Origin of the sequence: Aliiruegeria lutimaris (genome assembly GCF_900099935.1) — a bacterium.
Lineage (GTDB): Bacteria > Pseudomonadota > Alphaproteobacteria > Rhodobacterales > Rhodobacteraceae > Tropicimonas > Tropicimonas lutimaris.
In genome coordinates this window covers 1-56217 of sequence record NZ_FNEK01000031.1, presented here as the reverse complement: position 1 = coordinate 56217, position 56217 = coordinate 1, and the positions used below count along the sequence as shown (strand labels likewise).

The window sequence follows — 56217 nt, the reverse complement described above, 5'->3', positions numbered from 1 at the left end:
CGTAGCGAGCGGACCATCAATTCCACGGCATCGGGCAGTTGTTCCTCGATCAGGGACAGGCGTTTCTTGGCCTTGTTGTTGACCCACATGTAGACGCCGCCAACGCCCATGCCGAGCGCCACGACGATCCGCACCGGCAAGCCGGCATCGGTTCCGAGCGTCAGGCCGACAAAGGCAACACCGGCGAGAACCCCCATCACCATGATCAATTGGCGCGGCGTGAAGGCGATATTCGCCTTCTGCGCCTTTTCGGCCAGGATGGAATAGAGCGGGATGCCCTTCGCGTTCATGTGCTGCGTCATCTCCTTGCGGAGCTGTTCCAGCACCTCTTCGCGCCCGCCGCCCTTCTCGAGCAGTTCGAGCCGGCGGTTGACCTTGGAGTTAAGGCTGATCGACTTGCCGAAGGCGGTCAGGTAGATCCCCTCGACCAGCACCAGGACAGCGAAGAAGATTAGGCCGTAGATAATCGGTTCGGCTGAAATGGTCATTGGGCGTTACTCCGTCACAATAGGTTCATAGATCGCCGCCGGCAGGTCGTAACCCCACTGCTTGAACCGGTCGGAATAGTAGGAGCGCACGCCGGTAGCGTTGAAACGGCCGATGATCTTGCCGTCCGGTTCCACGCCAAGCCGTTCGTAGCGGAACACTTCCTGCATGGAGATCACTTCCCCCTCCATGCCGGTAATCTCGGTGATCGAAACCATCCGGCGCGAGCCGTCCTGCAGGCGGGAGGCCTGCACGATGAGGTTCACGGCCGAGGCAATCTGCGAGCGCACCGCCTTGAGCGGCATCTCGATGCCTGCCATGGCGATCATGTTCTCGAGCCGGCTCACCGCGTCTCGGGCGGAGTTGGCGTGGATCGTGGTCATCGAGCCGTCATGGCCGGTGTTCATTGCCTGCAGCATGTCGATGACTTCCTCGCCGCGCGTCTCGCCGACGATGATCCGGTCCGGACGCATCCGCAGCGCGTTCTTCAGGCAGTCGCGCTGCGAAACGCGGCCCTTGCCCTCGACGTTGGCGGGACGGCTTTCCATCCGGCCGACATGGGATTGTTGAAGCTGAAGTTCCGCAGTGTCCTCGATGGTGAGGATGCGTTCCGAGTTGTCGATGAAGCTCGACAAGGCGTTCAGCGTCGTCGTCTTGCCGGAGCCGGTACCGCCCGAAACGATCACGTTCAACCGGCAGGCAACGGCTGCCTGCAGATAGGCCGCCATCTCCTCGGTGAAGGCGCCGAATTTCACCAGGTCGTCTACGCCGAGCTTGTCCTTCTTGAATTTCCGGATCGAGACCAGCGAGCCGTCCACCGCGATCGGCGGCACCATGGCGTTGAAACGCGAACCATCGGCAAGGCGGGCGTCCACATAGGGATTGGATTCATCGACGCGGCGGCCCACGGCGGAGACGATCTTGTCGATGATCCGCAGCAGGTGTTTCTCGTCCTTGAAGGTGATTTCACTGATTTCCAGCTTGCCCGAGCGCTCGATGAAGATCTGCTGCGGCCCGTTGACCAGAATATCGTTGACGGTGTCGTCTTTCAGAAGAGGCTCCAGAGGACCGAGTCCGGTCACCTCGTCATAGAGATCCTGTTGAAGCGTCTGGCGTTCTTCCTTGTTGAGAACGACCGACATTTCCTCGAGGCTCTCTGCGGTAATGGCCGCGATTTCCGCCTTGAGATCGGCTTCGGATGCGGTGTCGAGCGCCGACAAGTTCAGGTTGTCGAGCAAGACCTTGTGTAGCTCGACCTTGATCTCGGCCAGCCGTTCCTTGCGCTTTTTCTCCTTGTCGACAGGAGCGGCGCGAGCCGGTGTGACGGCCTGTTTCACAGGCGTGGTCGTCTTGCGGGTCACACGCTCCGCGGCAGGAGCAGGCGCGGAGCGTTCCGCGCGCGGCGCGGATTGCGGCTGGGCCTGATTGCCGGCTTGTTTTTTGTAGCGTGAGAACATGGTCTTGGATTTCCTGGTTTGAAATATGCGTGGTTCAGCCAATCGCGGCTTCGGATGTAATCATCTCGTGCAGTGATGCCGCCAGTTTGGCGATCTCCTTGCGCAGCGGGTTTTTCGGAGCGCTCTGCGCCAGGGGCAGGCCGTGGTCGCAGGCTTGGGTCACCTGCCGCTGGCCGTCCGGCAGCAGCAGTTCGATATCGATGTCGAGGCTCTCTGCCATGCGCTTCACCCGGGCCTTGCCCTGCAGATCCGTAAATCGCGGCGAACGGTTCAGCGCGAAGCGCAGCCGTTCATAGGGCAGGTCCTCGCTCTTGAGCAGACGCACGAAGCGCAGCGCGTTCTGGGCCGAGCGCATGTCCAGCTCCATCAGAGCGAAATAGATATGTGCGGCGCTGAGAACCGTTTCACTCCAGGCGACGAGCGTCTTGGGCATGTCGATCACGATGACATCGAAGTTCTGGCGGGCAAAATGGATCAGTGTCGTGATGTCATCCGGCCCGACGAGATCCAGCGGAAGCATATCGGCCGGAGCTGTCAGAACGTGGATCTTGTCACCGTAAGGCTGCAACGCCGTCTTGAAACTGTCGTTGTCCATGGAGCTGGTGTCGGAAAGAAGTTCGTAGATGACTTCCTTGCGCGGCAGATCGAGATAGGTCGAGGTGGACCCCATCTGGAAGTCGAGATCCAGCAGGCAAACCTTCGGGTTCACCTTCTTGTCCTTGGTCGCGATTTCCCAGGCGAGGTTTACGGCAAAGGTCGTGGCTCCGACGCCGCCGGCAAGCCCGTGCACGGCGAGAATCGCCCCGTCATGTTGACCGGAGCTGGTCGTCACGGGCGTGTCTCCGGCCGAAATGGCCACAGGAGGCTGTGGTTCGGGGGCGCGCAGCCGTTCGACGGCCTCGTGCAAGGCGCCCTCGGGGAGCGGGTAGGGCAGGAAACCGTCTGCGCCGAGATTGAGCAACTGGTGGAGAACGACCGGACCGACATCCTGCGCGATCAGCAGAACCTTGACCTTCCTCGACCGGGCAAGGTTGATCAGGTCCGCGATCATGGCAATGTCGCTCTCGTCCTTTTCATCCATTGCAATTGCTATGAATTCCAATGCGTTAGAGTCTGGTTGGTCAAGAAAGGCAACAGCGTCGGTGAACCCGAGATCGCCCCAGCTCTCGCCGAGTTCCGCTTCCATGTCCTCGATCAGAAGATCGAAGTTCTGAACATCGCGGCTGACGGTGCATGCAGCGACCGGAGCCGGTTCTGGTTGCAAAGCAGCGTTGCTTTTCATTTGCCTGTCGTCCTTCTTAGATGGCAAGGCCGGTTTTCGGCGTGCGTTTCCGGGAATTCCCCGTCAGCCGGATCACTTGCCGCTCGTGCGCGCATTTTGCGCACACTGCTCCTTCGTTCTGTTTGACGATCAAACCGGGCGAAATTGGGGCTAAAATCGCGAACTCATGCGGTTTTTGTTGCCGGTCTTGCCACAGAACGATCTCTGTTTCCGAGACAGGAATAGTCGAACTGCCCTCCCAAATGATGAACGGCGCTCCCGTTTCCGGAAGCGCCGTTCAGGCAGATCTTGCGAAGAGGCTTTCGGCCCTATTGTTGCTCGCTGTAATCCGTCCCCGAAATAAATTCGGGCGAGAGCTCCGTTGCGCTCTGGATTGTCTCAGCATACGCGAACAAGGCGTATTTGCCGTCCTGAGTCCGGCCCGGGCAGCCAGCGGAGATCGGGTTACCGTATTTGGTAACGTTCTCCGGGGTCAGCTTGCGGCAGGTATGGGCCAGCTGATTGTTCAGCGTTGCGTTGCCGAAATCCCCCTGGTCGAGAAAGGCGCCGGCTTCTTCGTTCCAGTAGCTGCAACCGCCCAGCAAAAGGCTTCCGGCAAGCGTGGCGATCGTAAGCATGGTGGTTTTCATCTGCTTCACTCCATCACGTAGCCGTAGGAACCGGTGAAATCCTGCCGGGCCACTTCGCCGGCGCCACCGCTGACCGGACGGTTGGTGACGGCGGTGATGCCGCGCATGAACAGTTGGTTCTCGGTCGGTGGGCGAACCCGGTCGGTCGGCAGTGCGAGCGCATCGCCGCGAGTGGGCGTGACCAGGTGGGCGGAGACGATGATCACAAGCTCGGACTGGCCGCGCTCGTAATCGGCGGAGCGGAACAGGGCGCCCAGAACCGGGATATCCCCAAGCCAGGGCACCTGGGTGCTCAGATCCTGGAAGTCATCCTCCAACAGGCCGGCAATGGCAAAGCTCTCGCCATCGCGCAGCTCGACCGTGCTTTCCGTCTTGCGGGTCTTGAAGCCCGCAACCGAGAGGCCCGAATCGGTGTAGCTGACCGACTGGTCGATCGCGCTGACCTCGGCCGCGAGGTTGAGGTTGATATTGTCGCCGATGACCCGAGGGGTCATGTTCAGCACGATACCGAAGGGTTTGTATTCGATCGAGATGTTGCCGTCGCCATCGCTGATCGGAACCGGGTACTCGCCGCCCGCCAGGAAGCTCGCGGCCTGTCCCGAGAGCGACGTCAGGTTCGGTTCGGCCAGCGTCCGCACGAAGCCCTTGGATTCGAGCGCTTCGATGAGAACGGCGAATTCGACGTCGCCGGCGCCGAAACCGATCTGGAAGGCACCCTCGGTGCCGTCGCCGAGGGAGATCCCGGTGTCGCTGTCGCCATCAAACAGGTTCGACAGGTTGTTATTGCTCAGGTAGGTCCCGTTGCCGCCAAGGAAGCCAATGTCGCCTCCCCCGGCAATGCCGTTGACCGCGGCGGAAAATCCGAGCGATTTGCTGACCGTGCGGCTCATTTCCGCGAAGCGCACTTTCATCATGACCTGCTGCGTGCCGCCGACCATCATCAGGTTGGACACCCGTTCCGGGGCGTAGCGATTGGCCAGGTCGATGGCGCGGTCGAGGGCGGCGGCGCTGCTGACCGTCCCGGAAAGGACGATGCCATCATTGGCGGGGCGCACCTCGATGGCCTCGCCCGGCAATACCTCGCGCAGGCGTTCCTTGAGCTCGCCCACATCGGCCGTCACCTGGACCTCGACATTGGTGATCAATGTCCCGTCGGGCGCGAGCAGCGTCAGCGTCGTGCGCCCGGGAGCCTTCCCGAGCACGTAGATCGACCGCTCGGAGAGGGTTGAGATGTCGGCGATGCCAGGATTCGCAATTGAAAGTTCTGCAAAGGGGGCGTCGCTTTCGACGACGACCGCCCGGTTCATAGGGACTTTCAAGGCGCGCTGGATAGTTCCGCCAGTAACGCGGAGCGTTTCGGCTGCCGCGTAGGGGATCGTGGATGTGCCTGCAATCGCGAAACCGAGGAGACCGGCCCGCACAAGCGTCTTGACTGTCATGGTGATCCTGCCTCTCGATCACGAATGTTCGACGGGTCTTCTCGCCCGCATCTTTCCATAGACTGCCCGTGATTACGATTTTTTGCAAGAATCAAGACGTTGGCTCCCGGACTTTATGTAGTGAACCCGCAACAGTGTATTCCTGCTGCGGGTTCGAATCGTTATAGGGTCTTGAATTCTAAGGTCTTCATGTCCGGGTGATCAGTTGGTGCAGGGGATCTCCTGGATGATCACTTCGGAGCCGCGGCGGATCTTGGTGGTGCAAACGCGCTCCTGTTCGACCACGACCGGAACCTTTTCGGCAATCCCAAGCAGGGTGCGCTGGTCCACCTGGCTCACCTCGGCAATGGTATCATCCTCGGCACCGACCAACGACAGGGACAGTTTGCCGGTCGATTGGGCCTGGGTGAGTTGGGCCACCTGTTGCGGCGAGGCCTCCACGGTGACCGTGCGGGCGATAACCGGAGTGGTACGCGCGGTGTCGGCAATCTGGTCGACGGCGATCAGCTTGACGCTCGACTCGATCAGCTTGGTCACCTCGCCGGAGCCTTCCAACTCGGCGGCGGAACCTGTCCAGTACACATCGACCCGGTCTCCAGGGCGCAGGAAGCCCGAGACGCCGGAGGAAACATCGACACGGACCGCGAAAGCGCGCATGCCCTTGCCAAGCCGCGAGGTCAGTCCGGCATCTTCACCCGGATTGGTCACCTTATGGACCAGAAGCGGTTCGAATTTCTGCATGGAGGTGATCACGAAGCGGTCGCGCTTGCCTTCCGGAAACAGCGTGCTGCTCTCCTCGACCAATCCCTTCGGAAGGCCATCGGTTTCACGCACGAAAACGCCTTTGGGAAGGCTGTCTTTTTGCCAGCGCATCCACTTGACGTCTTCTTTCTTCAGAACCTGTCCGTATTCCTTGTCCGTATTGACCACAACGACATCGACCATGGGCGGCGCCGCGGCCTGAGCGGCCAGCAGCTTGTCGCGTTCAGCGCTCATGTCGGACATGTAGTTCTGGGCCATGTAGACGGCAAACCCGGCCAGGCCGATGCCCGCCATCAGGACCAGGGCAAATACCAATCGCATGACTCTTCCTTTCATTCATTATTTCTCGCACTTGCACAAAGCGCGCAATGTCAGCTTCTGTTTCGATACTGAAAGGAGAATGGGGCATAAGCATGGCCCCAGCATGGTAGCGCGATGGCACTTTAATAAGGTATTCAGCGCTCTCGAGCGGTCAGGCCGCCCGGACGGTATCAATTCCCTACGGGACGTTCGGCGATCGTGGTTGCCAGGTTCTGGGAAGACTCGGATGTGCCGGCCACGACGAGTGAAGTCGCGCCTAGGGCAAAGGTGACAACGCCAGCTGCGAGCACAATCCAGTCAACGGAGACTGCGCCATTCTCTTTGGCAAGAAAGGACCTGAGGATACGCAACATATTTAACTCCTGTCCCGAGTCCCGTGCCAGGGGCGTTCGAAGGGCAACTACATTTATGCCAGCCGACTATGGCCTCAAGTTGTTAGTAAACGGTTGTTACCGATAATTTCCACAACAAGGTGGGAAACGAACAATTTCCAAAACGGGAAACAAAACGAGAAAGGCCGCGCCAAAATCCGGCGCGACCCTTTTTGAATGCTCGCAAAACTGCAGATCAGAAGGTGGTCTTGATCTGGTCGGTCTTGAGCTGGTCGGAGATGTCGCCGGACAGGTCTTCGACGCCCGAGGAAACGGCGGCGAGCGTGGCGATGCCCAGGCCGACGATGGCGGCGGTCAGCACGACCCAGTCAACGGTCACGGCACCGTCTTCGTCTTTGCGGAAGGATTTGATCAGGTTGAAGAGTTTCATGGTCTAGCTCCAGAAAGGTGTGTTTCGTTCGTTTCGAGCCATTCCGGATCCGCTCGGGCGGCCTCTAAGTGGCCCGATCCCCGTCTTGGCATGGGTATAGATAGCCAGCGAACTCGGGCAGGAATTGGGCGTGCATCGTACCAAAGCGAGGAATTGTAACGAAAAATTAAGAAATTCGGAGCGCTTCCCAGGGTGGATCCATATCCGGGGTGCGAACAGAAAGAGCAATCGGAGGCGAAGATCTGTATCAGGCGCAGTTTGTCCGGAGCTGAAAAAAGCAAAAAGGCCGCGTTGCGGAACGCGGCCTTTCGCAAATTGTTTACAAGATCAGAAGGTGGTCTTGATCTGCTCGGTCTTGAGCTGGTCGGAGATGTCGCCGGACAGGTCTTCGACGCCCGAGGAAACGGCGGCGAGCGTGGCGATGCCCAGGCCGACGATGGCGGCGGTCAGCACGACCCAGTCAACGGTCACGGCACCGTCTTCGTCCTTGCGGAAGGATTTGATCAGCTTGAAGAGTTTCATGGTCAGTCTCCCTAGGGATGTGTGAGTTTACTAAACCGGGCCATCCGATCGGGGCGTCCATTTCTGGCCCAGACCTGCTCGGCATGCTTTCAGTATAATTCGGGAAAGGCGGCGGAAATCGGGCGGCCATCGCACCATTTTCGTACATTGCCGATGTGCCACCCGGACCCGAGTCAGCCAGGTCCGGAAAAGCGAAAGGCCGCACTCGAAAGGTGCGGCCCACGCGGATCGGAATGTGTCGAAACAGATCAGAAGGTGGTCTTGATCTGGTCGGTCTTGAGCTGGTCGGAGATGTCGCCGGACAGGTCTTCGACGCCCGAGGAAACGGCGGCGAGCGTGGCGATGCCCAGGCCGACGATGGCGGCGGTCAGCACGACCCAGTCAACGGTCACGGCACCGTCTTCGTCTTTGCGGAAGGATTTGATCAGGTTGAAGAGTTTCATGGTTTAGCTCCAGAAAGGTGTGTTTCGTTCGTTTCGAGCCATTCCGGATCCGCTCGGGCGGCCTCTACTCGGGCGGCCTCTAAGTGGCCCGATCCCCGTCTTGGCATGGGTATAGATAGCCAGCGAACTCGGGCAGGAATTGGGCGCGCATCGTTCGTTTTCCGTACTTTGCCGGGAAATTTCCGTGAAAATTCGAGTGACCTGAGTGGAGGTCGTTTGCTGTTTCCCGGACCGTTCCATGCAAAAACTCCAGGCATTCGTGCCGCAAAAAAGCGGATTTTTGTTGGAAAATCAGGGTGTCGACGTCTTCCACTGTGCCCTTTTCACAAGAATCGACCGGAAATTTCCGCACCGGCTCTGTTCGTCCTGTGCCTGGGCCCAAGATTTTGAGACCCTTGGGGCAAGGCAAAAAAAGAGCAGGCAAACAAAAAAATGGGAGGCAGGCCCATGCGTTGTCTTGGATGGACGGCCCTGGCAGCGTTCGCGCTTGCCGGGTCTGTGGCTTTCGCCGAGCAGGCCGGCGGCGAAAAGGATTTTACCTTCAAGCGGGTGAAAGTCGGTGGCGGGCTTCCCGGTGGCAAACGGATTCTGGTGCAGATCGACCCCGTAGAACAGAAACGCATGCTGGCGCTCAACCCGGCTGTTCCCCTGCGCCCGGAAGTGCCGCATGATGTGAAGCGCGGGGCGGACTCGCCGGTCGAAGCCATGGGCGAGGCCGAAAAAGATGTCCCTTCGTCCAACTATGCGTGGTTCTGGAACCTGATCTCGCCGCATTTGTCTGACAGCCGCTCCGGACGCATGGAGACCGCGGTCGCGGCCTTGCGGAACGGACCGAGCGGCGCCAGCGTCAAGGCCCCTCGGCTCTCCCATCTGCAAGCGATCGCGGATGAGCATGGCGCGGAGATTCTCAAGGCGACCATCGGGACGAAGGTTTCCCCCGCGCTGGTGCTGGCGGTGATCGGTATCGAAAGTTCGGGCCGTACAGCCGCGGTGAGCTCTGCCGGTGCGACGGGCCTGATGCAGCTGATGCCGGCCACGGCGGAACGCTTCGGCGTGAAGGACCGGACCGATGCCGTGCAAAATATTCGCGGCGGGGTGGCCTATCTCGACTGGCTGCTGAAACATTTCGACCGTGACCCGATCATGGCGTTGGCGGGCTACAATGCCGGCGAGAATGCCGTACGTGCCAATGCGGGCGTGCCGCCCTATGCGGAGACGCGCGATTACGTGCCAAAGGTGATTGCGGCCTGGAACGTGGCAAAAGGGCTGTGCCTGACCCAGCCGCAGCTCGTCTCCGACGGTTGCGTCTTCCGGCGGGGCATGCAGACGGCACAGGTGGTCGACAAGCCTTGAGCCTTGCGGTCGGCTGTTCTCAGATCGACATCTTGCGGAAGATGGGTTCCGGCACGGCGCGGATGATCATCATGATGTAGCGCCAGAAGAAGGGCGTGTAGATCACGTTCCGTTTCTTTTCCACGGCCTTGAGAATGCTGTCGGCTACCGCTTCCGGCGGTGCGACGAGGAACATGCCCTCCAGCCTCCAGGTCATGGCCGTGTCGACGAAGCCCGGCTTCACCGTGATCGCGTGTGCGCCCGAGCGCCCGAGCCGGTTGCGCAGTCCGGACATGTAGGTGGCAAACCCGGCCTTGGCGGCGCCATAGACGTAGTTGCCGACTCGTCCGCGATCCCCGGCAACCGAACCGACGCCGACAATCGTGCCCGAACCGCGCGCTTCCAGCAGTGGGGCAAGCCCGTGCAGGAGGCGGGCAGGGCCGGTGAAACTGTCGGCAACAACGCCGTCGAGCATTTCAGGGGCGATGTCGATCTCCTCCTGCGGCGGCATGGAGCCGACGAAGACGGCGGCGTTGAGCGTGCCATCCATGGCGCGCATACGTTCCAGAATCGGCTGGAACGTCTCCGGCGCGCGGGCATCGAAATGGAGACTCTCGGCGAGCGCGGCGCCGCGCAGGCGACAATCGGATGCAGTCGCCTCCAGATCGGACATGTCGCGACCTGCCAGCAGCAGGTTTGCGCCGCGTTTGGCGAGTTTGCGGGCCAGCGCGCGTGCCATCGAGGAGGTTGCGCCGAGAATGAGCCAGGTTTCCGTTGTGGTGTCGGTCATCACAGGTCCCTCAGGGCAAGGCGGCGTACCAGGTCAGTCGCGTAGTTCTGTTCCGGGTCCAACTCGTTGACGATCTCGGCCCAGGCTGCACGTTCAGGATACATCGCATCCATATGTTCCGGGGAAGCGAAGGCATCCTTGGCCAGGTAGACGCGCCCGTCCGCCTCCGCCGTCATGTCGATCAAACCTCGGATCATCTCGGGCGCTTCCTCGCGCGCGGGGAAGTCGATGGCCAGAGTGTAGCCCTCGGTTGGGAAGGACATCATCCCGCCCTCTGCCGCCCCCATGCGCTTGAGCACGGCAAGCGGCGAGGCGAGGCCGGAGTCGCTGACCCTCTCGAGCATCCCGCGCAGCGCCTCGCGCTCGTCCAGCGGAACGACGCATTGGAACTGGTGGAAACCGCGCTTGCCATAAAGCCGGTTCCAGTCATGGATCTTGTCGAGCGGGAAAAAGAAGTCTTCCAGAGCTTTCACGACCGTCCGGCCACGCTCCGGAATGCGTCGGTAATAGGCGGCGTTGAAGCTGCGAACGATAGGGCCGGAGAGCGCGAAATGCGGCGCATCCATCGGGATCCGCTTGCCGCGTCTGGCAGGCGGGACGAGGCCGGCGCCAGTTTCACCTTCTTCGAGGATCCCGCGTCCGAGCGCGTCTCCCCGCGCCGTCGCGTCGATCCAGCCGACGGTATAGGTCGCCTCGCTTGCGTCCAGCGCGTCGAAATAGCTGTCGAGATCGGGCATGCGCCGTTCAGTTACCATCGCGAGCGCGCCCTTGGTCGGCGCCAGTTGGATCCGCGCGCTTGCGATGGGGCCGGTTTGCCCCATCCCGCCGATTGTTGCCGCGAAGAGCGGATCGTCCGGGGCGATCGTGTGTATCCCGTCGGGCAGGGCAAGAGTCACATCGCGCACATGTAGGCCAAAGCTGCCCTTGTGATGGTGATTCTTGCCATGCACATCCATGCCAATGGCCCCTCCCACCGTGGCAAATCCCGTGCCGGGTAAGACTGTCGGCAGCCAGCCGCGGGGCCCGAAATGGGTAACGATATCGCCCAGCATGCAGCCGGATTCGACTTCGAGAATTCCTGTCTCCGGTTCAAAGCCCAGGAATCTGTCGAGCCTTGCCGTACTGATTGCGCGGCCACCGCTGTTCAGGCTCGCATCGCCATAGCTGCGTCGCTGGCCAATGGCCGGGCAGGGAGATTCCTCGGCAACCCGTATGAAGGCCGAGGTGCGTTCCGGGCGTGCAATCTCACCCTTTGCTCGCAAATGCCGGCCCCAGCCGGTGTACTCAGTCTGCTTCCAGCTCATGAAAGGCCCATTTCGAATGCCACCGGGTTCCTGGGAGTCGGACGCTTGCCGCCGAAATCAACGGCTGGTCGAATACCTGAAACACGCAAGGACTGCTCATATTTGTTGTCATTTGTTCCCGGATAGCGGGCAATTGAGGCCGATTTATGGAATTGTTTCCCGGATCGGCGCTGTGTTGAGAAATGTTCATGGGCTTGTGGAGACGTCGTGTTGGGCCAGTTTCCGACATTGGGGGCTCTGCCCCCAAACCCCCGGGATATTTTGGGCCAGAAGAAAGCAGGGAGGGCCTGACACATTCTTCTGACCCAAAATATCCCCGCCGGAGGCACGATCCGCAGGATCGTTCTCGCGCGCGAAGCGCGCGCCTTCACCGGCGGTTTTCTCCGTGGTTCGGACGTTGGGGCGGCGCCATAGATACGCCGCCCTATCTGTCTTACACTAGGGTTGCTTCGGTCGCGGCGCGGAGTTCTGCCTCGGTCACGCCCGGAGCGCATTCGACGATCTTTAGCCCGCCCGCGACAACGTCCAACACGCCGAGGTTGGTGACGATCCGGTCGACCACGCCCTTGCCGGTCAGCGGAAGGGTGCATTCCTTGAGAACCTTGCTCTCGCCCTTCTTGTTGGTGTGGTCCATCACCACGACCACGCGGCCGACCCCCGCGACCAGATCCATCGCGCCGCCCATGCCCTTGACCAGCTTGCCGGGAATCATCCAGTTCGCCAGGTCGCCATTCTCGGCGACTTCCATCGCACCGAGAATCGCCATGGCAATCTTGCCGCCCCGGATCATGCCGAAGCTCTGCGCCGAGTCGAAATAGGCCGTCTGGGGCAGTTCGGTGATGGTCTGCTTGCCGGCATTGATCAGGTCGGCGTCCTCTTCGCCCTCATAGGGGAAGGGGCCCATGCCCAGCATGCCGTTCTCCGATTGCAGCGTCACTTCGATGCCTTCGGGGATGTAATTTGCCACCAGCGTCGGGATGCCGATGCCGAGATTCACATACCAGCCGTCCTGAAGCTCCTGCGCGGCGCGGGCCGCCATCTGATTGCGATCCCAGGGCATTACACATCCTCCTTCTTGCGGGTCGTGCGCTGTTCGATGCGCTTTTCATGTTCGCCCTGGATCAGGCGGTGGACATAGATGCCGGGCAAATGGATGTTGTCGGGATCGAGCGAGCCGGTGGGCACGATCTCCTCAACCTCGACAACGCAGACCTTGCCACACATCGCCGCCGGCGGGTTGAAGTTGCGCGCGGTCTTGCGGAAGACGAGGTTGCCGGTCGGGTCGGCCTTCCAGGCCTTCACGATCGACAGGTCGGCGAAAATCCCTTCCTCGAGGATATAGGTCTCGCCGTTGAACTGCTTGTGCTCCTTGCCTTCTGCAACGACCGTGCCGACGCCGGTCTTGGTGTAGAAGCCGGGGATGCCACAGCCACCGGCGCGCATACGTTCGGCCAGCGTGCCCTGTGGGTTGAATTCCAACTCCAGTTCGCCGGAGAGATATTGCCGCATGAACTCGGCATTCTCCCCCACGTAGGACGACATCATCTTCTTCACCTGTCGCGTCTGCAGCAGGATGCCGATGCCGAAATCGTCGACACCCGCATTGTTGGATGCGAAGGTCAGATCCTTCACGCCATAATCCTTGATCGCATTCAGAAGTAGCTCCGGAATGCCACAGAGGCCGAAGCCCCCGGCGGCAATCAGCATGCCGTCATGCAGCAACCCGTCCAGCGCTTCGGCGGCGCTGCCGTATACCTTGTCCATAAAGAACCTCCCTTATCCCTTTGGGTTAAGGGTTGTGCCGACAGATGGCACAGCTGTCAAATGAATGCTGCGACGCGGCGCTTGCCGCTTTCGGAAAGAAAGCGCCATCGCAGCGGTCTTCATACCGTCATCTGTTCGGGCGGATTGTTCAGCATTTCGCGCAGAACCGTCATGGCGGCCTCGAAGCGTTCCAATGAAATCTGGCCGTTCACGCAGATTCGTACCGAATGGGGCGCGCGGCCTTCACGCAGGGTGAAATCCTCCGCCGACCGGATCTGGATGCCCGCGCGCTCGGCGGCCAGGGTGAACTCGGACGCCCGCCAGCCTCGCGGCAGGTCCAGCCACAGGAAGGGCACGTCGTCGCGCCATTTGAGCTCGAACCCGCCCAGCATGTTTACCGCGATCTGGATATATTCGGCGATCCGGTCACGCACCGCAGCCGATATGCGCTGTGTTTCCGGGTCGCTCAACACGATTCGCGCGACCTCTGCCAATGGGCGTGCGAGGCCGAAAAAGCCGTATTCCGCCGCCCGGCGCAGGTCGCTGTAACGTCCCTCCGCCGCCACGGCGAAGCCAATGCGCAGGGCCGGGGTGATCGTCTTTGAGATGGAGGAAACATACCACGCCCCCTCTGGCCAGAGCGCACGGTAGCTCTGGGCACGGGCTGGGCCGATGCGATAGCAGTCATCCTCGAGTATCTGCACCCCGCCAGCGCGGCGGCAGGCGGCAACGATGGCCTCGCGGCGTTCCAGCGGGGTATGCAGCCCGGTCGGGTTGTGCACTTCGGGCGAGGTGCAGATCAGCCGCGCCCCGCTGCGCTGCGCGACTCGTTCTATTTCCTCAGGGATCAGCCCTTGCGCATCGCTCGGCACGCCCACGACCTCGATCCGAAGGATTTCGGCGGCACGCCGGAAACCGGGATAAGAGAGATCCTCGACCATGATCGTCGGCTTCTGCTCGCGCAGCGCGGCCTGCAAAACCAGCGAAATCGCGTTCTGCCCGCCATGGCACAGCACGACGTCCTTGTGTCCAACGCTGCCGAGCGGCATGTCCGACAGCCACTTCACGGCGGCCTCCCGGGCGGGTTGGAACCCTTCGCGGCTGGGGTACTCGACCAGATCGGCAATCGGCCCGTCAGCGACCTGCCGCAGGGCGGCCCGGATCGCAGACACTTGTCCCATATCGGGCAGGCGGGGGCTGAAGAGGTTGATCACGCCATCGTCCTGCGGATGTGCGCGAAGCCAGTCTTCTTCTGCGACGACCGGGCGCTTGGGAGCAACGAAGGTGCCGCGCCCGACCACCGCTTCGAGCTGACCGGCATCGGTGAGTTGCGAATAGGCGCGGGCGACGGTTCCGGGGGTGACGCCAATTTCCCAGGCCAATTGGCGCACCGGCGGCAGCCGTTCGCCGACCGGAAGCGCTCCGGTTTCGATGGCATTGGAAAGGTGATCGGCCAGTGCTTTGTACTTGGCCCGCCCAGTGAGGTCGATGCCATCGAACCATTTTGTACCCGACACAATACTTTCCTCGACTTAGATCAATTTGAAATGTACCAAGTTTTGTACTGAATTAATACACATTGTGTCAATACAATAGGAGAGTCCCATGACACAGTTTCCCTCCGCCACTACAACACGGCTCGAAAGCCTGAAGTCCCGGAAATCCTTGCCGCTTCTGGCTGATTTCTTCGTGCTGGCCGCGGAAACCGTAGTGAAATGGGAGCAGCGAAGCCGTTCTCGCCGACATCTGCGCGAGCTGTCGCCACACCACCTGCGCGACATCGGGCTAACGCCAGATATGGTCGATCTGGAAGTGCGTAAGCTTTTCTGGCAGGTCTGACAGCAAAAGGGCCGCGCGGCAGGTACCGACGGCCCGAATGCATAATCCGAAATAAACGACCCTATTCGGCGGCGTCTCCGGACGCCGCTTTCTTCGTCTTGGGCTTGGCGGTCGATTTCTTGGCCGCTGGCTTTTTCTTGGCGGCGGTCTTTTTCGGCGCGGCTTTCTTGCGCGTGCCCTTCTTGCCGGCCTTCTCGGCGATAAGTTCGACCGCCTGTTCCATCGTCACCGATTGCGGATCGGTATCCTTGGGCAGGGTGGCGTTGACCTTTTCCCATTTCACATAGGGCCCGTAGCGGCCCTCCATGACATTGACCGGGCCACCGCTCTCGGGGTGCTCGCCCAACTCCTTGAGCGGCTTGGCGGCCGTGCCGCCACGGCCACGCGGGTTGGCGCGTTTCTCGGCCAGCATCTCCACCGCACGGTTCATGCCGACCTCGAAAACCTCCGAGGGGTCCTTGAGATTGGCATAGACCGGCTTGGCCTCGTCCGGTTTCTGATGCGCGATATAGGGGCCGAAACGGCCGAAATTGGAGGTGATCATGCCTCCTTCGGGATGCTCGCCGATCTCGCGCGGCAGGCTCAGAAGCGTGAGAGCCTTTTCCAGGTCCATGTCGTCCGCCGACCAGCCGCGTGGCAGGCTGGAGCGCGGCGGCTTGGGGTTTTCCTCGGTGACATCGCCGCGCTGCACATAAGGCCCGTAGCGGCCGTCGCGCAGCGTGATCTTGTCGTCGCCATCATAGCCCAGCAACTTGCCATCCGGACCGATGCCCGAGTCCTCCGCCCCCGGCGGGCCGAAGGGGCGGGTGTAACGGCATTCGGGGTAATTCGAGCAGCCGATAAAGGCGCCGCCAGAGCGCGCCGTGCGCATGGAGAGCCGCCCCGCGCGGCAATTGGGGCATGCGCGCGGGTCCGATCCATCCGCCGTCGGCGGGAAGAGATGCGGCTCCAGCACCTCGTTGATCTTCTCCAGCACATCAGTGATGCGCAGCTCGGAGGTCTCGTCGATGGCAGCTGAGAAATCGCGCCAGAATTTCGACAGAACTTCCTTGTAATCCGCCTCGCCGGCCGAAACATGGTCCAGCTCCGCTTCCAGCCCGGAGGTGAATTCGTAGCCGACATATTGCCGGAAATAGTTCATCAGGAAGGCGATGACGAGCCGCCCCTTGTCCTCTGGGAAAAGGCGGTTCTTGTCCTTGCGAACGTAGCCGCGGTCCTGGATCGTGGTAACGATCGAGGCATAGGTCGAGGGCCGGCCGATGCCGAGTTCTTCCATCCGCTTGACCAGGGTGGCCTCGGTATAGCGCGGGGGCGGCTGGGTGAAATGCTGTTCGGGCGTGATCGCACCCTTCTTGGCGTGCTCGCCCTGCATGACCTGCGGCAGGCGCTTGTCATCGTCATCCACGACAACATCGTCCCTGCCTTCTTCATAGACGCGCAGGAAACCGTCGAAGAGCACCACCTGACCGGTGGCGCGCAGGCCAACCTGGCCGTCGCGGCTCTCAACGTCCACAGAGGTCCGTTCCAGCCGCGCGCCTTCCATCTGGCTGGCCAGGGTTCGCTTCCAGATCAGGTCATAGAGCTTGCGTTGGTCCGGCTCCGACACCTTCAGGCTCGCGGCGTCGCGGGTCATGTCGGTGGGGCGGATACATTCATGCGCTTCCTGCGCATTCTTGGCCTTGTTCTTGTAGATGCGCGGGCTGCTCGGCACGTATTCGGCACCGTAGCGCGCCTTGATGGCGTCGCGGGCCGCGGAAATCGCCTCAGGTGCCATGTCGATACCGTCGGTCCGCATATAGGTGATGAGCCCCGCTTCGTAGAGGCGTTGCGCGGCGTTCATGGTCTGGCGGGCGCCCATGCCGAACTTGCGGCTGGCTTCCTGCTGCAGCGTGGAGGTCATGAAGGGCGCGGAGGGGTTTCGGCTGGCGGGCTTGGCCTCTACCGCGCTCACCGTCAGGTCGCGCGAGGTGATCGCCTGCACGGCCATCTCGGCGGCGGTCTCATTGGCAATGTCGAACTTGTCGAGCTTCTTGCCGGCCAGCGCCGTCAGCCGGGCCTCGTAGCTCTGGCCGCGCGGCGTCTCGAGCACCGCCTTCACGGTCCAGTATTCCTGCGCGTTGAAGGCCTCGATCTCCATCTCGCGCTCGACGATGAGCCGCAGGCAGACCGACTGCACCCGCCCTGCAGAGCGCGAACCGGGCAGCTTGCGCCACAGAACCGGGGAAAGGTTGAAGCCCACGAGATAATCGAGCGCCCGGCGAGCCAGATAGGCATCCACTAGCGGCTGGTCCACCTGGCGCGGGTTCTTCATCGCCTCGGTCACCGCCGATTCGGTAATCGCGTTGAAGACGACGCGGGAAACCGGCGTGTCCTTCTTGATCGCCCGGCGCTTGCGCAGCGCCTCCTCGAGGTGCCACGAAATGGCCTCTCCCTCGCGGTCGGGGTCGGTTGCGAGGATCAGTGCGTTATCATCCTTCAGCGCGTCCGCGATCGCTTTCACATGCTTCTTGGAGTCGTTTCCAATCTCCCAGGTCATCTCGAAGTCGTTCTCGGTATCCACCGACCCGTCCTTGGGCGGTAGGTCGCGCACATGCCCGTAGGAGGCCAGGACGGTATAGTTGTCGCCCAGATACTTGTTGATAGTTTTCGCTTTGGCAGGCGACTCGACGACAACGACGGGCATTAGGAAACCTTCGAAAGATGGGTCGTGCAATTGGCGGCGGAACATGTGGCGCTGACCGGAGCTTGTCAATGCGCCGACGCGGCGATTTTTCGCCCACCCTACGGGTGGAAAATTTCGGGCAACCCGACGGTCTGGTCGTCTGGCCCGCACGTCCGCGGATGGTGGACCGGCGTTCAGTGGGGCAGATGAGCCGGGGCGCCAATGATCTGCGGATCGATTCCGAGCTCCTCCGCGGTAAGCTGCATGACCTTGTGCGCGGCGTTGTAGGCCCCGGCCGGATCGCGCATCCGAATGCATTCCATCAGCGCGCGGTGCAGGCCGAGGGCCTCGCGCAATTCCTCGCTGGACTCATTGCTGCGCCGCACCACGAGGGTGATGGCGGGGCGCAGGATATGCGCAAGGTGCGACCAGATCGCGTTATGCGTCGCCTGGTAGACGGCGACATGGAACGAGACGTCATGCTGGGTGAAACTGTCTGAGCCGGTGGCACTGGCCGCTGCACAGCGCTCCATGCCCTCCATGGCTTCCTCCAATGCCAGAAGATCGCGTGCCCGAGCCTTTCGCGCGGCTGCGGCCGCGATCAACGGTTCCGCCGAGAAGCGGAATTCGAAGATGCTGCGGACAAGATCGGGATGCGGGCTTTCATGGTCGGCAAGCATGCCGGTAACCGCCGGGTCGAGGATGTTCCAGTCGCTGAAATCCTGCGCGATCGTACCCTGTCCGACAAAGCGCTCGACGATGCCGCGCGCGGCAAGCGCCTGCAATCCGCTGCGCACCGATGCGCGGCTGACGCCGAAGCGCTCGACAAGCTCCATCTCCGTGGGAAGAACGTCGCCGGGCCGGTAAATTCCAGAAAGAATCTCCAGCCCGAGCGCATCGGCGATCTGGGGGCCGAGCGGAAGGTCTCTGTTGACCGATCCGGGCTGAGTCATCTGTGCGCTCCGTTCTGCATTGACTTTGTCCTATGCCATATTCTCCTTGTCAGACAAATGAGAGGCGCGAGTTGCGTCAAAAGGTCCAAAAATGATGGGTTATTCTGTCTTGCGTGTTTTTCGGTGTTTTAAATGTCAGACAAAGTATTATGAGATGTCCAGCAACTACAAGCTGTAGAGGAGGCATCCATGAGTAAGCTTGGTTTTATCGGATTGGGGATCATGGGCGGGCCGATGGCGCTCAACCTGCAAAAGGGCGGCTATGAGATCTTCGCCTGCGACCTGAAAAAAGTTCCGGACGCCTTGATCGAAGGCGGCGCAGTGGTCTGCGCCACGGCCCGTGAAGTGGCGGAGAAGGCCGATATCATCTTTACCATGCTGCCGAACACGCCGGATGTCGGTAAGGTGCTCTTCAGTGAGAATGGCGTGGCCGAAGGGCTTACCCCGGGCAAGATCGTGATCGACCACAGCTCCATCGCGCCCAAGGAAACCCGTGAATACGCCGCCAAGATCAACGAGTTGGGATGCGAGTATATCGACGCGCCGGTTTCCGGTGGTGACGTGGGCGCGCAGGCCGGCACGCTGGCGATCATGTGCGGTGGCAACCAGGATGCCTTTGACCGTGCCAAGCCGATGCTGGACTGCATGGGTCAGAACGTGACCCTCGTCGGCGCCAACGGGATCGGCCAGATGACCAAGATCTGTAACCAGATCATCGTTGGCAACACCATCGAGGCCGTGGCCGAGGCGCTGCTCCTGGCGGCGCGTGCCGGGGCTGACCCGCGCAAGGTACATGCTGCGCTGGCCGGGGGATGGGCGGATTCGCTCGTGTTCCAGAACCACGGCAAGCGCATGATCGAGCGCAATTTCGAGCCCGGTGGCCGGATCGAACTCCACCGCAAGGACCTGAATCTTGCCCTGGCTGAGGGCTATGCGCTCGGCGTGCCACTGCCGAATACGGCGACCACCCATGCGCTCTGGAATGCCTGTGTCGGGGCCGGCGGGATCGCCTGGGACCATTCGGCAATCATCAAGGCGCTCGAAGCAATGAGCGGCTTCGAGATCGGTGACGAGGCCTGATCCTATTCGTGACGTGTGAAATCGCCGCTTCGGGGCATCCTGCTTCGGGGCGGCGAATTTCGTTCTGCCCGGCATCTGTTCGGATTCGGCAATTGACCGGCATCTTGCAGAAACAGGCGCGGCCCGCTGATGGACTCGCGTGAGTTACGCCGAGAGCGCCAGGAGGCCTCCGGGCTGACGCTCGACCTGGCCTTCCATTTCGAGTTCGAGCAACTCTCCCGCCACCACCTGGTTCGGCAGGCTCAGATCGCGCAGCAGTTGATCCTCCGCAATGGGCGCCGGGCCCAGCAGCGAGAGGATCCGGGTTCTGATCGAGCCCGGCGAACTGCCGATCGTCGGTTGCGCCGGTTCGGTTCGCGGCGGGGAGACTTTCCCGGCCGGTTTTCGGATCGGAGACCTGGCCGACCTATGGGACGACTGGCGCGGAAGTGGTGAGCCAAGCGGCCCGGTGGCTTCCAGCACGTCTTCGACCCCGCGGATCAGCGTCGCACCGTCCCGGATCAGCATGTTGCAGCCAGCGGCGCGCGCATCGAGCGGGTGGCCGGGCATGGCGAGCACGTCGCGCCCCTGGTCGAGCGCATCGCGGGCGGTGATGAGGCTGCCGGAGCGGGCGGCCGCCTCGACCACGATGACGGCGGAAGCGAGACCCGACACAATGCGGTTCCGACGCGGAAAATGGCGGGCCTGCGGGCGCATGCCGGGGGGCATTTCCGAGAGGATCATCCCACGTTCGGCAATCTGTGCGGTCAGTTCGGCGTTCTCGCGGGGGTAGATGACATCCACCCCGCCAGCGACAACGGCGATTGTACCGGTTTCTAACGCGGACTTGTGAACGACCCCGTCGATCCCTCGGGCGAGACCGGAGACGATGACGAAACCGGCGTCGCCAAGTCCCCTGGCCAGCGAGGCCGCCGCGCGGCGCCCGAGGCTGGAGGCATTTCGGGCGCCGACCATGGCAAGGGTGGGGCGCTCGGCAAGGCGGCTGTCCCCGATGGCCCAGAGCATTGGCGGCGCGTCGGTCAGATCCATCAAGGCGGCGGGGAAGTCCTGTGCGCCGATAAAGAGCGGGCGCGCTCCGGCACGATATCCTGCTTCGAGTTCCTGCTCGGCCTGTTCTCGTGAGAAGGGGGTGTAGCGCGACATTCCCGCCGCGGCGGCAACCTGCGGAAGCGCCGCGAGCGCGGCCTCGGCGTCGCCCGCGTGTTCGTTCATCAACCTGTAGAAGGTTGCGGTTCCCACGCGGTGGGAGCGCAAGAGACGGAGCCAGGCCAGTCTGGTTCCTTCCGAGGTGGGTGGTGCGAGGGGGGGGGAAGAAACTATCTCCAAACCGTCTCTACTCCATCTCTTGCTGGGATCATGGCTAAGGCGAAAGCGTTAACCACGGGTAAACCGAGATGACCGGTTTGGAGAAAATTTCAAAAAAACCAGAGTTTTCACTAAATGGTATTTGCCTCCCGCAGCCCCGCAGCCCCGCAGCAAGGCGGCCGTCTCAGGCCGCGGAACCCCCGACTGTCAGCCCGCCAATGCGCAGGGTCGGCTGTCCAACACCCACCGGCACCCACTGCCCGGCCTTGCCGCAATTGCCGATGCCCGGATCGAGCGCCATGTCATTGCCGATGGCGGTGATCTGGCGCAGGGCGGTGGGGCCATCGCCGATCAGCGTGGCACCCTTGATCGCGGCGCCGACCTGTCCATTCTTCACCCGGTAGGCCTCGGTGCAGGAGAAGACGAACTTGCCATTAGTGATGTCGACCTGGCCGCCGCCGAAGCCGACGGCGTAGATCCCGTCCTTGAGATCGGCGAGGATGTCCTCTGGCGCGGCATTGCCGGAGATCATGTAGGTATTGGTCATGCGCGGCATAGGTGGGTGGGCGTAGCTTTCGCGGCGGCCATTGCCGGTGGGGGCGGTGCCCATGAGGCGGGCATTCTGGCGGTCCTGCATGAAGCCCACGAGAATGCCGTCCTCGATCAACACGTTGCGGCCCGACGGCGTGCCCTCGTCATCGACGCTGATGGAGCCGCGGCGGTCGGGAATGGTGCCGTCATCGAGCACGGTGACGCCGGGCGCGGCAATCCGCTGGCCCATCAGCCCGGCAAAGGCCGAGGTACCCTTGCGGTTGGCGTCGCCCTCCAGCCCGTGGCCGATGGCCTCGTGTAGCAGGATGCCGGGCCAGCCCGGTCCGAGCACGACATCCATGATGCCCGCTGGCGCCGGCTCGGCGTCGAGATTGACCAGCGCGATGCGCAGGGCCTCCCGCGTAGTGGCCTCCCAGTGAGCGCGGTCGAGCAGGCCATCGAGGCCTGCACGCCCGCCGCCGCCGGTTCCGCCCTGTTCGCGCCGTCCGTCCTGCTCGACAATCACGCTCACGTTCAGCCGGCTCATCGGGCGGCTGTCCTGCACCAGCGTTCCGTCGGGCCGCAGGATCGTGACCTCCTGGATCGAGGCCGCGAGGGTGGCGGAGACCTGCACCACGCGCGGGTCCAACGCGCGGGCAAACGCGTCGATCTCGCGCAACGTCTCGATCTTCACCGGGAATGCGGCATCGGCGATGGGATTGCCGTCGCCATAGAGCTTGCGATTCGTCGCCTGGGGGGGCTCAGCCAGCGTTCCGCCGCCATCGCCCACGGCCAGCCGCGCGGTTTCGGACGCCCGCCGGAGCGCTGCCTCGCTGATTTCGGTGGAATGCGCATAGCCTGCGGTCTCGCCGCGCACCGCGCGCAGGCCAAAACCTTCAGCTGCGTCATAGCTGGCCGTCTTTACCCGGCCATCGTCGAAAACCAGCGCTTCGGAACGGCGTCTTTCGAGGAAAATCTCCCCGTCGTCAGCACCTTGGCTGGCGTCGCGCAGGATTCGCAGGGCTGCGTCCTGATCCAGATGGGTCTCGAAGGGTCGGAAAGCTGTATTTTCGGTTCCGGTCAAAGGGATGGCTCCTGATATCGACACATTCGCAGGTGAGTCGAAATTTCAAATCACCGGCTTGTGCGGTTATGCGTAATATGGTCTTCTGCCGCGAGGACACAACGGGCTTGATGCCCGGAGGGCTTGTGCCATCTGGGAGGAAGGCCCGTCGCGGCTTAGGCCGAATAGCGAACGGGACAAAAAATTGATGCGACTTTTGACGCTGAAGAGCGGCCTTGCGGCTGCCCTTGCTGGCATGTTTACGGCCGGCGCTGCCATCGCCCAGGATTTGGGTAATCTTGAAGTGATCGGTGCGCCGAAACATGGCGGAGTAGGCTTTCAGCCAGCGGTGACCGAGCTGGCGCGCGACATTCACTTCCTCGACGGGCTGCTCAACTACATCATCTTTGCGATCGTGCTCTTCGTGGCGGCGCTGATGGGCTATGTCTTCCTGCGCCATAACCGCAAGAGCAACGCCGAGCCCGCGCGCTTCACCCACAACTCGCCTCTGGAGGTCGTCTGGACTATCGTTCCGATAGTGATTCTGATCGTGATCGGCTCCTTCTCGCTGCCGGTTCTGTTCAAGCAGCAGATCATTCCGGAAGGCGACATCACCATCAAGGCGATCGGTAACCAGTGGTACTGGTCCTATGAATATCCAGACCACGAATTCACTTTCGACAGTTACATGATCGGCCAGGATGCCGAGAACAAGCTGACCGACGAAGTCGTGGCCCAGCTCGAGGAAGCCGGCTACGAGAAGGAGCATTTCCTGCTCGCCACCGACACCGCCGTCGTCGTGCCGGTGGGCAAGACCGTCGTCGTACAGGTCACCGCGACCGACGTTATCCACTCCTGGACCATTCCCGCCTTTGGCGTGAAGCAGGATGCCGTCCCGGGCCGCCTGGCCGAGCTTTGGTTCAATGCCGAGGAAGAGGGCGTCTATTTCGGCCAGTGTTCCGAGCTTTGCGGTATCGCCCACGCCTATATGCCGATCACCGTGAAAGTGGTGAGCCAAGAGGCATATGAGCAGTGGCTCGATGGCGCGATCGAGGAATATGCCGGCAAGCCGCGCACGTTGAACCTGGCTTCGGCCGAATAATCCCGCGGACGGTTCATGACGGATACCTCTCTTCATACGTCCGCACAGGAGCCGTCTCGGAGCACCGAGCCGGAACTGAAGGACTATTTCGCGCTGCTGAAGCCGCGGGTGATGTCGCTCGTCGTCTTCACCGCGCTGGTGGGCCTGCTGGTGGCACCGGTGCCGGTGCACCCGTTCATCGTCTTCACGTCGGTGCTCTTCATCGCTATTGGCGGTGGGGCGTCCGGTGCGCTGAACATGTGGTGGGATGCCGATATCGACCGCATCATGCGGCGCACGCAAAAGCGCCCGATTCCGGCGGGCAAGGTGAACGCGGGCGAGGCGCTCGGCCTCGGGCTCGCGCTCTCGGGACTGTCGGTGATGATGCTGGCGCTGGCCTCGAACATCTTCGCGGGCGCGCTGCTGGCCTTCACAATCTTCTTCTATGTCGTGATCTACACGATGTGGCTGAAGCGCTGGACGCCGCAGAACATCGTTATTGGCGGTGCCGCAGGGGCCTTCCCGCCGATGATCGGCTGGGCGGTGGCAACGGGCGGAGTGTCCATCGAATCCGTGCTGATGTTCTCGCTCATCTTCATCTGGACGCCGCCGCATTTCTGGTCGCTGGCGCTGTTCATGAAATCCGACTACGACGAGGCGAAGGTGCCGATGCTGACCGTGACCCACGGCCATGACGCGACGCGCCGCCATATCCTCGGCTACACTATCCTGCTTGCCGCCTGTTCGCTCGGGTTGGTCTTCACCTCCATCGGTGGTCCGGCCTACCTGGCCACGGCGCTGGTGATGAATTTCCGCTTCCTCGTGGGAGCTTGGAAAGTTTTCAAGCGGTCCACGGCGCAGGCCGAGGCGGATGCCGATGGCGAGGAGAAACGCTTCTTCAAGCTGTCGCTGTGGTACCTGTTCCTGCATTTCACCGCGCTGCTCGTCGATGCAGCGCTGCGGGGGCTTGGCCTCTGGGGAGGGTTCGCATGATCCGCGCAACGCATGAACTGCATGATCGGCGCCGGGGACGGAATTTCGGCCTCGGGCTGATCCTCATGGCTTTTGTCGGCATCGTCTTCGGCATGACCATCGTCAAGGTCGGCGGCGGACAGGACGTGCTCGGCACCGGCATGGTGAACACGGAGGCCGGGCAGTGATCTTTCCGAACCTTCAGGGCCCCAAGCGGACGCTCGCCCAGACGCTGGGTGTGGTTGTGCTGATGGGATCTCTGGCCTGGGCTTCGGTGCCGTTCTACGACTTTTTCTGTCGCGTCACCGGTTACGGCGGCACGACCAACATTGCCGATGCAGGCTCGGACCTGATCCTGGACAAGACGATCAAGATCCGTTTCGACGGCTCGCTGGAGCGGGGCATGCCCTGGAGCTTCAAGCCGATGGAGCGGGAAATGGAAATCCGCATCGGCGAGACGGGTCTGGCCTTCTACGAGGCGCATAACCCGACGGATCGGCCTGTTGCAGGTTCCGCCAGCTATAACGTGGCGCCCTTCGATGCCGGCAGTTATTTCGTCAAGATCGACTGCTTCTGCTTCGAGGAGCAGGTGCTGCAACCGGGCGAGACCGTCATCATGCCGGTCTCCTTCTATGTCGACCCCGAAATCGTGAACGACCGGGACGCGAAATACGCTCCGCGGATCACGCTTTCCTACACATTCCATGAAATCGACCTGCCGCAAGAGCAGGCGGCGTTGGTGCTCCCAGAGTAACCGACACCTGAAGAAACGCGTAAAGGGACCAAATATGGCACATGCCAAGAACCACGATTATCACATCCTGTCGCCATCGATCTGGCCGTTCATCGGTGCGGTTTCGGGCTTCATCATGCTCTTCGGCGCCGTGCTGTGGATGCATGATATCACGCCGTTCCTGTTCTTTGCCGGGCTGATCGGGGTTCTGTACACGATGTATGCTTGGTGGGCCGAGACCATCGCCGAAGAGCAGGCGGGCGATCACACGCCGGTGGTGCTGATCGGGCTGCGTTACGGGTTCATCCTGTTCATCATGTCCGAGGTGATGTTCTTCGCCGCCTGGTTCTGGTCGTTCTTCAAGCACGCGCTCTACCCGATGGGCCCGGAAAGCCCGGCCGTCGATGGCGTCTGGCCGCCCGCTGGCATTGAGACCTTCGATCCGTGGCACCTGCCGCTGATCAACACGCTGATCCTGCTGCTGTCCGGCTGCGCGGCCACCTGGGCCCACCATGCGCTCGTGCACGACAACAACAACCGCAAGGACATGAAGATGGGCCTGATCATCGCGGTCGTGCTCGGACTCTTGTTCACCTTCTTCCAGGCCTATGAATACAGCCACGCCGCCTTCGGTTTCGCCGGAAACATCTACGGCGCCAATTTCTTTATGGCTACCGGCTTCCACGGCGCGCATGTGATCATCGGAACGATCTTCCTGTTCATCTGCTACCTGCGCACCCGTGCGGGCCATTTCACCCCCGAGAGCCATATCGGATTCGAGGCGGCGGCCTGGTACTGGCACTTCGTGGACGTGGTCTGGCTCTTCCTCTTCTTCGCCGTCTACATCTGGGGCGGTTGAGCCAAAGTTTTCTTGCCTCCGGCGGGGATATTTTTAGAAAGATGAAGCAGGGGCGCGGCATAGGCTGCGCCCCGTGTCTTTGGGGAAGGAAACAGGTGAAACGCTATATCGCACCGCTGCTGATCGGACTGATCGGGGCCGGGATCCTGATCTCGCTCGGTGTCTGGCAGGTCCAGCGGCTCGCCTGGAAGGAAGCGATCCTCGCGGAGATCGACCAACGAATCCTCGCCGTCCCAGTGCCGGTGCCGGTCGAGCCAGATCCGGAGACGGATCAGTACCTGCCCGTCGAGGTTACTGGAACAATCGGTCCGCGCGAGTTGCACTTCCTCGTCTCCACCCGCAAGCTTGGTCCCGGTTTTCGAATTATCACCGCGCTGGAGACGGAACAGGGCCGCCGCTTGCTGCTCGATCACGGCTTTGTCCCGACCGATGCCAAGCAGGCCGAGCGTCGGTCTCGATACGTGACCGCCATCGGAAACCTGCACTGGCCGCAGGAACGGGACCGCTTTACGCCGGAAAACGACCCGGAGAAGAACTACTGGTATGCCCGCGAGGTCCCGCTGTTGGCCGAGGCGCTGGAGACAGAGCCGGTCTTGGTCGTGGCCCGCGATATGACGCCCGCCGATCCGACCGTGACGCCCCTGCCGGTCGACAGCTCCGGTATCCCCAATGACCATCTCGGCTATGCTGTCACCTGGTTCGGCCTCGCCCTGTGCTGGTTGGGGATGACAGCGCTGCAACTCTGGCGTATCTCACGTCGCAACCCTTGATCCATTGGATAGAACCGGCACGCCGATTTCTTCTGACCTGAAATATCCCCGCCGGAGGCTCCTGCAGGCGAAACCCGCGCCAAGGCAGGGTTGTGAGCGGTCCGACAGACACGAGATTAGACGATGAAATACATCTCCACCCGCGGCCAGGCGCCGATCCTCTCCTTCGAGGAAGCGATGCTGACCGGACTGGCTCGCGATGGCGGCCTCTATGTCCCGCAGGACATTCCGCAATTCTCCGCCGCCGATATCGCCGCGCTGGCCGGGCTGCCCTACGAGGAAGTCGCCTTTCGCGTCATGTGGCCCTTTGTCGGCGAGAGCTTCACGGAAGAAGAGTTCCGCGAGATCATTGCCAAGGCCTACGCCTCCTTCGGCCACGCCGCCCGTGCGCCGATGGTGCAGCTTGGGGCGAACCATTTCCTGCTGGAACTGTTCCACGGGCCGACGCTGGCGTTCAAGGACTTCGCCATGCAACTCATCGGCCAGCTCTTCCAGGTGGCCTTGCAGCGCCGCGGTGAGAAGGTCACCATTGTTGGCGCCACCTCCGGCGATACCGGATCGGCCGCCATCGAGGCCTTCCGCGGACTCGACGCGGTGGATGTCTTCATCCTCTTCCCGCATGGCCGCGTTTCCGAGGTGCAGCGCCGCCAGATGACCACGCCCTCGGAGGCCAATGTTCACGCCCTCGCGCTCGACGGCGATTTCGACGATTGCCAGGCGCGGCTCAAGGACATGTTCAACCATTTCGAGTTTCGCGACGAGGTCAGCCTCGCAGGCGTGAACTCGATCAACTGGGCGCGAGTTCTGGCGCAGATCGTCTATTATTTCTTCGCCGCCACGGCGCTCGGCGCGCCGCATCGCCCGGTCTCCTTCACCGTGCCCACCGGCAATTTCGGCGATATCTTTGCGGGATTTATTGCCCGCCGCATGGGGCTGCCAATCGAGCAGCTGGTGATCGCGACCAACCAGAACGACATCCTGCACCGCGCGATGACCTCGGGCGGCTATGTCACTTCCGGGGTCGCGCCGTCGATCAGCCCGTCGATGGATATCCAGGTGAGCTCCAATTTCGAACGGGCGCTTTTCTATGCCTATGGTCGCGATGGCAATGCGGTTGCCCAGCTCATGGATGAGCTGAAAGGGCAGGGCGGATTCACCATTTCGCAAGGCGCGCTTCAGAGCTTGCGTGAGACCTTCGCCTCGGGGCGGGCCTCGGAAGAGGAAACCTTGACCACCATTGCCCGCCTCTGTGCCGAAACCGGCGAGATCCTCTGCCCGCATAGCGCCGTTGGCGTGAAGGTGGCCGAGGAGCATCTGGACGCGACCCCGATGATAACGCTCGCCACGGCGCATCCGGCGAAATTCCCGGACGCCGTGGAAGCCGCAACCGGCCAGCGCCCACCTCTTCCCAATCGCATGGCGGATCTGTATGAGCGTTCGGAACGCGTGACCCGTGTCGCCAACGACCTCGCCGCGCTTGAAGCCCTCATCAAGGAAAGGCGCGCTTCTTGAGCGTACAACTCGACAGACTTCCCAACGGCCTGCGTATCGTCACCGAAACCATGCCGGGGCTGGAAAGCGCCGCCGTGGGCCTCTGGGTCAATGCTGGCGGCCGCCACGAGCGGCTCGAGCAGAATGGCATCGCCCATTTCCTCGAACATATGGCCTTCAAGGGCACCAAGCGGCGCACGGCGTTGCAGATCGCCGAGGAGATCGAGGATGTGGGCGGCTTCATCAACGCCTATACCTCGCGCGAGGCCACGGCCTATTACGCCCGCGTGCTGAAGGCCGATGTGGCACTGGCGCTGGACGTGATCTCCGATATCGTGCTCAACCCGGTCTTTTCCCCCGAAGAGATCGAGGTGGAGCGCGGCGTGATCCTGCAGGAGATCGGGCAGGCGCTCGACACGCCGGACGACATCGTCTTCGACTGGCTGCAGGAAGCGGCCTATCCCGACCAGGCGCTCGGTCGCACGATCCTGGGCCCGTCCGAACGGGTCTCGGGCTTTTCCCGCGAGGATCTGTCCGGGTTCATCTCCGAGCATTACGTGCCGGGCCAGATGGTTCTTTCGGCCGCCGGCGCAGTGGACCATGACCAGATCATGCGGCTCGCAGAGGCGGCTTTCGGCCACCTGCCGGCGCTCGAGATCAGCCAGCATGACCATGCCCGTTTCAAGGGCGGCGAGCGGCGCGAGATCAAAAAGCTGGAACAGGTCCATTTCGCGTTCGCCCTCGAAGGACCGGCCTATTCCGACGACGATGTGTACACCGCGCAGATTTATGCGACGCTGCTTGGCGGCGGCATGTCCTCGCGACTCTTCCAGGAGATCCGCGAGAAGCGCGGCCTGTGCTATTCGATCTTTGCCCAGGCCGGTTCCTATGCCGATACTGGCATGATGACGCTCTATGCCGGCACCTCTGCCGACGATATTGCCCGGCTTGCGGAACTGAGCGTGGACGAGTTGCGCCGCGTGGCCTCGGATGTGAGTGAAGTTGAAGTCAACCGCGCCCGCGCGCAGATGAAGGCGGGGTTGCTGATGGGGTTGGAGAGCCCCTCGTCGCGCGCCGAACGGCTCGCCCGCCTCGTGGGCATCTGGGACCGCGTGCCGCCACTTGAGGAAACGGTGGCCCGGATCGAAGCGGTCGATCGCCTGCGCGTCGCCGAGTTTGCCGGACGTCTGAACGGCTCGGGGCAGGTGGCGCTCGCCCTTTATGGGCCCGCGGGCCGCGCTCCCGAACTGGGAGCCCTGCAGGAGAGGCTTGCTGCCTGATGCGGCTTGGCCGGAAAAAGGTGCGGATCATTTCGGAGCGGATGCTGCTGCGTCCGCCGACCCATGGCGATTTTCGCGCCTGGTCCAGCTTGCGGCAGGATTCGCGCGATTTCCTTGAGAAATGGGAACCGCTTTGGTCCAGAGAGCACCTTTCGCGGCGCAATTATACCAACCGGGTCTATTGGTCGACACGGGCGCTCGGCTCCGGATCCGCGCTGCCGCTCTTCATGATTCGGCGCGAGGATGACGCACTGCTCGGCGCGATCACGCTCGACAATATCCGCCGCGGCCCGGCGCAGGCCGGCACGCTCGGCTACTGGGTCGGAGCGCCCTTCGCGCGGCAGGGCTACATGCGCGAGGCGATCCTCGCGGTGGTGCACCATTCCTTCGAAAAGCTCGACCTGAGCCGGATCGAGGCCGCCTGTCTGCCGGAAAACGCGCCCTCGCGTGGCTGCCTGGAGAAATGCGGCTTCAAATACGAGGGCGTGGCGCAAAGTTACCTGCAGATCAATGGCCGGTGGCGCAACCACGTGCTCTACGCCAACCTGCGTACGGACCGGCGCGGGCGCACGGAGATCGGCTGACGGGCCGACCCGCTCCAAACGCCAATGTATCGCGCATGGCGGGGCGAACTCTCGAAGAATTCATGTGGCGCATTGGGCGATCCATGGGATGATCGGGCAATAATGTCGTGCCGTATTTCCCGTGTAAGCCCGATGGAGGACCCAATGGCCCGAGTTGTGACTTGCCTGCTATCCGTTGTGATCGCTTTTGCCGGCTGGACCGCGACCGCACAGGAGCGCCGTCCGAGCCATTGCATCGCGCTGGTCGAGAACACGCCGGGGCTGGAGGTGATCTGGCGCGCGGGCTTCCGGGATCCGCTGCCCGAACACACGGTGCGGCTCAGCTTTATCGACCACTCGATGTACCTGTTGCAGACGCCCGCCGGCGTCAGCGCGGTCACCGATTATAACGGCTTCATCGGCCCCGAGCCGCTGGTGCCGGATATCGTGACCATGAACCAGTCGCACAGCTCGCATTGGACGGAACTGCCCGATCCTTCCATTCCGCATGTGCTCGAAGGCTGGGGGCCGCCGGGAATGCCGGCGGAACATCGGTTCGAGCTAGGCGATATGCTGGTGCGCAACGTCATCACGGATACGCGCTCCAGTTGGGGAGACGGCGTGCGCAAGGACGGCAATTCGATCTTCATCTTCGAAGTGGCCGGGCTCTGCATCGGCCATCTGGGGCACCTGCATCACGAGCCCAGCCCCGAGCAATATGCCGCCATCGGCCGGCTCGACGTGGTCATGGCGCCGGTGGATGGCGGGTTGACCCTGCCGGTGCCGGTGATGATCAGGGTGCTCCAGCAATTGCAGTCCTCCATCGTGCTGCCAATGCATTCCTTCTCTGGGGCTTCGCTCAATGCGTTCCTCGCGGGAATGGCAGAGGATTTCCGGATCGATATCCGTGATGAACGCGCGATCGAGGTATCGCTGCGCAGCCTGCCGTCGCAGCCGACCGTCATCGTTCTCAGGCCGCGTTTCCTCGGTTTCAACGACGAAGACCTCTGAAGGGCGCCGCTCGCTCTTGCACCCTGCGCCGCTGCGTGATTGATCGGGGGCCAACAGGAGGCCCGCCGATGCTGAACCCGGCCAGTGAACAGTTTGAAACCAGCTTGCGCGCGGCCCTGCCGGAGGCCTGTTTCCGTCCACTTGAACCGCGCTATCTCGAAGAGCCGCGCGGGCGTTTCCGTGCACGCGATGCGCTTCTGTTGACGCCAGGCAGTACGGCGGAAGTGTCCGAAATCCTGCGCCAGGCCAATGCGGCACGTGTCGCCGTCATCCCCTATGGCGGGGGGACCGGGCTTGTCGGCGGACAGGTGGGCGTGGGGCTGGAACGGCCGGTCCTGCTGTCGCTGGAACGGATGAACACCGTTCGTTCTGTGCACCCGGCGGAAAACCTGCTCATCGCCGAGGGCGGCGTGATCCTGAGCAATGTCCATGCTGCCGCCGATGCGGCCGGGCGCATTTTCCCGCTCTCGCTTGCCTCCGAGGGCTCGGCCCAGATCGGCGGGCTGCTCGGTACCAATGCCGGCGGCGTCAACATGCTGCGCTATGGCAATGCGCGGGAGCTGTGCCTCGGCATCGAGGCGGTTCTGGCCGATGGCTCGGTGATGCACGGGCTGAAGCGTCTGCGGAAGGACAATACCGGCTACGATCTGCGCAACCTGCTGATCGGCTCCGAGGGCACGCTGGGCGTGATCACGGCAGCCTGCCTGCGGCTCTTCTCGCAGCCTGCCTCGCGCGGGACGACGGCGATGGTCGTGCGCTCGCCGCGGGATGCACTGACCCTTCTGAGCCAGGTGCAGGGACGGCTGGGCGAGGGGATCTCTGCTTTCGAGCTGATCCACCGCACGGGGCTGGAATTTCTCGCCGAGGTGATGCCGCAGGTGCGCCTGCCTTTCGCGCAGGCGCCCGAGTGGATGGTCCTGCTGGAGATCGGGCTGTCGGGCGGTCTCGACGCCGACACAGCGCTGGAGCAGATCTTCGTTGAAGCTGCCGAGGCCGGGGTGGTGCTAGACGGGGTGATGACGTCCAGCGACGCGCAGCGGGACGCGCTCTGGCAGATGCGCGAATCCATCCCCGAGGCCAACCGCCTGATCGGGGCGATCACCTCGCATGACATTTCGGTGCCGATCGAAACCATCCCGGACTTCATCCCGCAGGCCTGGGAACGGGTGCAGGCCATCGGTCCCTTCCGGGTAAACTGCTTCGGCCATCTGGGCGACGGAAACCTGCATTTCAACACCTACCCGCCCAAGGGCGAGGACAGGGACCGCTACAGCGACTGGCGGGTGGATATCAGCCGCCAGGTGCATGACCTGGTGCAGGAATACGGCGGATCGGTTAGCGCCGAGCACGGAATCGGGCGGCTGAAGGTGGGCGATCTGGAACGCTATGGCGATCCGGGCAAGCTCGCCGCGATGCGCGCGATCAAAACCGCGCTCGACCCGGCGGGCATTCTCAACCCGGGTGTGGTTCTGCGCGCGGGCTGACGTACGGCTCAGGCGCCCTCGAATGAGCACAGGGCGTGGACATCCATGCCCATCGCCTCGAGCTTCTGGCGCCCGCCCAGATCGGGCAGGTCGATCACGAAGGCGCAGCCGACCACCTCGCCGCCGAGCCGTTCGACCAGCTTGATGCCGGCCTCGGCCGTGCCGCCGGTGGCCAGAAGATCGTCTACCACCAGCACCTTGGCGCCGGGTTCGATGGCATCGTCATGCACTTCGACCACGGCCTCGCCATATTCCAGCGTATAGGCTTCGGAAATTACCGGGCCGGGCAGCTTGCCCTTCTTGCGGATCGGCACGAAGCCGACGGAGAGCTGGTGCGCAACCGCGCCGCCAAGGATGAAGCCGCGTGCCTCAAGGCCCACGACGCAGTCGATGGGCGTGCCGGCATAGGGGTGCAGCAACTGGTCCACGGCGATGCGCAACCCGCGCGGATCGGCAAAGAGCGTGGTGACATCGCGGAACATGATCCCCTCATGGGGAAAATCGGCGATGGTGCGGATGTAATCCTTGACCGTCTTGTGGTTCGCCATGAGACGCATTCCTTTTGCCTTGCCGCGCAATGGCCAGCCACGTGCCGCATCTAGCCGACCCCAATGAACCCAAGGCGCGCGCGATGGGCAAGGGGGCAGCGGCCCGAGCCGGGCGACTGTGCCAAGATGACGCCGCAGGGTTGCGGCGCCGTCCGGTTGTGTCAGATGACCTGCTCACCGGGGCGGGACATCGAGAAGACCTCGGTCACGCGGGTGAAATCGCGATAACCCATGCGGGCCAGCGGCTGGTAGCGGCTCACGTCGAAAATGCCGTCCACGATGCAGTCGTCGCGCAGGTGAATACCCACCACCTCGCCAAAAGCGACCAGATTGGCCGTTCCGGCAAGCTCCACGATCTGGGTCAGGCGGCATTCCATGGTCGCGGGCGCATTGGCGACGCGGGCACAGTCGATCTGCGAGCATTCCGCGCGCACGATCCCGGCCATCTCGGCCTCATCCACGTCCTTGTCCCATGGCCCGGAGGTCAGGTTCATCGCCTCGCGCATGGCGTATTCCACCACGTTCACGGCAAAGACGCCGGTATCGCGGATATTGGCAAGCGTGTCCTTCGTGCCATCCCGATCGTGCTTCTTGCCGGTCGTGGCAAACATCACCTGCGGCGGGGTGTAGGACACCGCGTTGAAGAAAGAATAGGGGGCGAGGTTCTCGGAACCATCCTTGCCGCGTGTCGAGATCCACGCGATCGGACGCGGGGTCACGATGGCGTTGAAGGGGTTATGCGGCAGGCCGTGGCCGTCCTCGGGGCGATAGAACATGTCTGGCGTCTCCTTTGGGAGTGATTTAACGCTGTGACGACGGCGTTTCCAGCCGCAATGTATGCAAATGCAGGATCTTCGACGGCTCGGGCATGACTTATCTCCTGGAACAGGAAACGGAAGAGGATTGGTGGGAAGTCGAGCAGCTGCTCGATACCTGTTTCGCGCCCGGGCGCGAGGCGCTTTCCTCCTACCGGCTGCGTGAAGGAGTGGACCCGGTCGCGCGCCTCTGCCTGACCGCGCGCGAGGACGGAATCCTTGCCGGGGCGATCCGGGTCTGGCCGGTGCGGGTGGCGGGGCGCACCGTTGCCCTGATTGGCCCCGTGGCCGTTCACCCGACCCGCCAGGGCGAAGGGCTTGGCGCCCTGTTGATCCGCGAAGTAATAGACCGCGCGGCGGTCATCGGTTGGCAGCGGATGATGCTGGTGGGCGATGCGCCCTATTACAACCGCTTCGGTTTTCGCAAGCTCGAAGGCGTGGTCATGCCCCCCCCGACCAACCCCGATCGGGTGCTGGGCGTCGGCGATTGGGAGGGGATTACCGGCACGGTCATCCGTGCGGCCGGGGCCGGCGTCTCGCCGCTCAGGCAGGAACGGGTCAGTTGAGATCGTGGCCATAGCTGGGGCGAACGCCGCTGCGGCGCGCCTCTTCCTCGATGGTCTCGCACACCCGGTCGACAGAGCCCCAGATGGTCACGGATTCCCCGGCCAGCCGCCGATTACGGCGTAACACGGACCGGATCAGGTCTACCTGGTCGGCCGGCACGTGCCAGACGACATCGGGCGCTTCTCCCGACTCGGGCGGCATATACCCTTTCCAGGCGATGCGGGTCAGCACGCGGCGCGCGGAATCGCTCCGGCTACGCGGTATTTCAAGTGAAAGAATATCGGTCACGTCTCGTCGATCTCCCCAACGTGGCGTGTGCCGAGAGTGCACACACAAAGCATCGGGTCGTTGCGCGCAGCAACCCGTCATTCACGGCTTCCGGAGCAGGCTGGGGATGGTGCGTCTTCTCATGTTCGCGCAAGAAGAAGACACTCCTGGTCCATGTGGAGATCATACTGCGCGGAACCGGTTCCCTCAAGGGCGGCGGCGAATAATGCGCGGCCTTCCGGCAAAGCTCCGCTTGCGCCGGTCAGCCCTGCTGGCGCAACCAGTCCATGAGCGCCGGGCGCACCGTCTGTGCACCGCCGGCACGGGCATCGTCGATCAATTCCCGCACTTCGGCCAGGTTCGATCGCCGCAACAGGTGCTTGACCGGGCCGATCGAGGCCGGTCGCATGGAAAGCGCCCGGAACCCCATGGCCGCGAAGCAGAGCGCCTCGACCGGGCGCCCGGCATCCTCGCCGCAGAAACTCAGCGGTATCTTGGTCTCGTTGCAGCGCATGACGATCCATTCCAGGAAGGTCAGGAAGGACACGTTCAGCGTGTCATAGCGGCGTCGAACGCGTTCGTTCTCGCGGTCGGCGGCAAAAAAGAACTGCTTCAGGTCGTTGCCGCCAACGGAGATGAAATCGGCCATCTCGAAGAACTGCCTCGGCGCGAAGGCGAGGCTGGGCGTCTCCAGCATGGCGCCGATCTCTACCTTCTCCGGCAGGACATGACCCATCTTTTCTTCGCGGTCCAACTCGTCGAGCAAACGGCGCCGCGCCACGCGGAACTCGTCGAACTGGGCGACAAAGGGGAACATGACCGAGAGCGGCCGTCCCTTTGCGCCGCGGATCATGGCCTGCAGTTGCATCCGCATCACACCGGGCTTGTCGAGACCGACCCGGATCGCCCGCCAGCCGAGCGCCGGGTTCGGCTCGTCCTGCGGCTTCATGTAGGGCAGAACCTTGTCCGAACCGATATCGAGCGTGCGAAAGATCACGCGCCTGCCCTCGGCGGCATCGAGCACGCGCGAGTAGGTCGCCGCCAGGTCGCCACGGCTCGGCAGCTTGGAGCGAACCAGAAATTGCAGCTCGGTCCGGAACAGGCCGACGCCCTCGGCGCCAGAGGATTTGAGCGAGGGAAGATCGGCCATCAGCCCGGCATTCATGTCGAGCCGTATCGTCGGCCCATAGACGGTGGTGGCAGGGACGCGGCGAATGGAGGCGTAGCGCTCCTGCGCCTTTGTCATCATCGCCATCTTGTCGCGGAAGGCGGTTGCAACCGATTCCTCGGGCCGCAGATGCACGATGCCCTGCTCACCATCGACCAGAACCGGGTCGCCGTTCAGCGCCTCGGTGGTGATGCGCTCGCAGTTGATCACCAGCGGAATGGCCAGTGCGCGGGCGACAATTGCCGCGTGGCTGCCCACCGAGCCTTCTTCGAGGATGATCCCCTTGAGCCCGCGTCCATAAGCCAGCAATTCGCCCGGCCCGATATTGCGTGCCACCAGGACCGGATTTTCCGGCATCTCGACGCCGGTATGGCTGCCCTGTCCGGTCAGCAACCGTAACAGCCGGTTTGACAGGTCATCGAGGTCGTGCAGGCGCTCGCGCAGGTAGGGGTCCGGCACCTGCTCCATCCGTGCGCGCGCGGCGGTCTGTTCCTTCTCGACCGCGGCTTCCGCCGACAGGCCGCGATTGATGTCGGCCTCCATCCGCCGCTTCCAACCCTTGGAATTGGCAAACATCCGGTAGGCTTCCAGCACGTCGCGCTGGTCCTTGTCGGTCATGTCGGCACTGGTCAGCATCTCGTCCACCGAGATGCGCAGCTTGTCCACCGCTTCGCCCAGCCGAACCAGTTCGGACTCGGCATCGTCCGCGAAGGGGTTGGTGACGACCACACGCGGTTCGTGCAGCAGCACACGGCCCTCCGCCGCGCCTTCCTGGCCGACGCTGCCACGCAGCATGACCGGGTGCTGGTGCGGGGCGGCCATGGCGGCGCCTTCGCCGATGAAGGCGCCCAGTTCCGTCATCTCGGCCAAAACCATGGCGACGACCTCGGTCGCGTAGACCTGGTCCTCGCTATAGGGCTTGGACTCCTTGGACTGCACCACCAGCACGCCGAGCCGTTCGCCCAGCCGTTGGATCGGCACGCCGAGGAAGGCCGAATAGATCTCCTCCCCGGTCTCCGGCATGAAGCGGAAGCCGGCCTCCGAAGGCGCGTTTCCGGTATTGATCGGCTTGGTGGATGCGGCCACGCGGCCGACGAGACCTTCGCCCATCCGCATCCGCGTCTTGTGCACGGATTCAGGGTTGAGGCCTTCCGTCGCGCAAAGCTCGAGCGTGTCCTCGTCGCGGAAAAGATAGATCGAGCATACCGGAGTCGCCATCTCCTCGGCGATTAGCCGGGTGATGCGGTCAAGCCGTTCCTGCCCCTCGGCAGGCTCTGCAAGGGCCTGCTTCAGCCGGCCCAGCAGCTTTCTGCTGCCACTTTGGGTTTCGCTCACCTGTCTCGTCCCCTTTGGGGGAGCGGCGGGGCGTTATTACCCCGCTTTCTCCAGCCCGAAGGCATCATGGAGTGCCTGAACGGCCAATTCCAGATATTTCCGGTCGATCAGGACAGAGATCTTGATCTCCGATGTCGTGATGACCTTGATATTGATGCCTTCGCTCGAAAGCGCGTCAAACATCTGAGCGGCCACGCCGGTATGGGAGCGCATCCCGATGCCGACCACCGAGATCTTGCAGACGTCGTTATCCACCACGACGTCGTGGTAGTTGATCAGTCCCTTTTCGCGGGCTTCCTGAACGGCGCGGTCGGCGCGGGCCACCTGGTTTGTGGGGCAGGAGAAGGTCATGTCGGTGCGACCTTCCTCGGAGATATTCTGGATGATCATGTCGACGTTGACGCCGCCATCCGAAAGCGTTCCAAAGATCGCGGCGGCCACACCGGGGCGGTCTGCGACCGAAACGAGCGTGACCTTGGCTTCGTCGCGGCTATAGGCCACGCCAGAGACGACATTGCTTTCCATGATTTCCTCCTCGTCGCAGACCAGCGTGCCTGCGTTGGGGTCATATTCCTCGAAAGACGAGAGCACGCGGAGCGGAACCTTATAGCGCATGGCCAGCTCCACCGAGCGGGTCTGGAGCACCTTGGCGCCCAGGCTCGCAAGTTCCAGCATTTCCTCGAAGGCGATCTTGTCGAGCTTGCGCGCCTTGGAGGAGATCCGCGGGTCGGTCGTGTAGACGCCGTCCACATCGGTATAGATATCGCAGCGTTCCGCACCGAATGCGGCGGCAAAGGCGACGGCGGTGGTGTCCGAGCCGCCGCGTCCGAGCGTGGCGATCCGGCCTTCCTCGGTAACGCCCTGGAAGCCGGCAACGACAGCCACTTTCATGCCTTCGGCAAACTTGGTGTTGATATTATGGGTCGGGATCTCTTCGATCCGCGCCGCGGCATGCACTGGCGATGTCTTGAGCGGCACCTGCCAGCCCTGCCACGAGCGGGCGGGGACGTCCATTTCCTGAAGCGTCAGCGCCATCAGGCCGGCTGTGACATTCTCGCCCGAGCTGACAACCGCGTCATATTCGCGGGCGTCGAAAAGCGGCGAGGTCTCCTCGACCCACCCGACCAGCTCGTTCGTCTTGCCGGCCATGGCCGAGACGATGACGATGACATCGTAGCCGTTGGCCACTTCGCGGCCGACGCGCTTGGCTGCCCGGCGGATCCGGTCCAGCGTGGCGACAGAGGTGCCGCCGAATTTCATTACCAGAAGCGGCATGGTTTCCGCCCGTTCCTTTGGTTCCGTTCGCGGGCCGGGATAGGCGAAGGGGGGGCAGGACGCAAGGGCAAGCGGCGCAAAGCCGGTCTGCGGAGTTTTCTCGGGCGGCTCGGGCCCCCGATGCCTCCGTTCGCGGGCCGTCCGTCACCGAACTGGCCGATGCCGCAGCTCAGGCGGTCAAGCGATGACCGTGTTGTCTGTCGCGATGCGTCGCAGCCATTTGGCCAATAGCCAATGCCTCATGAACGTTCAGCAATCGGCGAGCCGCTCGCATGTCCCTGGCCATGTCGATGCCCGCGGGCAGAGGGGCGCTGGTCATGTGCCGGAGTGTTTCGCGTGTAAGGTCGTCGAGCAGGAGGCTCTCGGCCGGGGTTCCCGTGGCTTCAAGGATCTGATGCTCTTCAAGGAGCACATGCAGGAAACAGACCTGCCGTTGCGGAACGATCCGGACGGAGCCGCTATCCACCAGGGTCTTTGCGGGAACGAGGACTTCCGGCTCCGCGAAGAGAAGCTCCGCCGGGGCGCCGGTGACGAGCATCCGGTGTTGCTGGGAAACCCGCAGCGGCGCGGTGTTCCCGATTGCGCCGGGTGCGAAATACACCGGGGCCGCGGTTCCCACACCCGGCAGGCGGCGCCGGCCAACCCATTCGACCGGCTGCAATCCATTGTCGCGTGTCTGGACCGGGTCGCCTTGTGCCAGGGTCTCTACCGGGCGCGGGCCATTTCGCGTGAGAATGCGCGTTCCCTCACAGAAGCAGACATGGCCGTAGGTCTCTTCCTGCGTGTCATGGGTATAGAACTGCGCGGCGCTCCCGGAGGCCGTGACGTCATAGTACCATCGGTCGATATCGTGGTTTGGGGTCCAGAGCACGTGAACGACGCCGAGATGCGGATCCGTCCCTTCGAACACGACCGCCCCGACATCCCTGCCTCCCGGCGGGGCCGAACGCAGAACGACTGCGTCGCAAAGGGTGACAATCCCCGCCGGACCGGTGAAGCTGATCGAACAACTCTCCCCGGTTTGGAAAAGGTCGGGGCTGTCCTCCTCGCGATTCGACGTGATCACGAGCGAGACACAGGTCTCCGGAGAAGGGTCGATATTGCTGGTTGTGGGAGTGATGCCAATATTTGGTCCGCTCGATAAAGCGAATTCGGTGTTCTTGGCCCTAATCTCAACCATGATCTTCTTCGCTTGCATCTTCTTGGTGACCTGAGCCGTCTAGTGCCTCGTCGAAGTCGCGCGGTCGCACCGAGCCCCCTGAGCAGGTGCTAATCATGTTTTCCGATTCGGTTTGTCTCGACTGCCCGCGACCTCCATCTACAGGGCATGAGTTTAAAAAAGCGTTCCATCCTGATCATTGCCCTGCTGACGGCGGGGCCTGTTCTGGCGCAAACCCTGACGGGCTCGGCGTATATCACCGATGGAGACACGATTCGTGTCGGGGCGGAGGTCATCCGCCTGCACGGGATCGATGCCCCCGAGAGCGGCCAGGAATGCGAGGGGCGCGATGGCCATGCCTGGGCCTGTGGGGAATGGGCACGGGAGGTGCTTTCGGAGCTGTTGGAGAACAAAACCGTGCGCTGCGAGGGGATCGAACGGGACCGTTACGGCCGGTTGGTCGCCAAATGTCACGTCGACGGCATGGATATCGGCGAGGAGATGGTCGCGCGCGGCGCGGCCCATGCCTATCGCAAGTATTCGCTCGACTATGTGGATGCCGAGAAACGGGCCTTTGTCGCGGCAATCGGGCTGTGGAAGGGAGAGCATTTGCCGCCAGAGGCTTACCGGGCGCAGAACTCCGAGGCGGAGCAGCCGGTTCCGGCCGCCGGGTGTGCGATCAAGGGCAATATCTCCAAATCCGGCCGAATATATCATGTGCCCGGGCAACATGATTACGCGGCGACGCGAATCGACGAGGGCAAGGGAGAGCGCTGGTTCTGCAGCCCGCAGGAAGCCGAAGCCGCCGGTTGGCGAGCGGCGCGCCGGTGAGAACCGTCGGGCTCTACTCCCGGATTTCGTAGGGAAGAACTTCGCGCCGATTGACCGGAAAGCTCAGCTTGCGTTCCAGCGGCGGGATGGATCTCTGGTGACAATCGCTCCTTTCGCAGATCCTGCAGGAGGTGCCGATGGGCTCGTATGCGGCCGGGTTCTCGGTATCGAGCCCGTCTGCATAGACAAGTTGCGAAGCATGGCTGACCTCGCAACCAAGTGCGATGGCATAGCGCCGGTCTGGCGCTCCCCAGGCCCCGGCATGTTTCGAAACATCGCGTGCGAGCAACAGGTAGCGTTCGCCATCCGGCGTCTGTGCCAACTGTCGCAGGAAGTGGCTCGGGGTCTCGAAGGCGCGGTGGACATTCCAGAGCGGGCAGGCACCGCCGAAACGGGCGAATTGCAGGCGCGTCGCGGAATGGCGCTTGGTGATATTGCCGGCCTGATCCACGCGTACGAAGAAGAAGGGGACGCCCTTGTCGCCGACCCGTTGCAAGGTCGAAAGCCGATGCATGATCTGTTCGAACGAGGCGTCGAAGCGATGGGCCAGCCGTTCGATGTCGTGGCGCGTTTCCTGGGCGGCCGCGCGGAACCGGCCATAGGGCAGCAGCGCCGCGCCGGCGAAGTAGTTGGCCAGACCGATCCGGGCGATGGCGCGGGCCTGGTCGCTCTGGAACCGGGCCAGATCCAGTGTCGCCTCCAGAAGGTCGGATTGTGTGATAAGTGCAATCTGGTGCAGGAGCTGGAAATTTCGGGTTGCGGGGGCAGCCTGGGCCGAGAGGGTTAGTTCCCTCTGTTCCGGGTCGTAGTAGCGGAGGTGTTTTCTCTCGGAAAGGCTGAGGGTTATACCGCGTTCCTGAAGCGCATGATGTGCTGACGCGACGGGATCGTCACCGGCAAAAAACTCTGCCGCACGGTCGACCGCATCGATGTGATTGTCGATATAGTGAAAGAAATCGCGCACCTCGTCCCAGGGCGATACCGCCACGCTCTCGGCCCGTTGACCGAGTGCTGCGTCGAGCGAGACCAGCCGCTCCTGGGTTCTGCGATAGGCGCTGTGCAGTTCGAGAAAGGCGCGGGTCAGGGCGGGTGCGTTCGAGGCGGCAAGCCGCAGATCCGCAAGCGGTGGGGTGTCGGAGAAGACCGGGTCGGCCAATGCCTCGCGCATGTCGGTGACGATCCGCTCAGTGTCACCCGAGCTCAGCTCGGTCACGTCCAGCCCGAATTCCTGCGCGAGCGCCAGCACGACCGTGGTGGAGACCGGCCGGTGGTTGTTCTCCATCTGGTTGAGATAGGGCAGCGACACCCCGAGCTTGGCGGCAAAGACCTTCTGTGTCAGGCCGAGGCGCGTACGGATTTCATGCAGCTTTACGCCGGCATAGAGCTTCTTCTGGGACATGGTTCTTTGCAGCTTCGCTTTTTGCCGAGTGTCGCTTTGCAAAGATCAGGTGGCAAGCTGCAATTGCCGTTCCCGGCGCAGCACGAAGAGCATGCACAGAAGGGAGAGGGCGGAGGAGAGCAACATCAGGACCTGCAGCGGCATGGGCGAGGCGCTCCCTTCAAGGAGATGCCCGGCCAGGCTCGACAGCGCCGCGCCGCCTCCGATCATGATGAAACCGCCCAGACCACTGGCAGTTCCGGCCAGCTTCGGCCGGACCGACAGCAGGCCGGCGGCCGTGTTCGGCATGACCAGGCCATTGCCCAGCCCGAGGGTGGTGATGAGGCCAAAGAACAGGAGTGGGTGCTGAATGCCCGCCAGCCCCAAAAGAAGCGACAGGCCCATGCCTGCCGTGGCGATGGCAGTGCCCCAGAGACTCAACGGGTTGATCCCGATCCGGGCCGAAAAGCGCCCGGAGATGAAGTTGCCGAGGCCGTAGCCGATTGCCGGAGCGCCAAGGCAGATACCGGTCCAGAATGGGGGCAGGTTGAAGATGTGGTCGGCCGCATAGGGAGCGCCACCGAGAAAGGCGAAAAAGGCGCCCGAGGCGAAGGCGGCGGCCAGCGCATAGCCCCAGAATCGTGGCGAGGTCAGCAATTCGGGGTAGTCGCGGACCTGCTCGGCGAAAGTGGCGCCGGTATTGGTGGCGGTCTCCCCGAGATCCCTCCAGCAGAGCCAGGCAATGCCCCCTCCGAATAGTATGAGAAAGACAAAGATCGACTGCCAGCCGAACAGCTCGTCCAGCGCCCCGCCGATCATTGGGGCGAACATCGGCACGAGGGACATTCCCATCGTGACATAGCCGATCCGCGAGGCGGCTTCGTTCTGTGGGTAGATGTCGCGCACGATGGCGCGCGACAGCACGATCCCCACCGCGACCGTCGATTGCAGCATGCGGAAGATCAGGAAAACCGTGGCGGAGGTTGCCAGCAGGCAGCCGAGCGTCGCAAGCAGGAAGATCAGGATCGACACGAGCACTACGGAGCGCCGGCCATAGCGATCCGAGATCGGGCCGATCAGCAATTGCATGACCGCGGTCATCGCCAGGTAAAGCGAGACCGAGAGTTGCATGACCGCGTAATCCGTCTCGAAATAGTCGGACATTGCCGGAAGGGACGGCAGGAAGACCGACATGTTCATCGCCGACAGTCCCGCGAGCAGAACCAGTGTGACGATATGTGGCGGGGTTGCGCGGTCGAGAAATGAGACCTGTCTGGGCGCTTGCATTGCACGGAAATAAGCGCTGGAGCACGAGAAGTCCATGTTGCGTTCGGCTTTCGGCGGGAGATGGAATATTTGCAATGTTTCAATTTGCATTCAATTGATTGCCAATTATTTGCAAATTTTCTAAATCAGTCTTTCCGTTCTTCGCCGAGGAGCGTTACCACGGTGCGAGGAAATCAGGGGGACGGAGAATGAGAGAGATTCTTGAGGAGCTGGAAAGTCGTCGTGCATCCGCCCGGCTTGGTGGAGGTCAGCGCCGTATCGATAACCAGCACAAAAAAGGCAAACTGACCGCGCGTGAGCGGATCGACCTGCTGCTGGACGAGGGGTCCTTCGAAGAATTCGACATGTTCGTTACCCATCGCTGCACCGAGTTCGGCATGGAGAACGAGAAGCCCGCGGGCGATGGTGTCGTGACCGGCTGGGGGACGATCAACGGCCGGCTTGTCTATGTCTTCAGCCAGGATTTCACGGTTTTCGGCGGATCGCTCTCGGAGAGCCACGCGCAGAAGATCTGCAAGATCATGGATATGGCGGTGCAGAACGGCGCGCCGGTGATCGGGCTGAACGATTCCGGCGGTGCGCGGATCCAGGAGGGCGTGGACAGCCTTGCCGGCTATGCCGAGGTGTTCCAGCGCAATATCGAGGCCTCCGGGATCATCCCGCAGATCTCGGTCATCATGGGGCCCTGCGCGGGCGGCGCGGTCTATTCTCCGGCGATGACGGATTTCATCTTCATGGTGAAGGACACCTCCTACATGTTCGTCACCGGCCCCGACGTGGTGAAGACGGTGACCAACGAGGTGGTGACGGCCGAAGAGCTTGGCGGGGCCTCGACCCATACGCGGAAATCCTCGGTGGCGGACGGGGCGTTCGAGAATGACGTGGAAGCACTGGTGGAGATCCGGCGGCTCTTCGATTTCCTGCCGCTCAACAACAAGCAGAAAGCGCCAGTGCGGCCCTTCTTCGACGATCCGAACCGGACCGATGACAGCCTCGACACGCTGATTCCGGACAATGCGCATACGCCGTATGACATGAAGGAGCTGATCCTGAAGGTCGCCGACGAAGGGGATTTCTTCGAAGTTCAGGAGGAGCACGCGAAGAACATCATCACCGGCTTCATTCGTATCGAAGGGCAGACCACCGGCGTGGTGGCCAACCAGCCGATGGTGCTGGCGGGGTGCCTCGATATCGACAGTTCCAAGAAGGCCGCACGTTTCGTGCGGTTCTGCGATGCGTTCGAGATCCCGATCCTGACGCTGGTCGATGTACCGGGCTTCATGCCGGGGACAGACCAGGAATATGGCGGGGTGATCAAGCACGGCGCCAAGCTGCTCTTTGCCTTTGGCGAGGCGACGGTGCCGAAGGTGACGGTGATTACCCGCAAGGCCTATGGCGGGGCCTATGACGTGATGTCTTCCAAGCACCTGAAGGGCGATATCAACTATGCCTGGCCGACTGCCGAGATCGCGGTGATGGGCGCCAAGGGGGCGGTGGAGATCCTGCATCGCTCGGAATTGGGCGATGCGGAGAAAATCGCTGCCCGCACGGCGGAGTACGAGGATCGTTTCGCAAATCCCTTCGTTGCGGCGGAGCGGGGCTTTATTGACGAGGTGATCCAGCCGCGGCGGACGCGGCTCCGGGTGGCGCGGGCCTTTGCCTCGCTCAGAAACAAGAAAGTGGCTATGCCCTGGAAGAAGCACAACAACATTCCGCTGTGAAGTGGAGGCTGGGACGGGGGGCGCTGCCCCCCGAGCCCCCCGGGAAATTTGTGGAAACAGGAAGGGCAGGTCACGTCGGATGAAAAGGCTCGGTTTGGACATCGCGGTGGCGACGCCGAGAGAGCGGATGTGAGCCGGGGGCGATGGCATGTGCGGCGCGAAGGCGCTCGGCTTGTTCTGGCGCGGCATTTGCCGGCGCGTTTCGACGTGGTGGCGGAGACGACCTTGCCCAAGGCGGGGCGTGAACGGATCGCGCAGCAGGTTCGGCAGGATATGTGGCGCGCGCTGAAAGGGCAGCGGGGGTTCTCGCCGGTGGTCGAGGTGGCGTCCTGCGAGACGGGTTTGCGTGTCCGGGCCGGCGGGCGCGTCGAGGCCGCCCGGTTCGATCGGAACAGACTGGAGGCACGGATCGCCTCCGTTCTGGAAGCGCCGGAGAAGCGGCGTCGTTGGGTTTTGAATGCCGGGGGGCAAGGCAGATGAAGCGGAGGATGGCAGCCATTGCAGTCGTGGCGGGCGCGGGTGCGCTTCAGGCAGAGGAGGTGGTGACACCGTCCGGGCTGTCGGTGGAATTTCTCGACCGGATCGTCGAGACGCAAGCGGATGGCGAGACATGGCTGACCCTGCGCTTCGTGACGCCCCGGATTGGAGATGACGAGGGCGAACTGGGATATGACCAGGTCGCGGATGACATAGACGCCCTGTGCGACATTGAAGGGGTGAAGGCCGCGACCGAAACCGGAAAGGTGGACCAGCTCATGATCGCCTTGATGGACAGGGCGGTGCAGCGGGGCGAGCACGACCCGGAGGCGACGATGTTCATCGGTGCCTACCTGCTGACCGAGGGAGGCTGTGTCTGGCAATGAAGTTCCACCCGGAAATCAAAGAAGTAACCGGAAGCGTCAGGAGTGGGCCATGCTGAAACATCGGGGCTTTCCCAGCCGGCTGTCCGGCACGGATTACCAATTCACCGTACGTCGGGCCAACAAGGGCGGGGCGACGCCGCTCAGGGCGCGCGAGCGTTTTGCCGATCGCAAGCCGGCGGACCGGCGGGCGGACGCGGCTTTTCTCAATGCCATCCTGGAGCATTTCGGCGACGCGCCCTTCGAGCGCGGGAACCTCGATGCGGGGCGGCTGAACTGGCTCTTTGGCCGCGAGATCGTGGCCGCCGAGGAACCGTTCGATCCCGAAAGCTACGAGGCGCTGCTCAAAGCGGATCTCAAGGTGATTCAGCGGAGCTTTCCGGACGTCCTGGACAATTTCGAGATCATCGACGACCCCGACGACGGGGAGGATTGGGCGTGATTTTGCCGAACTCCCTGAAACCATGGCAGGAACCGGCCTATCCAGTGGTCCCGGCAACTGCGCGCTTTGGGGAATCGGCGTTTCGGTGCAACAAGGGGGCGGATACGGTGCATCCCACGTCAGTCGCCGTCTCCGGGATCGATAGAAGTACCCATTCCGACTTTCGGCGGCCGCGCAATCCCCTTGCACGGCTGCCTTTTTTTGCTCCTGCTGCCGCTCTGCTCGAAGGCGGCGGAACTTTGCTGGCTTCCGTCGCGAAAGGATACCCCTCGGCCGCGCGCTGCGCCATTAAAGCGCCGAGGCAATTCCGAAACGGAGCAGGAAACCGATGCAGAAAACACTCAGACTTGCCGCGAGCGTTGCGCTCGTGGGGCTGTTGGCGGCTTGTGAGGATGGAACGGACTGGCAACGGGCCGGTCTTGGGGCTGTGGCAGGCGCCGGGGTGGCGACCGTGGCTGGCACGAGCATTGCAACCGGCGTTGCGGTTGGCGCTGCGGCAGGTGCGCTGTCGGACGACGCGGCGCGATTGCTCAGATAGGAATTACGCGACGACGCTGCGCTGCGGCTTTGCCGTGAAAACAGACGAGGCCACTGGGGCGTTCTGCTCCAGTGGTCTTTTTCGTGACATTTGCAAAGGACCGGCCGCAGAGGGAGTGGCCGAGAGTCCAATGGGAGGGGTTGGAGCATGTTCAAGAAGCTGCTGATTGCGAACCGGGGCGAGATCGCCTGCAGGGTCATCAAGAGCGCACGGAAAATGGGGATCAAGACGGTCGCCATCTATTCGGATGCGGATCGTAACGCGCTGCATGTGCAGATGGCGGACGAGGCGGTGCATATCGGCCCACCGCCCGTGAACCAGTCCTATATCGTCATCGACAAGGTGATGGAGGCGATCCGCCAGACCGGGGCCGAGGCCGTGCATCCGGGTTATGGGTTCCTCAGCGAGAACCGCAAGTTTGCCGAGGCGCTGGAAGCCGAGGGCGTGGCCTTTGTCGGCCCGCCGGCTTCGGCCATCGAGGCGATGGGCGACAAGATCACCTCCAAGAAGCTGGCGCTGGAGGCCGGCGTTTCCACAGTGCCTGGCTATATGGGCCTGATCGGCGATGCCGAGGAAGCGGTGAAGATCGCGAACCAGATTGGCTACCCGGTGATGATCAAGGCCTCCGCGGGCGGTGGCGGCAAGGGGATGCGGATCGCCTGGAGCGACGCCGAGGCGCGCCAGGGGTTCCAAAGCTCCAAGAACGAGGCGGCGGCGAGCTTCGGCGACGACCGGATTTTCATCGAGAAATTCGTCACCCAGCCGCGCCATATCGAGATCCAGGTTCTGGCCGACAAGCACGGCAACTGCATCTATCTTAACGAGCGGGAGTGCTCGATCCAGCGGCGCAACCAGAAGGTGATCGAGGAGGCCCCGAGTCCCTTCCTCGACCCCGAGACACGCGCGGCGATGGGCAACCAGGCCTGCGCGCTTGCCAAGGCGGTGAATTACTGCTCGGCAGGGACGGTGGAATTCATCGTCGATGGCGACAGGAATTTCTATTTCCTCGAGATGAATACCCGCCTGCAGGTGGAGCATCCGGTGACCGAACTGACCACCGATATCGACCTCGTGGAACAGATGATCCGCGTCGCTGCCGGGGAGGAACTGGGTATCGAGCAGGAGGATGTCGGCATCAAGGGCTGGGCAATCGAGAGCCGACTCTATGCCGAAGATCCCTATCGCGGTTTCCTTCCCTCCATCGGCCGGCTGACCCGTTACCGCCCGCCCGCAGAAGCGGCGACGCATGAAAAGGGCGTGCGCAACGATACCGGCGTCTACGAGGGCGGCGAGATCTCGATGTTCTATGACCCGATGATCGCCAAGCTCTGCACCTGGGGGCCGACTCGTGCCAAGGCGATCGACCATATGCGCGACGCGCTGGATGCGTTCGAAGTCGAAGGAATTGGCCATAACATCCCGTTCCTGTCCGCGGTGATGGACCATCAGCGTTTCATCGACGGCAATATCACCACCGCTTTCATCGACGAGGAATATCCCGATGGTTTCAACGGGGTGGAATTGAGCGAGGCCGGTAAGAAACGGGTTGCCGCCTGCGCCGCCGGCATGTTCCGCGTTGCCGAGATCCGGCGGACACGGATTTCCGGCACGATGGACAACCACAAGCGCAAGATCGGCACGGAGTGGATCGTCTCGGTCGACGGCGAGGAGTTTCCGATCAAGGTGGAAGCCAACAAGCATGGCACCACGGTCGTCTTCGAGGATCGCCGGATCGGGATGAAGTCGAAATGGACCCCGGGCGACTCGCTGGCCGAGGTCGATATCGCCGGCAAGAAACACCACTTCAAGGTTGACAAGATCACCTCCGGCTACCGCATCCGCTACCGTGGCGCCGACATGAAGGTGAATGTGTTCACTCCGCTTCAGGGGGCGCTTGCCCGGTTGATGCCGGAGAAAGTGGCGCCGGATACCTCCAAGCTGCTGCTTTGTCCGATGCCGGGGCTGATCGTGAAGCTCGATGTCGCGGTTGGCGACGAGGTTCAGGAAGGCCAGTCGCTCTGCACCGTCGAGGCGATGAAGATGGAGAATATCCTGCGCGCCGAAAAAACGGGTATCGTGTCCAGGATCAATGCGGGGCCGGGCGACAGCCTCGCCGTCGATGACGTGATCATGGAATTCGAATAGGAAGGCGAGCGGGAATGGCAAGCGCGACACGGACTCGACCGAAGGTAGCGACGCATATGCGCTGCGGCCTCTCGGTGCGTGTTGCGCTGCCGGTCCTAGCGAATAAAACAGGTTCGGCAGAGGTCAGTTCATGACATCCGCCCGCCCGCTTCACTGGCCGATCGATCCGCTCCTGTCGCGGATTTCCTGTCGCCGAAGCGGGGTCTTGTCGATGGAGCGGGTGATTTCGCGGGTCGACCAGGGTGCGGGTTTTCGCAGCTTGATCTCACCATCCTTGTCCACCATGACCAGCGCGAATCCGCGCGGGCGCAGATCCTTGCGCACGTCCGAACGCAGTTCGGGCGCGGTGTCCGTCACCACGACCACGTCCCGTTCGAGCAGGTCGCGCGGGCGTTCCTCGATCATCTGCATCTGCTTGGTGAAGCGCGGATCGGCCGGCGTGTCGGCAAAGACCAGCAGGACTCGTTTCGTCCAGAGATACGATGCCAGGTCAACCTGCTCGGCCGACAGGATCTCCAGTTCGGCGGGTATTTCGGCGTTCTCGGCCGGTTCTGCCGTTTCCTGCGCGGTTGCCGCAAGGGGTGCGACGGCGAGGGCGGCGGAAACAAGGAACATGCTCAGGGGGATGCGGAACAAATCGGGCTCTCCTGCTGTCTTCAAAGATATAGGGGAGGCAAAGCGGAAAGCTAAGGGAAAATCGTGCGAAAGCCGCATGCGGCCAATCATCCTTAACGCGCCGGCAAGGGGCTGTGGGTTATGGCAGGGGAAGAGAACCCGTGCGGGCTGGCGGCCCGTGCCAGCCGGAGCCCGTGCGAACATGCATGTAACCCTTCACCTCGGCGCCCACCGGACCGGCGCCTCGACGATGCAGAATTTCCTGACGGGCAATGCCCGGCTGCTTGCGCAGGAGGGGATCGCCGTCTGGGCGCCGCCGCACACGCGGCGTGGCCTGCTGTCGGGGCTGGTGCGCCGTCCGGATCGGATCACGCTGCCGCTGGAACGGCTTGGCCGCCATTCCTGTGGCCGGTTGCAGGTGTTGCAGCATTCCGCCGCGCGGTCAGGGATGGAGCGGCTCATCCTGTCAGAACAGAACCTTCTGGGGACAGCTGCGGAATGCCTGCGCTCGGAGCGGCTCTATCCTTGGGTTTTCGAACGGCTGAACCGGGTCGTGCCGGCGCTCCACGGCTCCTGCGACCGGATCGTTCTGGGCATTCGCGCCTATGACCGTTTCTGGACCTCCCTGCTGGGCCAGGCCGTGCTGAACGGCCATTCGGCGCCGGATTGTGCCACGCTTGACCGGTTGGTGACGCAACCGCGCCGGTGGCGCCGGGTGATCGAGGAGATTTCGGCCGCCTTTCCCTCGGCGCGACTTTTTGTCTGGCCCTATGAGCGTCTTGGCGGGCTTCCGGAGCGACAATTGGCAGCAATGACGGGCAATTCCCTGTCCCCGGGTTTCGCGGTTCGCATGGCGGGTGTGCGCTCTTGGGAGGCGCGCGGGGCGACGCCAGAGGATATATGCGGGGTGATGGCGGATTGCGGCCATCTCGCCCCGATTCCGATCAGCAGCGACGGACGTTGGCTGCCATTCGACCGAGATCAGCGAGAGGCGCTGGTGGCGCAATATGCCGAGGACGTGGCCTGGCTTCGTTCTGGCGCAAATGGCCACGCAACGCTTATAGAACGCGCGGACGCTCGCGAACTGCGCATAATGGACATGACAGGAGGATCAATCCCCGATGACCGACATCAAAACACCACAGGACTGGGCTGAGCTGGCCACGAAGGAGTTGCGCGGCAAGCCGCTCGACGCTCTGACGTGGGAAACGCTCGAAGGCATCAAGGTCAAGCCGCTCTACACGGAAGAGGACATCAAGGGCCTGCCGCATATGGGGTCGCTGCCGGGCTTCGAGCCCTTCACGCGCGGTCCCAAGGCAACGATGTATGCCGGTCGCCCCTGGACGATCCGTCAATATGCCGGGTTCTCCACCGCAGAAGAATCCAACGCCTTCTATCGCCGTGCGCTTGCCGCCGGTCAGCAGGGCGTTTCCGTCGCTTTCGACCTCGCCACGCACCGCGGTTACGACTCCGACCACCCGCGCGTGGAAGGTGACGTTGGCAAGGCCGGTGTGGCCATCGACAGCGTGGAGGACATGAAGATCCTCTTCGACGGTATCCCGCTCGACAAGGTCTCGGTCTCGATGACCATGAACGGCGCCGTGATCCCCGTTCTCGCCAACTTCATCGTCGTGGGCGAAGAGCAGGGCCATGACAAATCCGTGCTGGCCGGCACCATTCAGAACGACATTCTGAAGGAGTTCATGGTCCGCAACACCTATATCTACCCGCCCGAGCCCTCGATGCGGATCATTGGCGACATCATTGAATATACCGCCAACGAGATGCCGAAGTTCAACTCGATCTCGATCTCGGGCTACCACATGCAGGAAGCCGGCGCGGACCTCGTCCAGGAGCTTGCCTTCACACTGGCCGACGGTCGCGAGTACGTGCGCACAGCGATCAAGGCCGGCATGCCGGTCGACAAGTTCGCCGGCCGTCTGTCGTTCTTCTTCTGCATGGGCATGAACTTCTTCATGGAGATCGCCAAGCTGCGGGCCGCGCGGACGCTCTGGTCGCGCGTGATGACCGATCTCGGCGCGAAGGACCCGCGTTCCAAGATGCTGCGGACCCACTGCCAGACCTCCGGTGTGTCGCTGGCCGAGCAGGATCCGTACAACAACGTGATCCGGACCGCCTATGAGGCGATGTCGGCCGCGCTCGGCGGCACCCAGTCGCTGCACACCAACGCGCTCGACGAGGCCATCGCGCTGCCGACCGATTTCTCGGCCCGTATCGCCCGGAACACCCAGATCATCCTTCAGGAAGAGACGCAGGTGACCAAGGTGGTCGACCCGCTCGCCGGCTCCTACTACGTGGAGGCGCTGACCAACGAGCTGATCGAGAAAGCCTGGGCCCTGATGGAAGAGGTCGAGGAACTGGGCGGCATGACCGCCGCTGTCAACTCCGGCATGCCCAAGTTGCGCATCGAGGAATCGGCGGCCAAGCGCCAGTCGATGATCGACCGCGGCGAGGAAGTCATCGTTGGCGTCAACAAGCACAAGCTTGCCAAGGAAGACGAGCTGGAAATCCTCGACGTCGACAACGTCGCGGTCCGAAAGTCGCAGATCGAGCGCCTCGAGAAAATGCGTTCGACGCGGGACGAGGCTGCCTGCCAGGCCGCGCTCGAGGAGATCACGCGCCGGACCACGGAAGGTGGCAACCTGCTGGAGGCCGCCGTCGACGCCGCCCGCGCCCGGGCATCCGTTGGGGAGATCAGCATGGCGATGGAGAAGGTGTTCGGCCGCCACCGGGCCGAAATCAAGACACTCTCTGGTGTCTATGGCGCTGCCTACGAGGGCGACGACGAGTTCATCGCGATCCAGAAATCGATCGAGGAATTCGCCGAGAAGGAAGGCCGTCGTCCGCGGATGCTCGTGGTCAAGATGGGCCAGGACGGCCATGACCGCGGCGCCAAGGTGATCGCCACGGCCTATGCCGATATCGGCTTCGACGTCGACGTAGGCCCGCTCTTCCAGACCCCGGAAGAAGCCGCGCAGGACGCCATCGACAACGACGTGCATATCGTCGGCATCTCCTCGCTGGCTGCTGGCCACAAGACGCTGGCTCCGCGTCTCGTCGAGGAGCTGAAAAAGCAGGGCGCCGAGGACATCATCGTGATCTGCGGCGGGGTTATCCCGCACCAGGACTACGAGTTCCTCTACAATGCCGGCGTTTCCGCGATCTTCGGCCCGGGCACCAATATCCCGGCGTCCGCGCAGGAGATCATGAATATCATCAGCAAGAAGCGCGAAACCGCCGCCTGATCTCGGGCCGCGTTGCGGAGATGCTTTCTCCGCGGATTGAAAACATGCCAAAAGAAGGGGCGGGCCGTTATGAGCCCGCCCTTTTTCTGTGAGGCGCGATGTTCGAATTCGATCACCTGGCCATATCCTGCGAGACTCTGCCAGCCGGTGTGGACGCGGTCGAGGCGGCGCTGGGCGTGCGGCTCGGTCCGGGCGGGCAGCATCCCGATTTCGGCACCCATAACCGCCTGCTGTCGCTCGGCGGCACCGAATACCTGGAAGTGATCGCGGTGGACCCGTCGGCGCCGCCGCCATCGCGGCCCCGCTGGTTCGATCTGGATTCCTTCTCCGGTTCGCCGCGATTGACGAACTGGATCTTGCGCTGCGCGGATATGGGGGCGGCACAGGCCACGCTTGGGGACGAGATCGGCGCGCCGATCGCCCTCAGCCGGGGCGCCTATCGCTGGTCGATGGCGGTTCCGGAGGATGGGCGGTTGCCGTTCGACAATATACATCCGGCCGTGATCCAATGGCAGAGTGCACACCCCGCCGCGTCGCTGGAGCCAAGCGGTTGCCGGCTGTCTGCGCTGCTCATTCACCACCCCGAAGCCGAGGCTCTGCGCGACAGGCTGGGGCTGACCGATCCGCGTTTTCGGTTCGAAACCGGTCCGGCCGGCCTTGCTGCCGTGATCGACACGCCCGCCGGCCCGCGCCGGCTCGGCGGTTAGGGCAGGGGCTCAGAGGATCGCAAGCGGCTCCCGGCCGTTCGGTGGCGGGAACAGCGCGTCGAGCTCGGCGCGTATCTCGTCGGACAGGATGAGCTCGGCGGCCTCCGCGTTTTCCTCGACATGCTCGGCCCAACCCGCCTTGGGGATGGCGATCACGCCGCCGCCATCGATCGCCCAGGCCAGCGCGAGTTGCGCCGCGCTCACGCCAAGATCGCCCGCAAGCTCGATCAAATCTCCATCCTGCAACAGCCGCGCCTGGTCCACCGGCGAATAGGCCATGATCGGCAGGCCATTTGCCCGTGCTTCGGGAAGCAGGTCCCATTCGATGCCCCGGGTCGAGAGGTTGTAGAGCACCTGGTTGGTGGCCACCGCGCCGCCGCCGGGCACATCCGACAGCTCGTCCATGTCGCCGGGATCGAAATTCGACACGCCCCAGCGGAGGATCTTGCCCTGCGCGATCAGCCTCTCGAAGCCTTCAACCGTTTCCGCCAGCGGCACGCCGCCGCGCCAGTGCAGCAGGTAGAGATCGAGTCGGTCCGTCCCCAGCCGTTTGAGCGAGGCCTCGCAGGCATCGGCGACACCCTCAATGGTGGCGTTATGCGGATAGACCTTGGAGACCAGGAAAACCTCGTCCCGCAACCCGTCGATTGCCTCGCCCACAAGCTGCTCCGATGCCCCGTCGCCATACATCTCCGCCGTGTCGATCAGGTTCATGCCAAAGTCGACTCCGGTGCGCAGGGCGCGGATCTCCTCGTCGCGCCGGTTGCGCGAGTCGCCGATATACCAGGTGCCAAGGCCGAGATTGGGAAGCTCTGTCCCGTCGGGAAGACTGACTGAGCGCATCGTCGCTTCTCCTTTTCGCATGGAATTTCATCAAAGCTATGGCCGGATCGACCCGCCGCTGCAAGGTGCCGCACAAGGCCCTCATGCCGCAGCGTCCCCCCCTGTTGGATCGCGCGGCGGCGCGATAGGTTCGGGGCGATGTCGCTTTGGAGCCGCATATCCGCCGCGCTGTCCGCGCTGTCTTCCGGGGAACCCCTGTCGGAGGTGTTCAGCCGTTTGCGGACCCCGCCGGAAAAGAGCGTCGCTTTCGCCATTGCGGTGATCGCGCTCGGGGCCAAGCTGGCCAAGGCCGATGGTGCCGTGACCCGCGATGAGGTGCGCGCCTTTCGCGAGGTTTTCGTGATTCCACCGGACGAGGAGGCAAACGCGGCGCGCGTGTTCAACCTCGCCCGCCAGGACGTGGCCGGTTTCGACGTCTATGCCCGCAGCATCGCCCGGCTTTTCGACGATGGTCACGATGCGCTGCGCGATCTCATGGAAGGCCTGTTCCATATCGCCACGGCGGATGGCAGCTATCACGAGGCCGAGAACGCGATGCTCATGGAGGTCGCCGCGATTTTCGGTCTGACGGATCGGGAGTTTCGCAGTCTGCGGGCGCGTTGTGTCCGCGACACGCACCCCGACCCCTACGAGGTGCTGGGCGTGACGCCCGAAATGCCGATAGGCGAGATCCGTCGCGTCTGGCGGCAAGCGGTACGGGATAGCCACCCCGACGTGATGATGGCCCGCGGCGTGCCGGAGGAGGCGATCCGGATGGCCGAGCAACGGCTCATCGCGATCAACCGGGCCTGGGAGGAAATCTCGCGCTGACGGCTCAGCCGTGTTTGCGCCAGGCCTCCTGTTCGATGGCAAGCCGGGTCTGAAGGTCGGCCAGGCGGCGCATTTCCGCTTTACGTTCCTGCGGGTCGCTCAGTGCCTTCAGCCGCGCGCGGCTCTCGACGATCTGTTTCTGAACGACAACGGCTGCCGGCTTGGCATTGGCTTCCTTCATGATCCGCGCGACCACCGCGTCTTTCGACTGATGCAGGTCGGCCAGAGGCTTGCCTGCGCCGGGCAGGTTGTCGAAGGCGCCATTGGCCTCCGCCTCCCGAAAGGCGTTATTGACGAGGAAGTTCAGGATATCGGTCATGCGGGCTGCCACGTTGCTGTGCGCAAACTAGACCGGCATGCTAGTCACCCGAATCTAAAGTTCGCCGCATAGGGTTTGGGTTCGCTGGCAGAACCGCTTGACCGATGCGAGGATTTCATCGGCGGACTTGACCCATCTGTATGGTTTGGGGTTCTCGTTGTGTGCTTCGATGAAGGCGGCAATGTCGGCCTCCAGTTCGGCAGTCGAACGATGGACCCCGCGCTGCAACTGCTTGCGGGTCAATTCAGCGAACCAGCGTTCGACCTGATTGATCCATGATGCCAAGGTGGGCGTGAAGTGGACATGCCAGTGCGGACGGCGGGCGAGCCATGCCTTGATCCTGGGCGTCTT

General features: G+C 62.8%; 54 protein-coding genes and 2 pseudogenes (1 of these 56 only partly in view). 26 read left to right on the top strand and 30 right to left on the bottom strand.

Annotated features, from left to right (window positions below):
- From BLR85_RS15330 to BLR85_RS15290, 9 genes are all read right to left on the bottom strand, one after another.
- Positions 1 to 488, bottom strand: the 5' portion of a protein-coding gene (locus BLR85_RS15330; protein WP_093157758.1) for a type II secretion system F family protein. 481 nt of this gene lie to the left of the window's left edge; only the first 488 of its 969 coding nucleotides appear in the window; the start codon lies at positions 486 to 488; the stop codon falls past the left edge of the window.
- A gap of 6 nt (positions 489 to 494) precedes the next feature.
- Complete coding sequence (locus tag BLR85_RS15325) at positions 495 to 1943, bottom strand: TadA family conjugal transfer-associated ATPase (protein ID WP_093157755.1); 1449 nt, start codon at positions 1941 to 1943, stop codon at positions 495 to 497.
- 34 nt (positions 1944 to 1977) lie between these two features.
- Positions 1978 to 3225 carry a CpaE/TadZ family protein gene (locus BLR85_RS15320; protein WP_093157752.1) on the bottom strand — a complete coding sequence of 416 codons (1248 nt, stop codon included), beginning with the start codon at positions 3223 to 3225 and terminating at the stop codon, positions 1978 to 1980.
- Between the two features lie 308 nt (positions 3226 to 3533).
- Complete coding sequence (locus BLR85_RS15315) at positions 3534 to 3854, bottom strand: hypothetical protein (RefSeq protein ID WP_139188416.1); 321 nt, start codon at positions 3852 to 3854, stop codon at positions 3534 to 3536.
- A gap of 5 nt (positions 3855 to 3859) precedes the next feature.
- Positions 3860 to 5293, bottom strand: a complete 1434-nt coding sequence (locus tag BLR85_RS15310; protein ID WP_093157746.1) for a type II and III secretion system protein family protein — start codon at positions 5291 to 5293, stop codon at positions 3860 to 3862.
- Positions 5294 to 5494: 201 nt separating this feature from the next.
- Complete coding sequence (gene cpaB / locus BLR85_RS15305) at positions 5495 to 6376, bottom strand: Flp pilus assembly protein CpaB (protein ID WP_093157743.1); 882 nt, start codon at positions 6374 to 6376, stop codon at positions 5495 to 5497.
- A 567-nt stretch (positions 6377 to 6943) separates the two neighbouring features.
- Positions 6944 to 7138, bottom strand: coding sequence for a Flp family type IVb pilin (locus tag BLR85_RS15300; RefSeq protein WP_093157737.1), 195 nt, complete (start codon positions 7136 to 7138; stop codon positions 6944 to 6946).
- Between the two features lie 327 nt (positions 7139 to 7465).
- Positions 7466 to 7660, bottom strand: a complete 195-nt coding sequence (locus tag BLR85_RS15295; protein WP_093157740.1) for a Flp family type IVb pilin — start codon at positions 7658 to 7660, stop codon at positions 7466 to 7468.
- A 248-nt stretch (positions 7661 to 7908) separates the two neighbouring features.
- A complete protein-coding gene (locus BLR85_RS15290) occupies positions 7909 to 8103 on the bottom strand; it encodes a Flp family type IVb pilin (protein ID WP_093157737.1) in 195 nt (64 codons plus the stop codon).
- A gap of 447 nt (positions 8104 to 8550) precedes the next feature.
- Here BLR85_RS15290 and BLR85_RS15285 point away from each other — a divergent pair, with 447 nt between their 5' ends.
- Positions 8551 to 9456: a lytic transglycosylase domain-containing protein gene (locus BLR85_RS15285; protein ID WP_093157734.1), complete on the top strand. Its 906-nt coding sequence runs from the start codon at positions 8551 to 8553 to the stop codon at positions 9454 to 9456.
- A 19-nt stretch (positions 9457 to 9475) separates the two neighbouring features.
- On the opposite strand, the gene BLR85_RS15280 is transcribed toward BLR85_RS15285, so the two are convergent.
- The 5 genes from BLR85_RS15280 to BLR85_RS15260 all read right to left on the bottom strand — a co-directional run bounded on the left by BLR85_RS15280 (position 9476) and on the right by BLR85_RS15260 (position 14810).
- Positions 9476 to 10225, bottom strand: coding sequence for an SDR family NAD(P)-dependent oxidoreductase (locus tag BLR85_RS15280; RefSeq protein WP_093157731.1), 750 nt, complete (start codon positions 10223 to 10225; stop codon positions 9476 to 9478).
- Entirely contained in the window at positions 10225 to 11529 is a 1305-nt protein-coding gene (locus BLR85_RS15275; protein WP_093157728.1) for an FAD-binding oxidoreductase, read from the bottom strand. The genes BLR85_RS15280 and BLR85_RS15275 overlap by 1 nt, the downstream gene beginning before the upstream one ends.
- 433 nt (positions 11530 to 11962) lie before the next feature.
- Positions 11963 to 12589: a CoA transferase subunit B gene (locus tag BLR85_RS15270; protein WP_093157725.1), complete on the bottom strand. Its 627-nt coding sequence runs from the start codon at positions 12587 to 12589 to the stop codon at positions 11963 to 11965.
- Entirely contained in the window at positions 12589 to 13293 is a 705-nt protein-coding gene (locus BLR85_RS15265; RefSeq protein WP_093157723.1) for a CoA transferase subunit A, read from the bottom strand. The genes BLR85_RS15270 and BLR85_RS15265 overlap by 1 nt, the downstream gene beginning before the upstream one ends.
- A 119-nt stretch (positions 13294 to 13412) precedes the next feature.
- Positions 13413 to 14810 carry an aminotransferase-like domain-containing protein gene (locus BLR85_RS15260; protein WP_093157721.1) on the bottom strand — a complete coding sequence of 466 codons (1398 nt, stop codon included), beginning with the start codon at positions 14808 to 14810 and terminating at the stop codon, positions 13413 to 13415.
- 88 nt (positions 14811 to 14898) lie between these two features.
- On the opposite strand from BLR85_RS15260, the gene BLR85_RS15255 reads away from it, so the two are divergent.
- Complete coding sequence (locus BLR85_RS15255) at positions 14899 to 15132, top strand: DUF1127 domain-containing protein (protein WP_093157719.1); 234 nt, start codon at positions 14899 to 14901, stop codon at positions 15130 to 15132.
- A gap of 61 nt (positions 15133 to 15193) precedes the next feature.
- Here the strand turns inward: BLR85_RS15255 and topA are convergent, their stop codons facing one another.
- Entirely contained in the window at positions 15194 to 17815 is a 2622-nt protein-coding gene (gene topA / locus BLR85_RS15250) for a type I DNA topoisomerase (protein ID WP_093157717.1), read from the bottom strand.
- A 173-nt stretch (positions 17816 to 17988) separates the two neighbouring features.
- Positions 17989 to 18747: a FadR/GntR family transcriptional regulator gene (locus BLR85_RS15245; RefSeq protein WP_093157714.1), complete on the bottom strand. Its 759-nt coding sequence runs from the start codon at positions 18745 to 18747 to the stop codon at positions 17989 to 17991.
- 186 nt (positions 18748 to 18933) lie between these two features.
- Between BLR85_RS15245 and BLR85_RS15240 the strand changes: the two are divergent.
- A pseudogene (locus BLR85_RS15240) lies at positions 18934 to 19827 on the top strand (2-hydroxy-3-oxopropionate reductase); the annotation flags it as partial.
- Between the two features lie 144 nt (positions 19828 to 19971).
- Here BLR85_RS15240 and dprA read toward each other — a convergent pair.
- Both dprA and tldD read right to left on the bottom strand, forming a co-directional pair.
- Positions 19972 to 21153, bottom strand: coding sequence for a DNA-processing protein DprA (dprA, locus tag BLR85_RS15235; RefSeq protein WP_342028791.1), 1182 nt, complete (start codon positions 21151 to 21153; stop codon positions 19972 to 19974).
- 163 nt (positions 21154 to 21316) lie between these two features.
- Positions 21317 to 22747: a metalloprotease TldD gene (gene tldD / locus BLR85_RS15230; RefSeq protein ID WP_093157709.1), complete on the bottom strand. Its 1431-nt coding sequence runs from the start codon at positions 22745 to 22747 to the stop codon at positions 21317 to 21319.
- Positions 22748 to 22934: 187 nt separating this feature from the next.
- On the opposite strand from tldD, the gene coxB reads away from it, so the two are divergent.
- The 11 genes from coxB (at position 22935) to BLR85_RS15180 (ending at position 32970) form a co-directional block, all read left to right on the top strand.
- The gene (gene coxB / locus BLR85_RS15225) at positions 22935 to 23828 is read left to right on the top strand and encodes a cytochrome c oxidase subunit II (RefSeq protein WP_093157707.1); all 894 of its coding nucleotides are present in this window, start codon (positions 22935 to 22937) and stop codon (positions 23826 to 23828) included.
- A gap of 15 nt (positions 23829 to 23843) precedes the next feature.
- Positions 23844 to 24800, top strand: a complete 957-nt coding sequence (cyoE, locus tag BLR85_RS15220) for a heme o synthase (protein WP_093157704.1) — start codon at positions 23844 to 23846, stop codon at positions 24798 to 24800.
- Positions 24797 to 24967: a hypothetical protein gene (locus BLR85_RS29170; RefSeq protein WP_170844590.1), complete on the top strand. Its 171-nt coding sequence runs from the start codon at positions 24797 to 24799 to the stop codon at positions 24965 to 24967. The genes cyoE and BLR85_RS29170 overlap by 4 nt, the downstream gene beginning before the upstream one ends.
- Entirely contained in the window at positions 24964 to 25533 is a 570-nt protein-coding gene (locus BLR85_RS15215) for a cytochrome c oxidase assembly protein (protein WP_280138483.1), read from the top strand. Before BLR85_RS29170 ends, BLR85_RS15215 begins: the two co-directional genes overlap by 4 nt.
- Positions 25534 to 25567: 34 nt before the next feature.
- Entirely contained in the window at positions 25568 to 26371 is an 804-nt protein-coding gene (locus tag BLR85_RS15210) for a cytochrome c oxidase subunit 3 (RefSeq protein WP_093157702.1), read from the top strand.
- A gap of 95 nt (positions 26372 to 26466) precedes the next feature.
- Entirely contained in the window at positions 26467 to 27141 is a 675-nt protein-coding gene (locus tag BLR85_RS15205) for an SURF1 family protein (protein ID WP_093157700.1), read from the top strand.
- A 123-nt stretch (positions 27142 to 27264) separates the two neighbouring features.
- The gene (thrC, locus tag BLR85_RS15200; RefSeq protein WP_093157698.1) at positions 27265 to 28653 is read left to right on the top strand and encodes a threonine synthase; all 1389 of its coding nucleotides are present in this window, start codon (positions 27265 to 27267) and stop codon (positions 28651 to 28653) included.
- On the top strand, positions 28650 to 29912 hold the full coding sequence (locus BLR85_RS15195; RefSeq protein ID WP_093157696.1) for a M16 family metallopeptidase: 1263 nt from the start codon (positions 28650 to 28652) through the stop codon (positions 29910 to 29912). Before thrC ends, BLR85_RS15195 begins: the two co-directional genes overlap by 4 nt.
- Positions 29912 to 30496, top strand: a complete 585-nt coding sequence (locus tag BLR85_RS15190; RefSeq protein WP_093157694.1) for a GNAT family N-acetyltransferase — start codon at positions 29912 to 29914, stop codon at positions 30494 to 30496. The genes BLR85_RS15195 and BLR85_RS15190 overlap by 1 nt, the downstream gene beginning before the upstream one ends.
- Before the next feature lie 144 nt (positions 30497 to 30640).
- Entirely contained in the window at positions 30641 to 31486 is an 846-nt protein-coding gene (locus BLR85_RS15185; protein ID WP_093157692.1) for an MBL fold metallo-hydrolase, read from the top strand.
- Between the two features lie 68 nt (positions 31487 to 31554).
- Positions 31555 to 32970, top strand: a complete 1416-nt coding sequence (locus tag BLR85_RS15180; RefSeq protein WP_093157690.1) for an FAD-binding oxidoreductase — start codon at positions 31555 to 31557, stop codon at positions 32968 to 32970.
- 8 nt (positions 32971 to 32978) lie between these two features.
- On the opposite strand, the gene BLR85_RS15175 is transcribed toward BLR85_RS15180, so the two are convergent.
- On the bottom strand, positions 32979 to 33518 hold the full coding sequence (locus BLR85_RS15175; RefSeq protein ID WP_093157773.1) for an adenine phosphoribosyltransferase: 540 nt from the start codon (positions 33516 to 33518) through the stop codon (positions 32979 to 32981).
- A 161-nt stretch (positions 33519 to 33679) separates the two neighbouring features.
- The gene (locus BLR85_RS15170) at positions 33680 to 34294 is read right to left on the bottom strand and encodes a flavin reductase family protein (RefSeq protein ID WP_093157688.1); all 615 of its coding nucleotides are present in this window, start codon (positions 34292 to 34294) and stop codon (positions 33680 to 33682) included.
- A 92-nt stretch (positions 34295 to 34386) separates the two neighbouring features.
- Between BLR85_RS15170 and BLR85_RS15165 the strand changes: the two genes are divergently transcribed.
- Positions 34387 to 34899, top strand: coding sequence for a GNAT family N-acetyltransferase (locus BLR85_RS15165; protein ID WP_093157686.1), 513 nt, complete (start codon positions 34387 to 34389; stop codon positions 34897 to 34899).
- Here the strand turns inward: BLR85_RS15165 and BLR85_RS15160 are convergent.
- The 4 genes from BLR85_RS15160 to BLR85_RS15145 form a co-directional block, all read right to left on the bottom strand.
- Positions 34892 to 35188, bottom strand: coding sequence for a hypothetical protein (locus BLR85_RS15160; RefSeq protein ID WP_139188415.1), 297 nt, complete (start codon positions 35186 to 35188; stop codon positions 34892 to 34894). The genes BLR85_RS15165 and BLR85_RS15160 overlap by 8 nt on opposite strands.
- A 241-nt stretch (positions 35189 to 35429) precedes the next feature.
- Complete coding sequence (gene ptsP, locus BLR85_RS15155; RefSeq protein WP_093157682.1) at positions 35430 to 37670, bottom strand: phosphoenolpyruvate--protein phosphotransferase; 2241 nt, start codon at positions 37668 to 37670, stop codon at positions 35430 to 35432.
- A 36-nt stretch (positions 37671 to 37706) separates the two neighbouring features.
- The gene (locus tag BLR85_RS15150) at positions 37707 to 38945 is read right to left on the bottom strand and encodes an aspartate kinase (RefSeq protein ID WP_068315900.1); all 1239 of its coding nucleotides are present in this window, start codon (positions 38943 to 38945) and stop codon (positions 37707 to 37709) included.
- A 169-nt stretch (positions 38946 to 39114) separates the two neighbouring features.
- Complete coding sequence (locus tag BLR85_RS15145; RefSeq protein WP_170844588.1) at positions 39115 to 40125, bottom strand: Hint domain-containing protein; 1011 nt, start codon at positions 40123 to 40125, stop codon at positions 39115 to 39117.
- Between the two features lie 147 nt (positions 40126 to 40272).
- On the opposite strand from BLR85_RS15145, the gene BLR85_RS15140 reads away from it, so the two are divergent.
- The gene (locus BLR85_RS15140; RefSeq protein ID WP_093157678.1) at positions 40273 to 40935 is read left to right on the top strand and encodes a thermonuclease family protein; all 663 of its coding nucleotides are present in this window, start codon (positions 40273 to 40275) and stop codon (positions 40933 to 40935) included.
- Between the two features lie 13 nt (positions 40936 to 40948).
- Here the strand turns inward: BLR85_RS15140 and BLR85_RS15135 are convergent, their stop codons facing one another.
- Together BLR85_RS15135 and BLR85_RS15130 are read right to left on the bottom strand one after the other, a co-directional pair.
- Positions 40949 to 42334, bottom strand: coding sequence for a helix-turn-helix domain-containing protein (locus tag BLR85_RS15135; protein ID WP_068315894.1), 1386 nt, complete (start codon positions 42332 to 42334; stop codon positions 40949 to 40951).
- A 45-nt stretch (positions 42335 to 42379) separates the two neighbouring features.
- On the bottom strand, positions 42380 to 43600 hold the full coding sequence (locus tag BLR85_RS15130) for a multidrug effflux MFS transporter (RefSeq protein ID WP_093157770.1): 1221 nt from the start codon (positions 43598 to 43600) through the stop codon (positions 42380 to 42382).
- Between the two features lie 188 nt (positions 43601 to 43788).
- On the opposite strand from BLR85_RS15130, the gene BLR85_RS15125 reads away from it, so the two are divergent.
- From BLR85_RS15125 to BLR85_RS15100, 6 genes are all read left to right on the top strand, one after another.
- A complete protein-coding gene (locus BLR85_RS15125) occupies positions 43789 to 45321 on the top strand; it encodes an acyl-CoA carboxylase subunit beta (RefSeq protein ID WP_093157676.1) in 1533 nt (510 codons plus the stop codon).
- Between the two features lie 129 nt (positions 45322 to 45450).
- Entirely contained in the window at positions 45451 to 45801 is a 351-nt protein-coding gene (locus BLR85_RS15120; protein WP_093157767.1) for a hypothetical protein, read from the top strand.
- 8 nt (positions 45802 to 45809) lie between these two features.
- Complete coding sequence (locus BLR85_RS15115; protein WP_093157674.1) at positions 45810 to 46184, top strand: DUF6497 family protein; 375 nt, start codon at positions 45810 to 45812, stop codon at positions 46182 to 46184.
- Between the two features lie 49 nt (positions 46185 to 46233).
- Entirely contained in the window at positions 46234 to 46623 is a 390-nt protein-coding gene (locus BLR85_RS15110) for a hypothetical protein (protein ID WP_093157672.1), read from the top strand.
- A gap of 328 nt (positions 46624 to 46951) precedes the next feature.
- On the top strand, positions 46952 to 47161 hold the full coding sequence (locus tag BLR85_RS15105) for a hypothetical protein (protein WP_093157670.1): 210 nt from the start codon (positions 46952 to 46954) through the stop codon (positions 47159 to 47161).
- Between the two features lie 147 nt (positions 47162 to 47308).
- On the top strand, positions 47309 to 49306 hold the full coding sequence (locus BLR85_RS15100; RefSeq protein ID WP_093157668.1) for an acetyl-CoA carboxylase biotin carboxylase subunit: 1998 nt from the start codon (positions 47309 to 47311) through the stop codon (positions 49304 to 49306).
- 150 nt (positions 49307 to 49456) lie between these two features.
- Here BLR85_RS15100 and BLR85_RS15095 read toward each other — a convergent pair whose 3' ends face one another.
- Positions 49457 to 49942: a DUF4174 domain-containing protein gene (locus BLR85_RS15095; RefSeq protein WP_244520746.1), complete on the bottom strand. Its 486-nt coding sequence runs from the start codon at positions 49940 to 49942 to the stop codon at positions 49457 to 49459.
- A gap of 181 nt (positions 49943 to 50123) precedes the next feature.
- Here BLR85_RS15095 and BLR85_RS15090 point away from each other — a divergent pair, with 181 nt between their 5' ends.
- The 3 genes from BLR85_RS15090 to BLR85_RS15080 all read left to right on the top strand — a co-directional run bounded on the left by BLR85_RS15090 (position 50124) and on the right by BLR85_RS15080 (position 53894).
- Positions 50124 to 51077 carry a hypothetical protein gene (locus BLR85_RS15090; protein WP_093157666.1) on the top strand — a complete coding sequence of 318 codons (954 nt, stop codon included), beginning with the start codon at positions 50124 to 50126 and terminating at the stop codon, positions 51075 to 51077.
- Positions 51043 to 53187 carry a methylmalonyl-CoA mutase gene (gene scpA, locus BLR85_RS15085; RefSeq protein WP_093157664.1) on the top strand — a complete coding sequence of 715 codons (2145 nt, stop codon included), beginning with the start codon at positions 51043 to 51045 and terminating at the stop codon, positions 53185 to 53187. Before BLR85_RS15090 ends, scpA begins: the two co-directional genes overlap by 35 nt.
- 98 nt (positions 53188 to 53285) lie before the next feature.
- On the top strand, positions 53286 to 53894 hold the full coding sequence (locus tag BLR85_RS15080) for a VOC family protein (protein WP_093157662.1): 609 nt from the start codon (positions 53286 to 53288) through the stop codon (positions 53892 to 53894).
- Between the two features lie 9 nt (positions 53895 to 53903).
- On the opposite strand, the gene BLR85_RS15075 is transcribed toward BLR85_RS15080, so the two are convergent.
- Positions 53904 to 54737: an aldo/keto reductase gene (locus BLR85_RS15075; protein ID WP_093157660.1), complete on the bottom strand. Its 834-nt coding sequence runs from the start codon at positions 54735 to 54737 to the stop codon at positions 53904 to 53906.
- A gap of 138 nt (positions 54738 to 54875) precedes the next feature.
- Between BLR85_RS15075 and BLR85_RS15070 the strand changes: the two genes are divergently transcribed.
- The gene (locus BLR85_RS15070; protein WP_093157658.1) at positions 54876 to 55547 is read left to right on the top strand and encodes a molecular chaperone DjiA; all 672 of its coding nucleotides are present in this window, start codon (positions 54876 to 54878) and stop codon (positions 55545 to 55547) included.
- A 4-nt stretch (positions 55548 to 55551) separates the two neighbouring features.
- Here the strand turns inward: BLR85_RS15070 and BLR85_RS15065 are convergent, their stop codons facing one another.
- A complete protein-coding gene (locus BLR85_RS15065) occupies positions 55552 to 55866 on the bottom strand; it encodes a DnaJ family domain-containing protein (RefSeq protein WP_093157656.1) in 315 nt (104 codons plus the stop codon).
- A 54-nt stretch (positions 55867 to 55920) separates the two neighbouring features.
- Positions 55921 to 56217: pseudogene (locus tag BLR85_RS15060) on the bottom strand (IS630 family transposase); the annotation flags it as partial.

What these genes read in the sequence shown, in the direction of transcription:
- BLR85_RS15320 (WP_093157752.1), bottom strand. Translation starts at nt 3,225, where the DNA reads ATGAAAAGCAACGCTGCTTTGCAACCAGAACCGGCTCCGGTCGCTGCA.
- scpA (WP_093157664.1), top strand. Translation starts at nt 51,043, where the DNA reads ATGACCGACATCAAAACACCACAGGACTGGGCTGAGCTGGCCACGAAG.
- BLR85_RS15310 (WP_093157746.1), bottom strand. Translation starts at nt 5,293, where the DNA reads ATGACAGTCAAGACGCTTGTGCGGGCCGGTCTCCTCGGTTTCGCGATT.
- BLR85_RS15135 (WP_068315894.1), bottom strand. Translation starts at nt 42,334, where the DNA reads ATGTCCCAGAAGAAGCTCTATGCCGGCGTAAAGCTGCATGAAATCCGT.
- BLR85_RS15140 (WP_093157678.1), top strand. Translation starts at nt 40,273, where the DNA reads ATGAGTTTAAAAAAGCGTTCCATCCTGATCATTGCCCTGCTGACGGCG.
- BLR85_RS15075 (WP_093157660.1), bottom strand. Translation starts at nt 54,737, where the DNA reads ATGCGCTCAGTCAGTCTTCCCGACGGGACAGAGCTTCCCAATCTCGGC.
- BLR85_RS15265 (WP_093157723.1), bottom strand. Translation starts at nt 13,293, where the DNA reads ATGGACAAGGTATACGGCAGCGCCGCCGAAGCGCTGGACGGGTTGCTG.
- BLR85_RS15245 (WP_093157714.1), bottom strand. Translation starts at nt 18,747, where the DNA reads ATGACTCAGCCCGGATCGGTCAACAGAGACCTTCCGCTCGGCCCCCAG.
- BLR85_RS15090 (WP_093157666.1), top strand. Translation starts at nt 50,124, where the DNA reads ATGCATGTAACCCTTCACCTCGGCGCCCACCGGACCGGCGCCTCGACG.
- BLR85_RS15295 (WP_093157740.1), bottom strand. Translation starts at nt 7,660, where the DNA reads ATGAAACTCTTCAAGCTGATCAAATCCTTCCGCAAGGACGAAGACGGT.
- BLR85_RS15070 (WP_093157658.1), top strand. Translation starts at nt 54,876, where the DNA reads ATGTCGCTTTGGAGCCGCATATCCGCCGCGCTGTCCGCGCTGTCTTCC.
- BLR85_RS15290 (WP_093157737.1), bottom strand. Translation starts at nt 8,103, where the DNA reads ATGAAACTCTTCAACCTGATCAAATCCTTCCGCAAAGACGAAGACGGT.
- BLR85_RS15180 (WP_093157690.1), top strand. Translation starts at nt 31,555, where the DNA reads ATGCTGAACCCGGCCAGTGAACAGTTTGAAACCAGCTTGCGCGCGGCC.
- BLR85_RS15270 (WP_093157725.1), bottom strand. Translation starts at nt 12,589, where the DNA reads ATGCCCTGGGATCGCAATCAGATGGCGGCCCGCGCCGCGCAGGAGCTT.
- BLR85_RS15080 (WP_093157662.1), top strand. Translation starts at nt 53,286, where the DNA reads ATGTTCGAATTCGATCACCTGGCCATATCCTGCGAGACTCTGCCAGCC.
- BLR85_RS15190 (WP_093157694.1), top strand. Translation starts at nt 29,912, where the DNA reads ATGCGGCTTGGCCGGAAAAAGGTGCGGATCATTTCGGAGCGGATGCTG.
- coxB (WP_093157707.1), top strand. Translation starts at nt 22,935, where the DNA reads ATGCGACTTTTGACGCTGAAGAGCGGCCTTGCGGCTGCCCTTGCTGGC.
- BLR85_RS15210 (WP_093157702.1), top strand. Translation starts at nt 25,568, where the DNA reads ATGGCACATGCCAAGAACCACGATTATCACATCCTGTCGCCATCGATC.
- BLR85_RS15275 (WP_093157728.1), bottom strand. Translation starts at nt 11,529, where the DNA reads ATGAGCTGGAAGCAGACTGAGTACACCGGCTGGGGCCGGCATTTGCGA.
- BLR85_RS15165 (WP_093157686.1), top strand. Translation starts at nt 34,387, where the DNA reads ATGACTTATCTCCTGGAACAGGAAACGGAAGAGGATTGGTGGGAAGTC.
- BLR85_RS29170 (WP_170844590.1), top strand. Translation starts at nt 24,797, where the DNA reads ATGATCCGCGCAACGCATGAACTGCATGATCGGCGCCGGGGACGGAAT.
- BLR85_RS15100 (WP_093157668.1), top strand. Translation starts at nt 47,309, where the DNA reads ATGTTCAAGAAGCTGCTGATTGCGAACCGGGGCGAGATCGCCTGCAGG.
- cpaB (WP_093157743.1), bottom strand. Translation starts at nt 6,376, where the DNA reads ATGCGATTGGTATTTGCCCTGGTCCTGATGGCGGGCATCGGCCTGGCC.
- BLR85_RS15280 (WP_093157731.1), bottom strand. Translation starts at nt 10,225, where the DNA reads ATGACCGACACCACAACGGAAACCTGGCTCATTCTCGGCGCAACCTCC.
- BLR85_RS15300 (WP_093157737.1), bottom strand. Translation starts at nt 7,138, where the DNA reads ATGAAACTCTTCAACCTGATCAAATCCTTCCGCAAAGACGAAGACGGT.
- BLR85_RS15175 (WP_093157773.1), bottom strand. Translation starts at nt 33,518, where the DNA reads ATGGCGAACCACAAGACGGTCAAGGATTACATCCGCACCATCGCCGAT.
- topA (WP_093157717.1), bottom strand. Translation starts at nt 17,815, where the DNA reads ATGCCCGTCGTTGTCGTCGAGTCGCCTGCCAAAGCGAAAACTATCAAC.
- BLR85_RS15065 (WP_093157656.1), bottom strand. Translation starts at nt 55,866, where the DNA reads ATGACCGATATCCTGAACTTCCTCGTCAATAACGCCTTTCGGGAGGCG.
- BLR85_RS15145 (WP_170844588.1), bottom strand. Translation starts at nt 40,125, where the DNA reads ATGGTTGAGATTAGGGCCAAGAACACCGAATTCGCTTTATCGAGCGGA.
- cyoE (WP_093157704.1), top strand. Translation starts at nt 23,844, where the DNA reads ATGACGGATACCTCTCTTCATACGTCCGCACAGGAGCCGTCTCGGAGC.
- BLR85_RS15185 (WP_093157692.1), top strand. Translation starts at nt 30,641, where the DNA reads ATGGCCCGAGTTGTGACTTGCCTGCTATCCGTTGTGATCGCTTTTGCC.
- thrC (WP_093157698.1), top strand. Translation starts at nt 27,265, where the DNA reads ATGAAATACATCTCCACCCGCGGCCAGGCGCCGATCCTCTCCTTCGAG.
- BLR85_RS15255 (WP_093157719.1), top strand. Translation starts at nt 14,899, where the DNA reads ATGACACAGTTTCCCTCCGCCACTACAACACGGCTCGAAAGCCTGAAG.
- BLR85_RS15150 (WP_068315900.1), bottom strand. Translation starts at nt 38,945, where the DNA reads ATGCCGCTTCTGGTAATGAAATTCGGCGGCACCTCTGTCGCCACGCTG.
- BLR85_RS15130 (WP_093157770.1), bottom strand. Translation starts at nt 43,600, where the DNA reads ATGCAAGCGCCCAGACAGGTCTCATTTCTCGACCGCGCAACCCCGCCA.
- BLR85_RS15110 (WP_093157672.1), top strand. Translation starts at nt 46,234, where the DNA reads ATGCTGAAACATCGGGGCTTTCCCAGCCGGCTGTCCGGCACGGATTAC.
- BLR85_RS15125 (WP_093157676.1), top strand. Translation starts at nt 43,789, where the DNA reads ATGAGAGAGATTCTTGAGGAGCTGGAAAGTCGTCGTGCATCCGCCCGG.
- BLR85_RS15285 (WP_093157734.1), top strand. Translation starts at nt 8,551, where the DNA reads ATGCGTTGTCTTGGATGGACGGCCCTGGCAGCGTTCGCGCTTGCCGGG.
- BLR85_RS15315 (WP_139188416.1), bottom strand. Translation starts at nt 3,854, where the DNA reads ATGAAAACCACCATGCTTACGATCGCCACGCTTGCCGGAAGCCTTTTG.
- BLR85_RS15170 (WP_093157688.1), bottom strand. Translation starts at nt 34,294, where the DNA reads ATGTTCTATCGCCCCGAGGACGGCCACGGCCTGCCGCATAACCCCTTC.
- BLR85_RS15325 (WP_093157755.1), bottom strand. Translation starts at nt 1,943, where the DNA reads ATGTTCTCACGCTACAAAAAACAAGCCGGCAATCAGGCCCAGCCGCAA.
- BLR85_RS15115 (WP_093157674.1), top strand. Translation starts at nt 45,810, where the DNA reads ATGGCAGCCATTGCAGTCGTGGCGGGCGCGGGTGCGCTTCAGGCAGAG.
- BLR85_RS15105 (WP_093157670.1), top strand. Translation starts at nt 46,952, where the DNA reads ATGCAGAAAACACTCAGACTTGCCGCGAGCGTTGCGCTCGTGGGGCTG.